Here is a 57,671-nt window from a genome sequence, read left to right as displayed (position 1 = left end):
GACAGAGTTATCAAAAATATCAACTCAATCCAATACAGACTATCTGCGTTATTGGGTGTTAATTGGCCAGTCAAAAATTGATGAAGCAATGGATATTGCAAGTTACTTAGATGACCCCCAATTATTGATGTATGGTCTTACTAAAAAGATTGATGAAGTCCAGAGAAACCCTAATCTAACATCAGAACAGCGTACTGAGCAGTTAAATAATTATAAGGGTAAATTGGAAGAATTGAAGAAGAATTACCTAACACCAGAAGTTAGCAAGTCGAATGTGGCTTCAACAGAATCAAGATAGGAGTGGTGTATGAATTATTTATTTTATGAAGACAATGTCTATCCACTCTATGCAGGAAATACCTATCGAATGGGTTCTTCAGTTGATTCTAATATTTATCTTCCTTGTCATGAGAATATAATGTTGGATGTCAAGGAAACTGGAGTTGAATTATTAGGAAAAACTTATACTTATGGAAGTCATCAAATTTCTATAGATGATAAAATAACTATTTCTTTATTTGTGGTTGGGGATACAGAGTACTATCTTCTTCCTGAGAGAATTCTCTATTTATCAGATAAGAAAGAAGCAACCATTCGCTTAGTTGATTTTCCTACAGAAATCATTTTGACTTTTGATGGGATAAATAAGACAATTTATAGTGTTAGTCCATATTATATTAACGGTGAAATAAAAACAGGAAAACATAACATTCAAGATCTGGATCAAATTGTGTTTGAACAAGGTGTCGGTTTATCTATTCAAAAACAAATTTTATCTATCCATTCATTGTTTTCTATTGAGACATCTTTATTGCCCTTTTCTGAAGTATCGACAGAAGATCGCTCAAAGGAATTTCATCGTTCTCCACGGATTATTCTGAGAGAACCAGATGATAAAGTAACAATTGCTTCGGCGCCAACAGATGATGAAGGGCAAAAACAATCATTACTAAGATTGATTATTACTCCTTTAGCAATGATCGTTTTTACATTACTAACGGTTTACTTTACACGTAGTGGTGGAATGATGTTTATGATGATGGGTATGTCTGTCATTACTATCGGGACTTCTATTCATACTTATTTTTCTGATAAGAAATCACATAAAGAACTTCAGGAACAGAAGATTACAGAGTATATGAAATATTTGGAAACCAAATATTCACAATTAGCTGATTTACGAGATGAACAAGTTGAAGCTCTTGTTTATCATTTTCCTGATATGTTTCAGATTTTAGAAATGGTAGAAAAAACTGACCGACGTATTTATGAAAAGACACTCTATCACTTTGATTTTTTATCTTATCGTTTAGGTTTGGGAGAAATTGATTCTAGTTTTTCTATTCAGTATTCAAATTCTGAGTTAACTAAATATAATGCAGCTGCTAATCAGAAAATTCAAGAACTTCTTTCATACTATCGTGTGACCAAGCAGGTACCTATTACTCATACATTAACAAATCCTACGGGGTATATAGGAACACGACAAATAGTAATTGAGCAAGTTCAACAAATGATGATGCAATTGGCGACTTTCCAAAGCTACCATGATTTACAGTTTATCCCAATTTTTCGAGAGGAAGAGTTGGAGATATGGAATTGGAGTCGATGGTTACCTCATACAAAAATAAAAGCACTAAATAGCCGAGGTTTTGTATACAATCAACGAACTCGCGACCAATTATTAACGTCTCTCTATCAAATTATTAAAGATAGAAAGTTGGATAGTGAGCAGGATAAAGGAAAAGAAAAGCAATATAGTCCTCATTATATTCTCTTTATTACAGATTTAAGTCTGATGTTGGATCACAATATTATGGAGTATATAAATGAAGACTTATCTTATCTAGGAATTCATTATGTTTTCGTAGAAGAAGTACTTGAAAGTCTACCAGAACATGTTAAGACGGTTGTTGACTATCGAGGAGATAAAAAAGCTACATTATTGCTTCAGGATGGGAATTATACAAATAAAGAAATTACACCTCTTCCACCCGTAAGCTTATCTGAGAAGGAAAATTTTGCTAGAAACCTTGCTGGTATTCATCATATTCAGACGTTACGTAATTCTATTCCAAATAGCGTTACCTTCCTTGAAATGTATGGAGTCAATAAAGTTGAGGAACTAGATCTTTTAAAACGATGGCAAGAAAATGAAACTTTCCAAACAATGGCAGTTCCCCTAGGAGTTCGAGGTAGGGATGATATTCTTTATTTAAATATTCATGAGAAAGCGCATGGACCTCACGGCTTGATTGCTGGTACTACAGGATCAGGTAAGTCTGAACTTATTCAGTCCTATATTCTTTCTTTAGCTGTGAACTATCACCCATATGAAGTCGCCTTCCTATTGATTGACTATAAGGGCGGGGGGATGGCCAATCTCTTTGCAGACCTCCCTCACGTTGTTGGTACTATTACGAACTTGGATGGAAACCAGGCTAATCGAGCTTTGGTATCTATCAAAGCTGAACTTAAGAAACGTCAGCGTATTTTTGCAGAGAATGATGTGAATCATATCAATCAGTATATGAAACTCTTCAAAGAAGGGAAGGTTAAAGAACCGTTACCTCACTTATTAATCATTAGTGATGAGTTTGCTGAATTGAAGGCAAATCAACCTGATTTCATGGATGAATTGGTATCTACTGCTCGTATTGGTCGTTCATTGGGAGTTAAATTAATTTTAGCAACCCAGAAACCAAGTGGAGTTGTCAATGATCAAATTTGGTCGAACTCTAAGTTTAAGATAGCTCTTAAGGTACAAGATGCTGCAGACTCTAGAGAAGTAATCAAAACACCTGATGCCGCAGAAATCACACAGACAGGTAGAGCCTATCTTCAAGTCGGGAACAATGAAATTTATGAGCTGTTCCAGAGTGCATGGTCGGGTGCAGATTATAATCCAGAAGGTCGAAACCATGTTCAAAAAAATACAACTGTATATGAGATTACAAGTAATGGTCAGTATAATGCCATTAATAAAGACTTGAGTGGTTTAGTCAATAAAAAAGAAGCAAAGGCTATTCCAACAGAATTAGATGCCATTGTAGAAAATGCTCGCGAAGTATTTGATAGTCTTGATATAAATCAAGTAGCAAGTCCTTGGTTGCCACCACTTGAAGAAAAAATATATGCTAAAGATATACAATCAACTAACTTCAAAGATTATTGGAGTCATTCAGAAAATCTACAACCGATTTTAGTTGGATATCAAGATATTCCTGAAAGACAGGAACAATCGCCACTTTATTTCAATATGGAACAAAGAGGACATATTTTATTAGTTTCTAGTCCAGGATTCGGGAAGTCAACTTTTCTTCAGAACTTTGCGATGGATGTCATTCGTAAGCATACACCTGAACAAGTTCACTTTTATCTCTATGACTTTGGTACCAGTGGGTTAATCTCTATTTCTGATTTTCCTCATATTGCAGATTATTTTACACTTGATGAAACTGAGAAAATCATGAAATCTCTACGATTCTTGAATAGAGAGATAAAAACTCGTAAACGTGCTCTTTCTCAAGCAAAAGCTACAAACCTTACGCAGTACAATCAGTTGTCTGATGAGTCTTTCCCAACGATTTTCATTGAGATAGATGGATTTGATAGCGTTATGGATGCAGTTTTCGTAGATGCCTTTTATGATACCTTAAATGTCATTGCTCGCGATGGTGCCTCTCTAGGAATCTATCTAGTTGTGACACTTTCTCGTCTCAATGCCATGCGTCTACAGTTACAATCTAACTTTAAGACCAAGATTTCTCTATTCTTGTTTGACAATAGTGATTTATCAGGGGTAGTAGGACGATCTAATATTCCGCTCGATGAAATCAAAGGTCGAGCGATAGCTAAATTTGATGATATCGTCCAATTCCAGGTGATGTTGCCATACAGTAGTGAATACTATACGGACTACATAAAAGAAGTTCGTAAAGAACAAGAAGCAATGGTTGCAGCATACGAAGGACCGCTTCCTGCAGGTATCCCAATGTTGCCAGAGAAGGTAACCAAAGAGGTAATGTCAGATCTCTTAGAAAACAGTCAAGACTTTATCTTGGGACTTGAAAGAGAAGCTGTTGTTCCAGCATCATTTAGCTTTGACCGACCTATTCTTATTGCTTCAGATAGTCCTGCCTTTGTAACAAATTACTACAAATTATTAGAGTATCATCTGAAACGTTTGTCAGATAAGTATAATACGGTTATTCTAGATTCTAGTCAACGTATTAGTAGTCAATTCTTTACTGGTATTCAGCGTTTTGATAGTTCTTTGGAAGTTGCTGATGTGATGAAGACGATACTGGAAGACTTTAGGAAACGCGTTGCGTCTCCAGACCAGGATTATCCAAAATGGTTGATTTTGATACCAGACATTGCTGCGACAGCTATGGTAGCAGGGATGAATGAAGTAGACTTCAAAGAGCTCCTTACAGAAGGTCCTCGCTATGGAGTAACCTTGGTGTTTGCTGGTGCTTATCAGGATCTAGTAACAAATCGATACGATAATTTTGTCAAACTAGCTAATCAGTTAGTAGAACAGGTCTTTCTTGGTGTACGTATTAGCGATCAAGACCATACTCGCTATCCTTATATCATGAATGAGCCTGCGCTTAAACCTAACCAAGGACACATTCTCTATCCAGATCGTTATGAATTTGTTCAACTATTAGAAATTTAGAAAGGGATACAATGAAAGAAACGACTATGTTGCCACTCGGTAGTATCGTTATTTTAAAAGGGAATACAAAGAAAATGATGATTATCTCACGAGTGATTGCTGTTCCTGTAAAAGGAAATATCTATCGCTTTGACTACGGTGCTTGCCTATATCCTGAAGGGGTCGTAGGCGAAAATTTGATTTACTTCAATCATGAAGATATTTTTAAGATTGTTCAAGAGGGATATACTAATGATGAGAATGAACTCATGTTAGAAAATATTGCGGCTGTGATAGCTGAAACGGATATTCCTAAAGGAAATGTGGCTGAATTGAACGAAGTAAATGAATTAGGAGGCTAAGAGATGGGAGAAGTTGATTACAATCAAATTTATTCTCTTCAAAACCAAGTGAATGCCCACTACTCTAGTATCTCATCCGCTCAATCCCGAATCACTTCCATCGATGAACAATTGGAGCGTCTTCGTACTGCCAAGAAGTCTGTAAGCAAAATTCAAAGAAATGTTCACGATATCAGGTATCCTATCAATCATCGCAATATCCAACCGGATTGGCATGGGAAACAAAAAGATGCCTTCCTCAAGCAGTGGGAGACCTTCTCCACCGAGTATACAAATTTCCAAACAGAGATGAATACCTTCTATGATGCCATCTGTGATGAAATCACTAGATTAGAGAACAAAAAGAACGAAGAAAATGGCATTATTGGTTGGTGCCAAAGTCAGATTAATAATTTGGGAAATTTCATCGATAAGCTACTACATACGAAGGAGGGCTTTTAATATGTTTGGAACCATTCAATTATCCGATGTTATATTTGGTTCGCATGTCAGTAGTATGTCCAAAGCTAAGGAGAGTTTAGCAGGAGTTGGGAAGCCCACTTTCAATACAACAGGTGAGTCGAAAGCACTGGATTTGTACCAGGAACAATTCAATGAACTCCATCAGTTGGTGAAGTCCTACACGGCTCTACTGGGAGCTGATCTCGCTTTGATGACGGTTACAGGAAAAGAGATGTACAGAACTGATAGTGTCTTGGGTCAAAACATGTTTCCTGGTTTGCAGTAGGGAGGTATCATGAGTTACAATATAAAATTTGATGATATCACCTCTGTTCAAGTGGAAACTCAAAAGACGATGAATGCTTGGGGAGAGTCCATGTCTAGTCTAAACAAGGCTATGAACGACTTCATAAAGAATCAAAACCTCCAAGGTCAGGCTATCTCGAGTATGCGCAATTACCTAGTAGAGGTACATGGGACTCTTCTTCAGACACTGGCAAACCTGATGAATGACTACTCAACTAACCTCCTACTGTACAAGGACGGCTACTACCAGATTGATGGAGATCTTCATACAAAGTTACCTGGTAAGGAGTTTACACGTCTTCATAGTGACTTAAAGGGCTCGAGGGATAAGTTAAAGCCCGAGATTGAACTCTTGAAGACGACTAAGAGTGACATTTCTGACTTGGTGAGTTATGAGGGAAGCAGTCATACCAGTACGGTCATGAACTACAACTTCCTCATGAATCAGCTCAAGAACTTGGACACATCGATTACTCAATATGAGAGTAGTCATTCGGGTCAGGATTTGGTAGCTTTTAAGGAACTTCTAGCAGCGACTAAGGCCTTGATCGCAGAACATGCAGGAAAATCTCGCAATGTCGGAACTTATCAGTCGGGAGACTTTGGCAAACTCAAGTCTGTTCAACGCTTTGCGCTAGCTTATGACCAAGCGGCCAAGCAGATGGAGAGTCGAGTTGAACGCGTGAAAGCAGCCCAGGATAGGGATAAGGCACGTTTTGAGGCCTTGGCTGCCGAGGACCGCGCCAAGAAGGGTTGGATAGACTTGGGTGTTGGCGTATTCACGGCAGTGATTGGTATTGTAGTGATTGTATCAACTATGGGGACTGCGACTCCTTTAGTTGTTGCAGGCAGTGTCGTGGGATTTGGGACGAGTGTCTATGGGTTATCTAATGCAGAAGAAGGGGTTCATAATATCGCACTTGGGAATGCAGGAGATATCCAGACCAAGGCAAAGAATCCTATCAGAGATACAGTTTTTATGGGAAATGACAAGTTGTATCATGATGTTGGTAACACCTTTGTGACAGCGAGTGCCATCATGATTCCTATAGGGAAGACCCAAAGTGTTGTGCAAGGCTTGACAGAGTTTGCGATAGGTGAAGCAGGCGCTTATACAGCCGGTCAAGCTGCTTATTATGGGACCAAGTTTGCGGGTGGAAGCGAAGAAGACGCCCAAACCGCAAACTTTATTGGGAATATCTTAGGAGGATATGCAGCCTCCTCAGCGGCTAACAAGTTTAGTCTCAATAAGGTAAAAAATAACGTATCTGAACCAAATTTTGCGAAATATAAAGAGTTTTCAACTAAAAAGATTGGTGACTTCAAGACAAATTTCAAAGATGTCGAAACGAAAATAACCGTTGAGACTCGTAATGCGGCAGGTGAAATTCAGCGTATTCAATTAAAAGCAGTCGGTATAGATGAAACTGGAAAAATCCGCATTCAAGATTATACAACTGCAAAAGGTGGTTTATCCGTTAAACGTCAAGAGATTCTGGATAATTTATCAAAAAATGGTGGTACTATCGTAGGTGAAGGAAAAGGTCGCTTTGTAGGTGGTACTAAAATTGAACCAGGAACTCGAATTGAGATTATTTCTCACAAAACATCGAATATTTCAATTGAGCATGTGTCACCAGAAATCAAAAAGGCGACATTCGCAAAATTCGATGAACTTGCAAGTTGGGAAACAAGGTGGAATACAGCAGAGAAGCAGGCCTCCTTCAAGGAAACTTTTGATATGTATGCGGAACGTGCTGTTAAAGAAGGAGCAGTCCCAAATAAAGAAACCTTTTATAAGATGTATGAGGCCAGACAGTACGATTATCCAAAAGCCTACAAAGATGCCATTAAACAACCCTATTTAGAAGGGGGAGCTTCCTCTGTTGTAAACGGAGATAGTATAGAAAACTTCGTTTTTGGTGAAAAGGGTTCCTCTGTAGGACGTGTAACCCAAGATGGGATAGGTCAAGGAAACTTCACAACAAGTATTGTAGAAGATTCTGCCCTCTTGTATGATAAAAATGGGGTTCTGAAATCAGGTCATGAAATAGCGACAGTCAAAGGTGTGAGTGATAATACTTATAAATCAGGTATCTATCAGTATGAATATAGTCCTGAGTTAGTTAGAAATATGGATAAAGCAGACTTGATACGGTTTGCAAATGGTGATACGCCAGGTTCTTCATCTTTAAATATTCCAGGTGCCAAAACCTGGGCTGGTTCTGACATTAAGATGTCTGAGAGCGAATTGCTCATGCCGTCAATTGATATGAAGGGGCATTCTTACGATGATTTCCTATCTGCGATTGAACGTCAAGGATACTATGAAATCAAAAATCCACGTGTCTATAAACCAGGCACTAATGAAATTGTTTCTGTTGAAGGAATTTTTAGAATTAACCAATGGAGTAAATAAATGAAAAAATTTGAAATACCAGAGCCTAAAGATTATCAAAATTTTGTAAAAGACTATCGTGAAATAATGAAGGAAGGGAAAGAAGCTGAAGTTTTTCTAGGGACGGAAGCGAAGTATCGTTTTCGACAACGAGATTCTTATGACGTGGATAGTACAGATATTGGAGTATTAATGGAATATTGCTTATATCCTTTGTATGTAGAAGGTGATAGGGATATAGCGCGCAGAACCTTTGATATCTTGAAAGATTTTAGCTTATCGGTTGACCTAGTCAAATTAGATAAGGTGACTGATTATATTTCTATGCAAGGCAGTCGTTTAAGAAGATATACAAGCCTTCCCTTTGTTATTGAAACAGATGAATTGGTAAGAAATATTATAGAAAGCATTTCAAAATTATCAGATGAGCAGAAACGTACTTATACATATGAAAGACTCTGTAATGTATTAGACCGTAGTCCGTTATACAGACAGTGTGATGAAGAAAAGGTAGAGCAGATTCTCAAGGAATTCAAGGAAAAATACTACAATCCACCTAAGGTAGTAGAAACCATTAAAACAGTTGAGGAAATTGAACTAGATGTTACAAGCATCGATGCTATGGGTGTCTCTGATGACCATCTAGAGTTGTTGTTGATTGATGAAAACAAATGGATAGAGTCATTAGAAGAGGAACATCTCTTGAAACTTCAAGAAAAACTCAACAACTACATCTACTTCCTCGAAAGCAAGCAGTATGTGGCACGATATGGCGATAGCTTTGACAAAAAAGTCATCCAAATTACTTTCCAATATTCTCCATCTGATAATGGATTGGCCTTTCTCGCAGCAGTTCAGAAAGTGTTACAACCGACTGATATGAGCTTGAAGGTGGAATTGCCGGAGTGATTGTTAGTAAATATTTTTTGTGAAATAAATGGTGTGAACTTTTTGGTAAAATCTAGCTCAATTTGTGTATTTTTAGGGTAAAATTCACACCATTCAACTGAAATATATTCAAATTTGATGAAATTGTTCTTTCTGAAAGTGTTGGAAAACATTGATTTTAAGCCCATCTTGAAACTTATTCAAATAAAAGTGTTTCCAACCAGGTCTTAAGAAAGCTCGTAAAGCATCACAATTTAGTAAACGTTCTTCGAAAGAATGACTATACTTACAAAGAGCACCTTTCGGGGTGTTCTTTTTTTATTGATATTTTGTAGATTTATAATTAGCAATCTCCTTGAAGAGTATCAGGTAAATGAAAAATTCGGCGATCATATCCTATTTCTTCGTGCTTTAGTCTAATACCTATAATGAAAAAACTCTAGCTATCAGGTAGTTGATAGTTAGAGTTTTTTCTATTCATATGATTTAATGAGATTAAATAAGGCTTCTACTTCTGATGACAGTGTAGCTGATTTGAGATAAGCATAATAAACTGTAAATGTTATCTGGTCCTCAGGTATTAGAGGGATTTTTATTAAATCATCATCTTCATCAGAAAGTGCGATATCAGCCAGTAAACTAAGGCCAATCCCTTTCTTTAAAAGTTCTTTAATGATGACAATGTCGTCACTCTTGAAGAATATTTCTGCCTTGTTTTGATGCTTTTGATTAAGTAGTTCAAAAGCTTTCAGGTGAACAAAGTGTTCGTCTAAAAGTATAAAGGATTGATCTACTAATTCTTCAAAAGCGAGGGATGGAGCAGTAGCAAGAGGATGGTTCTTAGATAAAACGACATACAGTTCTTTATGAAAGAGCTCATGTGTCTCTATTGAAGGATGATTGAGTGGTTCAATCAAGCCGAGTAGACTTGCATCAAGGTCTCCCTTGAGGAGAAGATTTAATAACTCTACGGAGCCACCGCGGATAGGGCGTACTTTTTTTAAAAAATCGAATTTATCTTTTTCGTTTAAGGCAGCAAAGAGATACTGAATGATAATAGGAGGGAATCCTACAGTAGAGTATTGGGCCAAGGAACGATTGATTTCTTTGCGAGTAGAAATGACCTCAGGTAAGATCTTTTCTGTATGCTTTAAAAGGATTTGCCCTTGAGGAGTGAGTTTGAAGGAACGATGCGAGGGATCGTGGTGAATCAATTTGCAATTAAAAGATTCCTCTAAGCGCTTGATGGCATAAGAAATAGATGGTTGGCTGACCTTGTGTTGTTTTGCTACTTCCGTATAGGATTGAAGCTGGCAGAGGTCATAAAAATATTGTAGATCTTTTAAATTCATAGGGGCTCACTTTCATTAGTTGGAGAAGGAAAATAAGTGGAAATCACCAGATAAATAAATTTTATCCGTATCCTACAATTTGACTATACGAGTATTCACCGGTTAAAATGTAAGTGAGTCAGGGATATCAAAGGTTATCTAAGATACTTTCAAAAATGACCAACATCTTTTCTCGTTTATCAATAGGGAGCTGTTTAATCTTCATGTTGATTCTTTTGAGTGAAAGATTATCGGTCTTATCAGAGGTTGATTCAAGGCTATCAAAATTGAAAAATTCCTCTGGGGTCATCTTTAGGGCGACAATCACTTTTTCAAGACTGTGAATGGTCAGATTCACATTTTGGTTTTCAAGTTGATTGATATACTTAAGCCCAAGTCCCGCTTGTTCCGAAAGTTCCTCCTGGCTCATTTTGTTTTGTGTTCGAAAATATTTCACTTTTTGGGAAATATAGTGTTGTAAATAGTTTTTATTTGTCATATAAATAGAATACAAGTTTTGCATGACAAAAAAACACATTAAAAAGCACAAAGTATTGTTTAAGGAACTTATGTGATATTAATTTTAATCAGGGTTGCCAATTTGTATGATTATTTTGCTATACTTGAAACTTTTAGGAAAGGGTGATCATCGAGAGTTTCATGAGTTCAGGACTTTATAAAATTTAACAACTTGAAGTATCATCAATAATAGTGTTTTAAGTAAAAAAGAGCTTATTAGAAAATTGTTCTCGTAGACTCATTATAACATATACGTACATAATCGTATTTTTTAAACGACAAAGTTTTCCAAACAATTCATTTAAGTAGTATAATAGAAGTAAAAAGGAGGTTGCACTATGACTGCACATGATATTTTAAACAATCCTTTCCTGAATAAGGGAACTGCCTTTACCTTAGAGGAGCGAAAGGAACTAGGCCTTATTGGTTTACTGCCACCGTATGTTCAAACGATTGAAGAACAAGCGGCGCAAACTTATGCACAAATGCAAACAAAAGCCAATGATTTGGAAAAGCGTCTTTTCCTAATGGAAATTTTTAATACCAACCGGACTCTTTTCTATTACCTCTTTTCTCAACATTTGGAGGAATTCAATCCAATTGTATACGATCCAACCATTGCAGATACCATTGAAGGCTATAGTGACCTCTTTGTAGATCCCCAATATGCGGGATATCTTGATATCAATCATCCTGAAAATATTGAAGCCACTTTGAAAAATGCTGCTGGGGATCGCGAGATTCGTCTCATTGTTGTAACAGATGCAGAAGGAATCCTTGGAATCGGTGACTGGGGAACAAATGGTGTCGATATTTCTGTCGGGAAATTGATGGTCTACACAGGTGCTGCTGGAATCGATCCTTCTATGGTTCTTCCTTTAGTCATTGATGCAGGGACTAACCGTGAAGAACTTCGTAACAACCCTAATTACTTAGGAAATCGTCACGAACGGGTTCGCGGTGATCGTTACTACGACTTCATTGACCAATTTGTTCAAACAGCAGAACGTCTCTTTCCTAAACTCTACCTTCACTGGGAAGACTTCGGCCGCTCGAATGCTGCCAATATTCTTGAGAAATACCGGAAACAAATTCCAACTTTTAATGATGACATTCAAGGTACAGGAATCGTTACCTTAGGTGGTATCTTTGGTTCACTGGATATTAGTGGTGAAAAATTAACAGATCAAGTTTATCTCTGCTATGGTGGTGGTACTGCGGGTGCAGGAATTGCCGCTCGTGTTCTTCGTGAAATGGTAAGTGAAGGTCTTTCTGAAGAAGAAGCCTATAAACGTTTCTTTATGGTTGATAAACAAGGTCTTCTCTTTGATGACATGGATGACCTAACTCCTGAACAAAAACCGTTTGCTAAGAAACGTGCTGACTTTAGTAACGCAGACAAGTTGACTGATCTGCTTGAAGTAGTGAAGACTGTGAAGCCAACCATTCTTGTAGGAACTTCGACTCAGCCTAATACCTTCACTAAAGAAATAGTAGAAGCTATGTGTGAAAATACAGAGCGTCCGATGATCTTCCCTTTGTCAAATCCAACCAAACTAGCAGAAGCTAGTGCCAAAGATTTGATTGAATGGTCAGATGGCAAAGCTTTTGTCGCAACAGGAATTCCTGCTGATACAGTTTCTTATAAAGGTGTCGACTATGTGATTGGTCAAGCCAATAATGCCTTGATTTACCCAGGTCTTGGTCTAGGTATGCTGGCTTCTGAAGCAAGTCTTTTGACTGATGAAATGATTGGAGCAGCAGCTCATTCATTGAGTGGTATTGTCAATCCAGGCCAACCAGGAGCTCCTGTCTTGCCACCGTTCAAGTATGTAGCAGATGTTTCTATTAAAGTAGCAGAAGCAGTCGCTAAAAAAGCACAAGAGCAAGGTCTTGCGCGTGCTAAGGAAACAGATATGGCCAAAGCAGTTCGTGATTTGAAGTGGTATCCAGAGTATAAATAATTCATTGTTGCTGTCTATCCTTTGCTAGCGACAGATTTGTATGGGCTGTGGACTTAAGTAATTTAGAAAGGATACCTATGTCACTCTTTTTAACCTCGATTACGAGTATCATTCCGATTATCGCTATCATTGTTTTGGGGTATATTCTTCAGGTGAAGGGATGGTTTGGAGATGCCTTTGGACCTAACCTATCTCGTTTGATCATGAATGTAGCCTTGCCAGCGTCAATCTTTGTGTCGGTGATGAAATACCTAACACTAGATAAACTGATCAGTCTTTCTGGAGGTCTCCTTTATACATTTGTGGCCTTTATCTTGGGCTATATCGTAGCTTATATTGCAGTTGTGGTTTTCAAGGTTCGTCCAGGACGGCGAGGAACCATGATTAACACCTTTGTGAATGCCAATACGATTTTTATTGGTTTACCTTTAAACGTTGCTCTTTTTGGGGATCAGGCTCTCCCTTATTTCTTAATTTACTATATCACCAACACGATTTCCACCTGGACATTGGGCGTGTATTTGATGACGAGTGACAGTAAATCGGGTCAAAGCAAGAAGGAAACTAAATTTGATTGGAAGAAATTGCTCCCAGCTCCGCTTGTAGGTTTTCTTGTAGCTCTATTATGTTTGATTCTTCGAATCTCTATTCCAGATTTCGCAACGAATACCTTAACTTATGTTGGAAATATCGTCACTCCTCTATCTCTGATTTATATTGGTATCGTTCTTGCAAAGGCAGGCTTGAATACTATTACTTTTGATAAAGATACGATTGTCACTTTAGTTGGACGCTTTATCCTAGCTCCTCTGATTATGCTTCTTGTATTGAATTTCTTTGCACCAAATATGGCGACAGTAGAATTTAAGACCTTTATGATTCAGTCCGCTACACCAGCTTTAGCTGTTCTCCCGATCCTTGCTAATCAGGGAAAAGGAGATGTGGAATTCTCTACGAATGTGGTGACTCTAAGTACGGTTCTATTTATCGTTGTTATTCCAATATTACAGACTTTATTAGGATAAGAAGGAAGAGGATAGGATTGAAAGTTTTGCGTTAAGAAATTGCACTATCATAGATACATCTATTCCTATTTCTTGAAATCGAAATCAGAAGAAACTCCTCTGACGGTTGCTATTGAGCGCTTTTGAGCTGTTCTAAAAGCCAGACTTTTCAAACTAGGATTGAAAAAAGCTCGTAAAGCATCACAATTTAGTAAACGTTCTTCGAAAGAATGACTATATTTACAAAGAGCACCTTTTGGGGTGTTCTTTTTTAAGCCTCAATAAGAGAGTTCACCCCCAAAAATCACACCAATAGTCTCTGTCTTATATAAATTCTTCCTAGTATAAGTTTAGTATGATATAATTAAATACGAATAATATAAAGGAGTTATAAATGAAAATAGGAAAAGGCATCAATTGGACTTTGATTCTGTTAAGTTGCTTAGTTGCTATAGTACTGATAAGTTTTATGTTCTTCTTTAATCATAAGAAGCAAGATGTAGAAGCAGTAAATGCTACAACAGAACAGGTTTCTACCACTAGTACGACAGCGACTAGTACAACAACTACTAGTTCAACGACTACTCAAGATAGTGTTACGACTACTGAGGAAAAACTCTCGACACAAGAAGAGCAAACGAATGCTAAATCACAAAAAATAGATGAGCAAGCTATTCTAAATGGAGATTTCTCGACTCTAGTTGGAACTTGGAGAAATGGCCTTGGGCAAGAGTTTACATTCGATAAAAATGGACTAGTAAACAGTGGAAATATTGAAAAAGTGCGCATGGGTAGCCATGGAACGATTGAATTCAGCATTAGAGATGGTATCTCAGGCTATGGAATGAGTATTTATCCTGCTGGACTTATTATGGATGGGTTAGATACTGATTTAACTAAAAATAGGCTGATTGCTGGTCAAGCTGCTCCAACTAGTTCGGAACAAGTTTTTTATAAAGTAGACTAAATGATTCACCATCTCATCAAATTTGAGATGGTTTTCTTCTTTATTTGTGAGTTGTGATAATGTTATGAAGGTTAATCAAGTATGCTTCAGAAATAGCTTCCATAGGCGTTCCAGCCTGTTTAGCAAGATGTTGGAATTTATGAGGACCTTGACGGGTATTATTTTTCTTCATAGTATGTTGTGTTATAATGTAGATACGATATGAATAAATTAAGATAACTCTTTAAATGCTGTAAATGTCACTTTGTGTGAACATGAGTACATTTGAATTTAGAGAATGATAGGAGATGCTTTACAATGATAAGTTTAGAGCTGATGTCTGAAGAAAATAGCATAGATGTTTATTCTTTTGAAAAAGAAAATCGGGAGTATTTTGAGCGGAATTTACCTCCTAGACCAGCTACCTATTTTGATTCAGAAGGTTTTAAAGAAATTACAAGGGAATTGTTAAGGGAACAAGAGAATCATGATGTCTACATGCATCTTATTAGAGATTCACAAGGTACTATGGTCGGAAGAATCAATTTAAGTGTCTTAGAGGATGATCGAAAAACAGCAGAACTTGGATATAGGATCGGAGAAAATGTTACTAATTTAGGTTATGCAAGTGAAGCGGTTAAACTCGTTTTAGAAAAGGCCTTCATTACTTATGGTTTACATAAGATTATCGCGGGGACGGCAACAGACAATCTGGCTTCTCAGAGAGTGCTTTTAAAAAATGGTTTTACCTTTAGTAAAATTATAGAAAATGACTTTCAAATGCATAACGAGTGGATTCATACGGCAGTATTTGAGACAAGAAATCTATAGCATCACTATTACCAGTCGTTTGCCAAACCTCAATATTTCTAGTAGACATTCGTCTACTTTTTTTATATAATAAAACTAAACCAAAAAGGTTGAATTTTTTAAAATAAAGTCAACCTACAACGAAAGCATCAGACTAGGAGGTAAAATATGTACCAACCAGAAAAACTCAAGGCTCGGAGAAAAGAGTTAAAGCTAACACAGAAAGAGATTGCAGAGCGACTTGGGATTAGTTTCCAGGCTTATTCAGCCTGGGAGCGTGGAGTCAAGGAGCCTTCTAAAGAAAAAGTTAAACAGCTAGAAGAGATTTTAAAAGTACCAAAAGGTTATTTCACCCAAATCGAAATTGTCCGTCTCTATAATAGCCTCTCCAACAAAGGAAAAGAAAAGGTGGTAGTCTATGCTCGCAATTTGGCTCAAGAAGAACAAGCCAAGAAGGTGACTGCTATTTCAGAAAAACTCTACGAGTATCATGTCTATGAACGCATGTCAGCTGGGATTGGTGCTTCGGTTTATGATGATCGAAACTTTGATACGGTTTATTTCAATGAAGAACTGGCTCACGATTTTGCTTCCTGGGTGTCTGGAGATTCCATGGAACCTAAATATCAAAATGGTTCAGTAGCTCTGATTCGAGAAACCGGATTTGATTATGACGGTGCTGTCTATGCAGTGGTTTGCAATAACCAGACCTATATCAAACGGGTCTACCGAGAAGAAGATGGCTTGCGTTTGGTCTCCATCAATCCTAAATACAAGGATATTCACATTTCTTATGAGGAAGATCCACGGATTGTAGGCATTATCGTGGGCAATTTCGTACCTATGGAGGGATAGCCTATGGGCTACTTTGATTATTCCAGAGAGCCCCAAAGTGATATTGCCTTTGTCGATATGAAGTCCTTTTATGCCAGTGTTGAGTGTGTGGAAAGAGGACTCCATCCCCTTAAAACCTCCCTTTGTGTCATGAGCCGGGCGGATAATTCTGTTGGGCTTATTCTTGCCTCCTCGCCGATGTTTAAAAAGGTCTTTGGAAAAGCAAATGTAGGTCGTGCCTATGACCTACCCTTTGATATCAAGACACGTAAATTTTCCTACTACAATGCCAAGAAACAAGGCTTACGGACAGACCCGGACTATGTGAAATTCATCGAAGATTGGGCTCGGGTGACCGTCATTGTCCCTCCTCGGATGGATAAGTATATCGCAGTCAACATGGAAATTCAGCGCATTTTCCAGAATTATGGCAGTCCAGATGATATTTATCCTTATTCAATTGATGAAGGTTTCATTGACTTGACCAGTTCGCTCAATTATTTTATCCCAGACCAGCAGATTTCTCGCAAAGATAAGCTAGATATGCTTTCGGCTCGTATCCAGAGGGATATTTGGCGACAGACAGGGATTTACTCGACAGTCGGTATGTCGAATGCCAATCCCCTGCTTGCTAAGTTGGCCTTGGATAATGAAGCCAAGCACACACCGACTATGCGAGCCAATTGGTCTTATCAGGATGTGGAAGACAAGGTCTGGTCCATTCCAAAGATGACCGACTTTTGGGGGATTGGAAATCGGATGGAGAAGCGCTTGAATAGCTTGGAAATCTATTCGATTAAGGAATTAGCCAATAGCAATCCTGATCTCCTGAAGAAAGAACTTGGCCAAGCTGGACTTCGCTTGTGGTTTCATGCCAATGGAATAGACGAGAGTAATGTTCACAAGCCCTATAAAGCCAAATCTCACGGCTTGGGCAATTCGCAAATTTTACCGAGAGACTATGTCAAACAGCGAGACATCGAAATTATCCTTCGAGAGATGGCTGAACAGGTGGCTGTCAGGCTTCGACGGGCCAAAAAAAAGACGACAGTGGTTTCTATACATCTTGGGTTTTCTAAGCAGGAACAAAAACGCTCCATCCATACCCAGATGAAGGTGGAGCCGACCAATAATACCAGTCTTTTAGTCAGTTATGTACTGAAATTATTCCATAGCAAATATACTTCTGGAGCTGTCAGGAGTGTAGCCGTTAGTTATTCAGGATTTGTGGACGAATCCTTTGGGTTGATTTCCCTTTTTGATAATGTTGATAAAGTAGAAAAAGAAGAAAGGCTCCAGACCGCCATTGATTCCATTCGAGAGCAATTCGGCTTTACTTCTCTCTTGAAGGCGACTGCTTTAGAGGACGCATCGAGAAGTATTGCCAGAAGTAAGCTGATCGGAGGGCACTCTGCTGGAGGATTAGATGGACTAAAATGATTGATCGCTCTTATTTGCCCTTTCAATCCGCGAGGGATTATCAAGATCCTGGCATGCAGAAGTGGATGGGCTTTTTTCTATCGGAGCATACCAGTTCACTCAGTGCAGAAAAAAATCGTGTCGATTTATCAACAGATTTGAATCCAGTCGAGAAGTTGTTGCTGCTTTCCCAGCTCTACGTTGGACGACTAAAAGGCTCTTTTATGGTCAAGGAGAAAAATCATAAAAGCACGATAATCGGTGAAGTAAGAGAATTATCTCCTCAAGAAATCTCTATTAGAACGGATGAAGGTTATCGATTAATAAGGGTAGATGATATTCTCGCCATCCAACTGTATCAGGAGGAAGTTGATGACTAGAAAAGAGTTATATGAAAACAAACTGCAGATGGATTATTTCTCAGATGATTACATCCGCTTTGAAGAAGATTTCCAAAAATACTCTGCCATGAATGTACCTCTGACTTTCTTGATTGATGATATTCTACGAACCATGGCCATTAACCAAAAGGACTACTTTGTCTTGAACAAGGAAAATGCCAAGGACGGAAGGGAACATCGGTTTTATTTTAGGGTGAAGATGGAAAAAGATTGTCCACGTACTCGAACCTATACCTATCTTGGACTGAAACAAAAGTGCCTGTAGATTGCATAGGAAATACCGAAACATTAGTAAACATGGTATAATGAAGGAAATTCATGAAGTATTACCTGTGAACAGGAGAAAAACTTCTAGGAGGTAGCTTATGCTAGGAGCAGTTATTGGAGATATTATTGGTTCCCGATTTGAGGCGGATAATCATAAAAGTAAAGAGTTTGATTTGTTCACCCAGGATTCTTGTCCGACCGACGATAGTATCATGACCTTGGCGGTTGCTAAAGCCATATTGGCTAGTAGGGAAGACTGGGGTCAACTCTCGAAAAATGCAGTGAAATACATGCAAGAGATAGGGAGACAATATCCAAATTGTGGCTATGGCGGTCATTTTTTCTACTGGATCTTTTCAGATGATCCTCAACCCTATGGGAGTTATGGGAATGGATCTGCCATGAGAATTAGCCCTGTCGGTTTCGCGGCAGATAGCATAGAGCAGGCAAAGGCTTTGTCCCAAGCAGTGACAGAAGTCAGCCACGACCATCCTGAGGGGCTAAAAGGTGCAGAAGCAGTTGCAGTAGCTATCTTCTTGGCTAGAACTGGTTCTAACCGCCATGAAATCAGAGACTACATCGATAAAAATTATTATCCCATGGACTTTACCTTGGACCAAATCCGTGAGGACTATAGCTTTGATGTGACTTGTCAAGGTTCGGTTCCTCAGGCCTTTCAAGCCTTTTTCGAGTCACAAGATTTTGAAGATGCTATCAGAAATGCTATTTCCATCGGAGGAGATAGCGACACCATCGCTGCTATCTGTGGAGGTCTTGCGCAAGCCTACTATGGAATTCCTGCTCCAATCAGAAATCAAGCTATGGCCTATTTGGATGATCGTTTAGTAGAGATAGTGGATACTTTTGAAAGTGCCTATCCCATCCACCCTAATAAATAATTGGCTGCGAGGAGTGAGAAAAGATAAACTATGATATCTAGTGTTAGATAGGGTATGGATATCAGTTGATTAGCTATATTTCTAAGCCGTTCAAGAGCTATTTCTTGAATGGTTTTTTGTTTGCAGTCCAAAAGCAATTGAGCTATACCAATTTTTATTCTTGACAAGTGAAAGAAACAAGTATATACTGTTTCCACTGATTCTAAAAACAGAAAATCAGACTATACCAATTTCGATAAGGAGAAAGCACAGCTTGCCTGTGTCGTATATACTATGTGTGGAATTGTTGGTGTTGTTGGAAACACAAATGCAACTGATATTTTGATTCAAGGGCTTGAAAAGCTCGAATACCGTGGTTATGATTCTGCGGGAATTTTTGTTCTAGGTGGTGCTGAAAGCCATTTGGTGAAAGCAGTTGGTCGTATCGCAGAATTGTCTGCCAAGACAGCTGGAGTTGAGGGAACAACTGGTATCGGACATACTCGTTGGGCCACTCATGGGAAACCAACAGAAGATAACGCTCACCCACATCGCTCTGAGACAGGACGTTTTGTCTTGGTCCACAATGGGGTGATCGAAAACTATCTTGAAATTAAGGAAGAATACCTTGCAGGACACAACTTCAAGGGACAAACAGATACAGAAATCGCTGTTCACTTGATTGGGAAATTTGTAGAAGAAAACGGCTTGTCAGTACTTGAAGCCTTCAAAAAAGCTCTTCATATCATCCGTGGTTCTTATGCCTTTGCCTTGATCGACTCTGAAAATCCAGATGTCATCTATGTAGCGAAAAACAAATCACCTCTCTTGATTGGTCTTGGAGAAGGCTATAACATGGTCTGCTCAGATGCCATGGCCATGATTCGTGAAACCAACCAATACATGGAAATCCATGACCAAGAGTTGGTAATCGTGAAAGCTGATAGCGTTGAAGTTCAAGACTATGATGGCAATCGTCGTGAGCGTGCTAGCTACACTGCTGAACTTGACTTGTCAGATATCGGTAAAGGAACTTACCCTTACTACATGCTCAAGGAAATCGATGAGCAACCAACGGTGATGCGTAAGTTGATCCAAGCTTACACAGATGAGGCTGCTCAAGTAGTGGTAGACCCAGCTATCATCAAGGCTGTTCAAGATGCAGACCGCATCTACATTCTTGCAGCTGGAACTTCTTACCACGCAGGGTTTGCTTCTAAGAAGATGTTGGAAGAATTGACAGATACACCAGTTGAACTTGGAATCTCTTCTGAGTGGGGATATGGTATGCCACTTCTCAGCCAGAAACCGCTCTTCATCTTTATCAGTCAATCTGGTGAAACAGCTGATAGCCGTCAGGTTTTGGTCAAGGCCAATGAAATGGGAATCCCAAGCTTGACAGTGACAAATGTGCCAGGATCTACTCTTTCTCGTGAAGCCAACCATACTATGCTTCTTCATGCAGGTCCTGAAATTGCTGTAGCATCAACCAAGGCATATACTGCGCAAATCGCAGCCCTTGCCTTCCTTGCAAAAGCAGTCGGTGAAGCAAATGGGAATGCTAAAGCGCAAGCCTTTGACCTGGTTCACGAGTTGTCTATCGTGGCTCAGTCTATCGAATCAACCCTTTCAGAAAAAGAATTAATTGATAGTAAGGTTCGTGAGCTTCTTGAAACAACACGCAATGCCTTTTACATCGGACGTGGTCAAGATTACTATGTAGCCATGGAAGCCAGTCTCAAACTCAAAGAGATTTCTTATATCCAATGTGAAGGTTTTGCGGCTGGAGAACTCAAGCATGGAACCATTGCCTTGATTGAAGAGGGGACACCAGTTTTAGCTCTCTTGTCAGACCCAGTTCTTGCTAACCACACTCGCGGAAATATCCAGGAAGTGGCAGCTCGTGGTGCTAAGGTCCTCACCATCGCAGAAGAAAATGTTGCTAAAGATACAGACGATATCGTTCTTACGACCGTACACCCTTACCTCTCACCAATCTCAATGGTCGTACCAACGCAACTAGTCGCTTACTTTGCAACCCTTCACCGTGGCCTTGATGTGGACAAACCACGGAACCTTGCTAAGTCTGTAACGGTAGAATAAAGTAGTCCTGTTACTGAATTCCAACATTTCTTGTCAACCAATAAAAATCTTGTTATACTATAGAAAAGTAGTTGATAGTGAAGTATAAGGAGATTGGAGCGGAAATGAAAAAGGGGAAAATTTCATCTATCATAGGACTCTTGTTTGCAAGTTCGTTTTTGATTCGAACTGTCATCATTCATCAAATGAGAGCTTCAAAGAAACAAGAGAGTGAAAAGATTGCTGCAGTTCAGGAATTTATCAAATCTCAAGAACAGGCTGAGGCAGAAAAGCGAAAGGATACTTTTAAGGGTATCCTTGGAAATGGATCAGGAACTTCTGAACCAAGACCTAGCTACGACAAAACCATATTTGTGAATCAACAATACGATATTGGTGTTCGAGACGGAGCCTATTATCTACTGACACTCAGTAGCAACAAAGAACTCTTGCTAGAAGGGGTCGATGACGCCTATGCCTTGGCTGTTAAGAATGAAGATAAAAACAAACAAGAAGTTGCTATGGTTGTTCATAAAGATGGAGCTTGGCATATTATAAATGGTGAAGGGGAAGTTACAACAACCCTTGACCGACAATATATAACAGCTCATACCAAGCTTGTGATTAAGAATAATACTGTTGATTTTGAATAATGTGATTGGCTCATGATTCTTTAGAGAAAACATAGATTTACAAAAACCTCCTAGATTCTTTCTAGGAGGTTTTTAAAATTATAAATCTTGCATAGAAATCTTATTGAGTTCGTTGACAACTTGCAGGATAGATAGTCGACTGATATTAATGACGAGCATGTCTTCGAGGCCTTTGATATCAAAATTAGTGATAATAGCATCGTAGTCACTATCCATGATTTCTTCGATGTTAAGGGTTTCTTTATCCCAAGTTTCATACTGGATGTTATTTGAAGTATGGAATTCGTAGAGAGAAATCAAGAATTGTGGGTGGGCAAAGTCATACTCACTCAGAACTAAGACCTTGACTTTCTTTTTATGTTCAAATAATTGATCTGTAAGCCCTTCAGCGTGAGTGAACAGCGTGTAGATCAGGTGAGAAAGGGCAGGAGTCTTCTCCTTTTGTCCCATAATGTTCTTGTATCGCATCATTTCAAAGACGGTTGCTTCATAAAATTTAGGGAAGAATTTTTTAATTTTTCCAAGCGTATAATCCTTGTTTTGTGAAATGATCGATTCGGAGTTGATTTCTCTTCGCTCAAGCAAGGCAGTGTTGTGCAGGTTCCAAATCAAGGTATCCGTATTTGAAAATTGAACACCAAATCTTCGAGTTAAGTTGTCTAGGATGTCTCGCGCAGCATGATAGGAACGATCGACTTGTTCGTAAGACTGACGAGCCTCTAGGAAATCTTCGACTGTAAAGAAAAGACCAGGCTCAGCAAAGGGACTGAAAATCTGATTAAGGTTTTCAGGGGTGACTTCAACATTGAGCCCTTGGGCCAAGTCTTGTAACTGACTCTGAAAGTCAGAGAGTTTATCGTAGATAGGGCTCAACCAGGAAGTGGTTTGTTTTGGGAAACGAACAAAATAACCTCTCTTCATTCGGTGCAAATCGACTGTAGCCTGAGTTCTGATTTGATAAAGATTTTGATATTTTGCAGGGAATTTTGCCAAATTGATAAAGAAGGAAACAAAGCTATCAATGTCTGCTTCTTTGATTTCTGTGAAAGGCCATTCTAAAAAGCTATATGCTTCATGGAAATATTGGGAGAAGAAAAATCGAATATCTTTTTCATCACCAATAATAGAGATAGGGGTTACCTTAAGCTTGAAGCGGTAGGTTCCGTCAAGAATCTTATTGATGTCCGCAACCTTCTTACGCAAAGAAGGAAGGGAAATATCCAAAGATTCGGCCAGATGTTCATAGGTAAAGGGGCTGTTCAAGAGGAAGAAAGCTTTTAAAATTTGGAAATAATCGGATGTCTGTAAGAAATATTGGTAGATTCGCTCAATACCATTATTTTGTACATTCACCATCATAATCCCTGCAGTTGAGTGTCTGATATCAAAGTCTGGGAAGACTTCGCGTAAATCCTTGATATCACTCTTGATGATGCGAGCATTGTAGCCAATGATCTTAGATAAATCATCTAGGTAAATCCAGTCAGGATTTTCAAACAAATATTCTAAAACCTTTAATTGCCTTTGCTCTTTTTGGCTGAGTAATTCTCTCATTATAAATAAACTCCCGAAGTAATGTTAGAATAATTAGAAAAGAAGATAACCGAAGATTATCATAATTCTAGCATAAAAGAAAGTCACCCCTTAAGAGAGATTCGAAATCTATCGAAGAGGGGTGATGCTTGATAAGAAGTTCCTGCGAGTCTTCAATCTACTTACGATATAAACGATCGTATTGGTAGTAGGGATCAAAGGTTACGTTAATTCCTAATTTACGGAGAACGTTCTTGTCTTCATCTGTTAAGATAATCGTAGAATGAGCTTCGCTACCTTTGAGATTTCCGAGTTCTTTCATAGCACGGTCTGCATCAGGATTCTGCATAGCTGTGATTGCCAGAGCGATAAGAATCTCATTAGAATGAAGACGTGGATTACGACTACCTAAGTGATTGATTTTCAAACCTTGGATTGGTTTCACCACTTCTGGTTCAATTAATTTTGTTTCGGCATCGATGTTCGCTGACTTCTTGATAGCATTGATCACGGCGGCAGCTGTCGGACCAAAGAGTTCTGAATTCTTACCAGTGACGATTTCACCAGAAGGTAACTCAAGTGCTAGAGCAGGTCCATCGGTTTCTTCTGCTTTTTGTCGAGCAGCTACAGCTACCTTACGGTCAGCTGGCGTGATGCCGAGATCATTCATGAGAAGTTCGATTTTCTTGACAGCAGATTCGGCAACTTTTTCAGCCTTGAAGTCGAGAACTGTTTGGTAGTAGCGACGGATAATCTCTTGTTTCGATGCTTCAATTGCAGCGTCGTTATCAGTGATTGCAAAACCAACCATATTTACACCCATGTCAGTTGGAGATGCATAAGGAGATTCACCCAAGATACGTTCGAGCATACGCTTGAGAACAGGGAAAATCTCGATATCACGATTGTAGTTGACTGTAGTTTCTCCGTAAGTTTGGAGATGGAATGGGTCAATCATGTTGACATCATCAAGATCTGCAGTAGCAGCCTCATAAGCCAGGTTAACTGGATGATGGAGAGGTAGATTCCAAACTGGGAAGGTTTCAAACTTAGCATAACCAGATTTGATACCATTCAGTTGGTCGTGGTACATGTTAGACATACAAGTTGCCAACTTACCTGATCCAGGTCCAGGAGCAGTCACGACAATTAAATTGCGACTCGTTTTGATATAGTCGTTTTTCCCCATACCTTCAGGAGAGATGATATGGTCCATATCTGTTGGATAACCCTTGATTGGGTAGTGGAGATAAGAGTCAATCCCATTTTTTGCTAATTGATTACGGAAGGTATCTGCAGCAGGTTGACCGGCGTATTGTGTGATAACGACAGAACCAACAAAGATTCCCAATTCGTTGAATTTGTCAATCAAACGAAGCACTTCTTGGTCGTAAGAAATACCCAAGTCGCCACGAGCTTTTGAGTGCTCGATATTGCTAGCGTTAATGGCAATAACAACCTCGACTTGTTCTTTCAACTCTTGCAAGAGTTTGATTTTGTTATCCGGCTCATAGCCAGGAAGGACACGGGCAGCGTGGAAGTCCTCCAACATCTTGCCTCCAAACTCCAAGTAGAGTTTGCCGTCAAACTGGTTAATACGCTCCAAAATATGGTCGCGTTGTAAATTTAGATATTTTTCAGAACTAAAAGCTTGTTTTTTCATTTTTTTACCTCTATTTTCTATTATATAAAAAAAATAGAAGATAAGAAACTAGAGAGTCACAAAAGTAAGAAAAAAGATAAAGCAAACGCTTGCATAATTAATATAAAAAGTCTATGATGGAATAAAATGAATATTAAAAGAGGTAAAAAGATGCAAGAAAAATGGTGGCATAATGCAGTTGTTTATCAAGTTTATCCAAAAAGTTTCAAGGATAGTAATGGAGATGGGATTGGTGATTTGCCTGGAATTACTAGCAAGTTAGATTATCTAGCTAAGCTTGGGATCACAGCGATTTGGCTTTCTCCAGTTTATGACAGTCCAATGGATGATAATGGCTATGATATTGCCAACTACCAAGATATCGCTTCTATCTTTGGAACCATGGAAGATATGGATGAGCTGATTGCTGAAGCCCAAAAACGAGATATTCGAATCATCATGGACTTGGTTGTCAATCATACATCCGATGAGCATGCTTGGTTTATTGAAGCGCGTGAAAATCCTCAAAGTCCCGAACGTGACTACTACATTTGGCGAGATAAACCCAATGATTTAACCTCTACTTTTAGTGGTTCTGCATGGGAATACGATGAAAAGTCTGGTCAATACTATCTACACTTTTTCAGTAAGAAACAACCAGACCTCAATTGGGAAAACGAAGAGCTCCGTCATAAAATCTATGAGATGATGAATTTCTGGATTGATAAAGGGATTGGTGGATTCCGTATGGACGTTATTGACATGATTGGGAAGATACCTGACCAGAAGGTTGTCAACAATGGTCCCATGCTTCATCCTTACCTCAAGGAAATGAATCAGGCTACTTTCGGCGGCAAAGACCTTTTGACAGTAGGGGAAACTTGGGGAGCAAATCCAGAAGAGGCCAAGAAATATTCGAATCCAGAAGGTCAAGAGTTGTCTATGGTCTTCCAGTTTGAACATATCTGTCTTCAGTATCAGGAAGGACAACCTAAGTGGCACTATCAAAAAGAGCTAAATGTAGGGAAATTAAAAGAGATTTTCAACAAGTGGCAGACAGAATTAGGAGTTGAGGATGGCTGGAATTCCCTCTTCTGGAATAACCATGACCTTCCACGAATCGTCTCTATCTGGGGAAATGACCAAAAATACCGCGAAAAATCTGCTAAAGCGTATGCAATCTTGCTTCATCTTATGAGAGGAACACCTTATATTTACCAAGGGGAGGAGATTGGGATGACCAACTATCCATTTGAAACTCTGGAGCAAGTAGAAGATATTGAATCTATCAACTATGCCAAAGAAGCGCTAGAACAAGGTGTACCGCTAGAGCAAATTATGGATAGCATTCGTGTGATTGGACGTGACAATGCTCGTACCCCAATGCAGTGGGATACTACAGACTACGCTGGATTTTCAAGCGCGAAACCATGGTTAGGAGTCAATCCAAACTATGCGAAGATTAATGTAGAAGAGGCTTTAGCAAATCCAGATTCCATCTTCTATACTTATCAAAAATTAGTTCAGATTCGCAAAGAAAATAGCTGGCTGGTTCAAGCTGACTTTGAATTATTAGAAACGGCTGAGAAAGTCTTTGCCTATATCCGTAAGGACGGGGAACGCCGTTTCCTAGTTGTGGCTAACCTCTCAAATCAAGAACAAGAATTTCACTTTAATGGGGTTCTCAAATCAATCTTGGTTGCTAACACCGAGGTTCAAGAAAATCTCGAACAACTAACACTAGCTCCTTGGGATGCATTCTGTGTCGAATTGACCAATTAAACCTAAAAAACTCAAGTATCAAAGATGCTTGAGTTTTTTCTAAAATAAGTGTAGAAATTTCTTAAAAAAATATTAGTTTGAATTTTCTAAAAAATTGCATGAAAACCCTTGCTTTTATAAAAAAATAGGGTATAATGGTGAAAAATAGTATTTTAAAGGAGAATACCGATGAAATCGAAAAAGTTGCTCGCAGTAGCAGGGATAACGATGAGTGCAGCTCTTCTTTTAGCGGCTTGTGGAAAGACAGAGAAAAAAGCAGATGCTCCTACAACATTTTCATACGTATATGCCATCGATCCATCAACATTGGACTATAGCGTTACTAGTAAAAGTTCAACATCGGACGTCATTGCTAACTTGGTCGACGGACTCTTGGAAAATGACAAATACGGAAACTTGATTCCATCTCTTGCTGAAGACTGGTCGGTTTCACAAGACGGTTTGACCTACACTTACAAGCTACGTAAAGGTGTCAAATGGTATACTTCTGAAGGTGAGGAGTACGCCGAGGTCAAGGCTCAAGACTTTGTGACTGGTTTGAAGCATGCTGCTGATGGTAAGTCAGATGGCTTAAGTCTGATCCAAGATTCTATCAAAGGTTTAGCAGAATATGTCAGTGGTGAAAGCAATGACTTCTCAACAGTTGGAGTTAAAGCGATTGACGACTACACTGTTCAATACACCTTGAACCAGCCAGAAAGCTTCTGGAATTCCAAGGTGACAACAGCGACTATGCTCCCAGTCAATGAAGAATTCCTGAATTCTCAAGGTAAAGATTATGGTGCAGCGACACCTTCAGGTATTCTCTATAATGGACCATATATTTTGAAGAACTTCACTTCAAAATCAGTGATCGAGTACGAAAAAAATCCAAATTATTGGGATAAAGACAATGTTAAGATTGACCACGTCAAACTTACTTTCTACGATGGATCTGACCAAGAATCATTGATTCGTAGTTTCTCATCAGGAGCCTATACAACAGCTCGTCTCTTCCCAACAAGTTCAAACTTTGATTCAACTAAGCAAGAATACGGGGATAAGATTGTCTATAGTCCGCAAGAAGCGACCAGCTATTACTTTACTTTCAACGTGAATCGTCAGTCTTACAATAAAACAGCAAAGACAGATGAAGCACAAAAGACTTCTACAAAAGAAGCGCTTCTCAACAAAAACTTCCGCCAGGCAATCAACTTTGCTCTTGACCGTCATTCTTACTCTGCTCAGATGAATGGTGAAGAAGGTGCAGACAAGATTATCCGTACCAGCCTTGTACCTTACGACTATGTTCAGGTTGGTGAAAAGACCTTCGGGGAATTGGCTCAAGAACAATTAGTAACATACGGAGACCAGTGGAAAGATGTAGCTTTGACAGATGGTAAAGACACTATTTACAATCCAACAAAAGCAAAAGCTGCCTTTGAAAAAGCCAAGTCAGAATTGCAAGGTAAAGGTGTAACCTTCCCAATTCATTTGGATATTCCAGTTGAACAAACAGATGTCATTGCTGTTCAACAAACCAACTCCCTCAAACAATCTGTCGAAGCAGCGCTTGGAACTGAAAATGTTGTCATCGATGTGCTTCAAATGACAGATAATGAGAAAATGAGTATTACTTCTCAAGCTAAGGTTCCTTCTCAAAAAGACTATGACTTGAACGGAATTGGTTGGGGACCAGACTATCAAGATCCAGCTACCTATCTAAATATCCTGGATGCTAAGAAGGGTTCTGCCCTTAAACACTTGGGTATCACAAAAGGGAAAGATCCAGAAGTTATGGCTCAAGTTGGACTTGATGAGTACAAGAAACTCTTGGATGATGCAGCATCAGAAACAACCGACCTTAACAAACGCTATGAAAAATATGCTAAAGCACAGGCTTGGGTATCTGATAGCTCACTCCTCATTCCTGTAGCATCTTCAGGAGGTTCTCCTACAGTTAGTCGTACAGTACCATTTTCGAAAGCCTACTCTCAAGTTGGTATCAAGGGAGATCCGTTTGTATTTAAAGGTCTAGAGTTGCAAAATGATATTGTAACCACTAAAGAATACGAAGAAGCTCTCAAGAAATGGCAAAAAGAGAAACTTGAAACAAACGCTAAATATCAAAAAGAGTTAGCGAACCACGTTAAATAATCTTAAACAACGATGAAAGAAATCTTGATTTTATGCGGGATTTCTTTCTTTTTTTCATATACTGACGAGAGGGCAAATAATTAAATAACTTTACTTTTAGGGTGAAATTTGATAAAATAGACTTATGTCATAAAACCTAACATTTAAGGAGAAAATGAATCATGAAACTCAAAAAACGACTGATTGGAGCGGGGCTGACGCTTGCCGCGGCGGTCTTATTGACAGCGTGTGGGAAGTCAGCATCAGATGTTAAAACCTACTCGTCAACATTTGGTGCCGACCCGACAACCTTCAACTACCTGTTGGACTACTCTGGTGACAATACTAATGTTATTACCAACTTGGTAGATGGGTTGCTTGAAAATGACAATTATGGAAATCTCATTCCTGCTCTTGCAGAAGATTGGAGTGTTTCAAAGGATGGTTTGACTTACACTTATAAACTTCGTCAAGATGCAAAATGGTTCACTGCTGACGGGGAAGAATACGCCCCAATTAAAGCACAAGATTTCGTCACAGGTATCAAGTATGCAGCTGATAATAAGAGTCAAGCTCTCGATTTGATTCAGAACTCAATCAAGGGATTAGATGATTATGTGACAGGCGCAAATGCTGACTTTTCAAATGTTGGTGTGAAAGCTGTAGATGATTACACTGTCCAATACACTTTGACACGTCCAGAACCATTCTGGAACTCTAAAACAACTAATAGTATCCTCTTTCCAGTCAATGAAGAGTTCTTGACTTCTAAAGGTAAAGAATTTGGGGAATTGAAACCAGACAGCATTCTCTACAGTGGTCCTTATTTGTTAAAAGATTTCACATCAAAATCATCACTTGAGTACATGAAGAACCCTCATTACTATGACCAAGAAAAAGTGACGATTGAAAGAGTTAAGTTGGCTTATGTTGATGGTTCTGACCAAGATATGACAATCCGTAATTTCGAAAGCGGAGCCTACTCGTCTGCTGGTGTTTACCCAAATAGTTCAAACTTCGCTAAGACTAAGGAAAAATACAAGGACAACATCGTCTATAGCTTGCAGGATGCGACTTCTTGGTACTATAATTTTAACGTTAATCGCCAAACATACAATCATACAGCTAAGACTAGCGATGAGCAAAAACAAGCTACTCAAGCTGCAATTTTAAATAAAAATTTCCGTCAAGCAATCAACTTTGCCATTGACCGTACAGCCTATTCGGCTCAGTCTAATGGAGAAGAAGCGGCTAAAAACACTCTTCGTAACACACTTGTGCCACCAACATTCGTGCAAGTAGGTGACAAGACTTTTGGTGAGACAGTTTCATCTAAGTTGGTAAACTACGGTACACAGTGGTCAAATATGAATCTTGAAGACGCTCAAGACGGCTATTTCAATAAAGAAAAAGCACAAGCTCAGTTTTCAGAAGCTAAAAAAGAACTAGAAGCACAAGGTGTAACCTTCCCGATTCATTTGGACTTGCCTGTAGACCAAGTTAACAAAACCTTGCTTCCAAAGATTCATTCGCTGAAACAATCTGTCGAATCAACTCTTGGGGCAGAAAATGTAGTGATTGATGTCGTTCAAATTTCAACAGAAGACTATGCCAATGCGACATTCCAAGCGCCAACCATAGCTGATCATGACTATGACTTGAACTTGGATGGTTGGTCTGCAGACTACCAAGATCCATCGACTTATCTTAATCCTTTCAACGCTGAGGATGGATTCTATCTCAAGATTTTAGGACTTGATCCAAGCAAGGATACTGATAAGATTACAAGTATCGGATTGGACCAATATACTCAAAAATTGAAAGCGGCAGATGCAGAAAATACAGACGTAGCCAAACGTTATGAAAATTATGCAGACGCACAAGCTTGGCTGATTGATAGTTCGCTATTGCTCCCTGTAAATTCAAACGGTGGTGGAGCTTCAGTAACACGTGTGACACCATTTACACGAGCTTACTCACTTGTCGGAATCAAAGGTACTGGAAGTAACTACAAGTACATGAAATTGCAAACCGAAGTGGTAACAACTGCTCAATTTGATGAAGCTAAAGCCAAATGGGAACAAGAACGTAAAAACTCAGTCGAAAAGAGTCAAAAAGAATTCGAAAGTCACGTTAAATAATTAAAAAATAGAGCTTTTTAAGAGCTCTATTTTTATTTTAGTTGTTTTTTGAAAACATAAAATGTAGTAAAAGCGCTAATAAATATACACTAACTAAATACATTTTCAAAATAAAACGTTTCCTTGACTAATGTAGATAGCCTTTAGAGGTACTTTGTGATATAATTAAATTAAAATGTTTTGAAGAGGTGTTTCATGAAAAGTAGACGCATAAAAAAAAGTAAATCTAGTAAATTTCAGCAGAGTTTAAACATAGGTTTGTTGCTAATCTATGCTGTTCTAGCTTCTTTTTTATTGTTTTTGATTTTTAAATACCAGATTTTAGCGGTCAGCTATTTTAATATTATCTTGGCAGTAGTTTTAGTGCTCGTAGCATTATTATCCCTCTTGTTGATCGTTAAGCGCAAAGCCAAGGTGTTCACCTTGATAGTCCTATTACTCTCGGTTTTATTTAGCTCTGTAGCTTTAGTAGCTGTAAATCGATTTGTAGGGCTCGCCAATCAATTTAATGCAACTTCAAATTATTCAAGCTACTCTATGAGTGTGGCAGTACTTGCAGATAGTGAGATCGATAACGTTTCTCAACTTTCTAGTGTAACTGCTCCAACAGGGACAGATGCTGAGAATATTCAAAAATTGATAGATGACATTAAAACAACTCAAAACAAGGAATTGACAGTTGAGGAAGCTTCTTCTTATCTAGCAGCCTATAAGAGTTTGTTAGATGGAGAAACCAAAGCAATTGTCTTAAACGGTGTTTATGAAAATCTGATTGAGCAGGAATATCCCGACCACGCTAAGAAAATCAAGAAAATCTATACCAAGGACTTGACTAAGAAAGTGGAGGCGCCTAAGGTAGCTACAGGAAATTCTTTCAACGTCTACATCAGCGGGATTGATACCTATGGTCCTATCAGTTCTGTTTCGCGCTCAGATGTCAATATCATCATGACAGTGAATCAAGATACTAAGAAGATTCTCTTGACGACAACTCCTCGAGATGCCTATGTCCCTATTGCAGATGGTGGGAACAACCAAAACGATAAGTTGACGCATGCGGGAATCTATGGCGTAGATGCTTCTATCCATACCTTAGAAAATCTTTATGGTATCGATTTGAACTATTATGCCCGTCTCAATTTCACTTCTTTCTTGAAGTTGATTGACCTTCTTGGAGGCGTTGATGTCTATAATGACCAAGAGTTTACTGCTCATACAAACGGCAAGCACTATCCGGTTGGAAATATTCACCTTGATTCAGAAATGGCTTTAGGTTTTGTCCGTGAACGTTACTCTTTGACAAATGGTGATGGAGATCGCGGTCGTAACCAACAAAAAGTCATTACAGCCATTATTCAGAAGATGACTTCGGCAGAAGCCTTGAAAAACTACGATGCCATTATTCAAGGTTTACAGGATTCAGTTCAGACCAATATGCCACCAGAAACAATGGTAAGTCTTGTCAATACTCAGTTGGCAAGCGGAGGGAAATATACAGTAACCAATCAAGATCTGAAAGGAACTGGTCGTATGGGTCTCCCGTCTTACGCTATGCCAGATAGCAATCTTTACATGTTAGAAATCGACCCAACTAGCTTGGAAGCTGTTAAAACGGCTATTAATGATACCATGGAAGGAAAATAAGATGATTGATATTCATTCACATATTGTTTTCGATGTTGACGATGGACCTAAAAATAAAGCTGAGAGCAAGGCTCTCCTAGAGGAAGCTTACGCACAAGGTGTTCGAACCATTGTTTCAACCTCTCATCGTAGAAAAGGGATGTTTGAAACATCAGAAGACAAAATTGCAGCTAATTTTAGCGAAGTTAAACAGTTGGCTCAAGAAATCGCACCGGATTTGAATATCGTGTACGGAGCTGAGATTTATTTTTCAAGTGATGTTTTAGAGAAACTTGAACAAAATATCATCCCAAAACTCAATGGAAGTCGTTATGCTTTGATCGAGTTTAGCATGAATACACCCTACAGAGATATTCATAGCGCCTTGACCAAAGTTCTCATGTTAGGGATTACACCTGTGGTTGCTCATATTGAGCGCTATCACACCTTGGAAAACGATGAGAAAAAAGTAAGAGAACTCATCAATATGGGCTGCTATATGCAGATTAATAGTTCGAGCGTCTTAAAGCCACGGCTTTTCGGAGATACCTACAAGTTTATGAAAAAGCGTGCTAGGTATTTCTTGGATAAGGACTTAGTCCATGTAGTAGCTAGCGATATGCACAATTTGGATAATCGCCCACCGTATATGAGAGAAGCTTATGAACTCATTACTAAAAAATACGGAGCAGGAAAAGCTCGTGAACTTTTTGAAACAAACCCATCAAACATTATAAATGACCAAATAATTTAGGAGAAATGATGAAAGAACAAGAAAAATTTGAAATTGATGTATTTCAATTGGTAAAAGTGCTATGGAAACGAAAATTCCTCATTGTCTTAACTGCACTAGTAGCAGGTCTAGCAGCTTTTGCATATAGCTCATTTGTGATCCAGCCACAGTATACTAGTACCACTCGTATCTACGTAGTCAATCGTAACCAAGCAGATAAGCCAGGTTTGACCAACCAAGACTTGCAGGCAGGTTCATACTTGGTAAAAGACTACCGTGAGATCATTCTTTCTCAGGATGTTCTTGAAAAAGTGGTGGCTGATCAAAGCTTAGCTATGGATGCCAAAACTCTTGGAAGAAAAGTTTCAGTAACAGTCCCTGCAGATACGCGTATCGTATCAATCTCAGTTCGAGATGGGAAACCTGAGGAAGCGAGTCGTATCGCCAATGCACTTAGAGAAGTAGCTGCTCAGAAAATCATTTCTGTAACAAGAGTGTCGGATGTAACCACACTTGAGGAAGCAAGACCAGCGACATCGCCATCTTCACCAAATATTCGTCGCAATACAATGATGGCCACTATAGCAGGCGTAGGATTCGTAACGGTTATCGTGCTTTTAGTTGAATTGTTGGATGATCGAGTGAAGCGTCCAGAAGATATCGAAGAAGTGATGCACATCTCACTTTTAGGTGTTATTCCAAATCTTGAGAAATTAAAATAAAGAGGGAAATATGGCAAAGTTAGAATTATCAGAACAACGATTACACTCTGTAAAAAAAGCTGAGGAGTATTATAACGCATTACGGACCAATATCCAGTTGAGTGGAGATGGCCTTAAAGTGATTGCCCTTTCTTCAGTTAGACCTGGAGAAGGGAAGTCAACCACTTCAACCAACATAGCTTGGGCATTCGCGCGTGCAGGCTATAAGACACTCCTTATCGATGCCGATATTCGTAATTCGGTCATGTCAGGTGTCTTTAAATCTCGAGAAAAAATTACAGGTTTGACAGACTACTTATCAGGAACCAAAGATTTATCTCATGGTTTGTGTGAAACAAACGTAGAAAACTTGTTTGTCATTCAATCAGGAGCTGTTTCACCAAACCCGACCGCTCTTCTTCAAAGTGACAAATTTGAAGCAATGATTGAGACTTTACGCAAATACTTTGACTATATCATTGTGGATACAGCCCCTATCGGTGTTGTCATTGATGCGGCTATTATCGTACAAAAATGCGACGCCTCTATCCTGGTAACTGAAGCTTCTGCAACAAAACGGAGAGAAGTTCAAAAAGCTAAAGACCAGTTAGAGCAAACAGGAACACCATTCTTAGGAGTTATTCTGAATAAATTTAATATTCAGCTTGAAAAATATGGTTCTTACGGATCATATGGGAACTACGGTTCCTATGGGAAAAAATAAGAAAAAGTAAATATTAAAAAGAAGATTATATGAAAAGTAGGTGAAGTTTAAGTGGAGATTAGTGAAGTCTTATACAAAAGTTTTAAGCAACTTGCAGACTTTTTTATTGGATTGGTTGGAACTGTTGTATTAGCCTTTCCAGCTTCCTTGATTATTTTCATCATATATAAAGCTAAAGGATATAAGGGTAGCATTTTCTTTACTCAGTATCGAGTAGGTTTGAATGGGAAAAAATTTAAAATTATTAAGTTTCGTTCAATGGTTGAAAATGCTGAAGAAATTCTCTTGGCCAATAAAGAGTTACATCAAAAATATATTGACAATAGCTACAAATTGCCTCCTAACGAAGATCCACGCTTAACGATTATTGGGAATTTCATTAGAAAAACGAGTATTGATGAATTTCCTCAGTTTATAAATGTTTTGCGAGGTGAGATGAGCTTTATAGGACCTAGGCCAATCCTTGATAGGGAGTTAGAAGAATATTCCGAAGAGGAACAGAAACTTCTGCTTTCAGTGAAGCCAGGGATAACAGGTATGTGGCAAGTTTCTGGGAGAAGTGAAGTCTATTATCCTGAACGTTGCGAGATGGAATTATATTATCCTAGAAATCAATCTTTCAAATTGGATGTAAAGATATTTTTATTAACCATTAAGCAAGTTTTGCTAGGAAAAGGGGCTCATTAAAGAACAGATAAGTTTTTTAGGATTTTATAATCTGTTGATGAGTTCAAAATGAAAATGATACGAAATCAAATACTGGTAGTCATGTTTTAGAATTTGGAAAGGGTGTTTTACCATTTTAAAATGGTGAAATATGCTTCCAGAGTTATATGATCTGAGTAGTCTAATAGAGGCATGGCAAAAGAGTCAACTAGTTTCTTAGGTGAACTCTGTGAAACTAGGATGCTAGTGTTTGGTTTCTTTTTTAGCGCAAACAGTTCAATCTAAATGAAGGGGGTTAAAATGACAAAGAATTATAAAATTATCGTGGCAACACACAAGCAATTTACCATGCCTGCTGATACTGATCTTTACCTACCTATCCATGTTGGTAGTGAAGGGAAAGAAAAGTTAGGATACCAATGTGATAATGAAGGAGACAATATTTCAAGTTTGAACCCCTATTATTGCGAATTAACTGGACTTTATTGGGCGTGGAAAAATTTAGAATGTGACTATCTTGGTTTGGTACACTATCGTCGCTATTTCACGGCAAAACGTCACTCATATAGTGAAACGATTGATATGAATGATATTATCCTGTCTAAATCAGAACTGCAAGATTTGTTGGCTGAAAGTGATGTAATCGTTCCAAAAAAACGGAAATACTACATTGAAACGCTATACTCACACTATGCACATACGCATGATGCCAATCATTTAGACGTAACACGCCAGATTGTTAGCGAGTTGAGACCGGACTATATCGATGCTTTTGATCAGGTCATGAAACAACGCAGTGGCTATATGTTCAATATGTTTATCATGTCCAAAGAAAATGTAGCAGCCTACTGTGAATGGTTGTTCCCGATTATTGATGAGCTCTATAAGAGATTGGATATTACAGACTATTCTGCTTTTGATGCTAGATTGTTTGGTCGTATCAGTGAACGCTTGTTCAATGTTTGGTTGGCAAAACAAGATTTGCGGGTAAAAGAGATACCGTTTATCTATATGGAGAAAATTGACTTGATTCAAAAAGGAAAATCCTTCCTACAAGCAAAATTCTTCGGGAAAAAATATGGACAGAGTTTTTAGATAGGGATAAAAGAATAAGGATGAAATTAGTAGTAAAAATAAAATCTTTGCCAGAGCTCTTGGCTCTTGTTGCTTTAGGAATATTTTTAACGGTTTCGATATTAAATGTAACTTTTTATGCTCGATATCTGCCTGGAACAGTTTATAAATTAGCGATAGCTTTTTCAATCTTTCTTTTGCTCCTAAAAGAGTCTTTTAAGAGCAAATATGATTATAGAGCTCTCATTGGATTATTTGCAACAATTTTAATTTATCTTATCGTGGGGAAAATGACAGCTCTCAGTTCAGAACTTTCTGTAACTATATTATTTATTTATGCTTTACGAGATGTTCCCTTTAAGAAGGTGGCGCAAACTTCTTTAGTCGTTAGTATGTTCTTGTTGTTGTTTGTTATCATCAGCGCAAAATTAGGAATCATAACGAATTATATAGAAGTTTCTGGCTCTCGAGTACGAACTTATCTAGGGTTTCGTTACGCATTATTCCCATCTATTTTGCTGATGAATATAGTCGCTATTGTGTTTTATTTAAAGCAAAATAAAATCCAATATTGGCAATGGCTGCTGTTAGCTCTATCAGTTTATTGGGTATATGATCAAACGGATTCTCGTTTAACATTTTATAGTTCCTGTGTACTTTTGGCATGCAGTTTGCTAATAAAGTGGTTTCCAGAACTATTCTCTAAACTAGGACATGTGTTTAAGGTTTTTAAACTGACCTTTATCGTAAATGCAATTATTAGTTTTTGGGTCTCTGTTATCTATCTCAATTCAAGTCATTCTTTTATCAATGACCTTCTTTTTAAAGTAAACCGTATGTTAGGTGGTCGTATATACTTGGCAAACAAATCTTTAAACCTGTATGGTTTTGGATTCCTTGGACGACCGGTTGAATGGTACGGTAACGGTCTGACTATTGAGGGAATCAGAAACTATCAGACCTATCTGTATGTGGACAATTTGTATGTCCAAGTTTTACAAAAATTTGGCTTACTCATCCTGGGATTGATGCTCTCAGTCCTAACTTTGACTTTGTCTAAAGTTATTAAAAGTCGTCAATGGGTTCTTGCTTTTATTTTGATAATGATGAGTTTTCATTCCATGATTGATGATTTGAATTTCTATCTTCATTACAATATTTTTTGGATTTTGGTAGGCGCTTTAATCTACCCGGATTATCAGTTTTCTGATGAAGGCGATGAACAGTTAAAATAACATTCATTTGAAAAAATCGTATAGTAAAATGGTAAGAAGTATTTAACAAGAACTTAAAAGAGCATAGACTGGGAAGACGGTTTTATTTCGATTTATATAGGAGGAAAGTATGTCGGATATCAAAATCATTCAAGATAAGATTTTATCTATTTTGAAAGAGTTTATTAATATTTGCGAAGAAAATAACCTAACCTACTATGCTCTGGGTGGGACCTTGCTAGGAGCGGTACGTCATAATGGTTTCATACCTTGGGATGATGACATTGATATCGGTATGCCGAGAGAGGATTACGAAAAGTTTAAAAAAATAGCTTCAAATGTCTTGCCAGAAAACTACAAGTTTTTAAGCGAAGATACATTAAACTATAAAAAAGCTTTCTCTGTGATTCGAGATGATTCTACAAAAATCATCATGAATTATAGTAAAGAAGAATTGGTAGAAAGTTTGTGGATAGACATTTTTCCGCTAGATGGTATGCCATCTAATGCTTTAAAGAAAAAAATTCATTCTTTGAGATACTTGTGCGCAAGGATGATGGTTCAACTCTCGCAATTCAATAGTTTGGTGAATCAGAAAAAAGAAAATCGACCATTCATTGAAAAGATAATTATTGCTTTTGCGAATGCTGTTAGTATTGAGAAGATTATTTCCTTTACCAGGGCACAGAAAAAATATTTGCAAACGATAAAAAAATATTCGTTTGATGAAGCTTACGCAGGAAATTTTACGGGAGCTTACAAATTAAGAGAGATAGTACCGAGTGATTACTTTGGAGAACCAGTCCTATTACAGTTTGAAGATCTTAAACTTTGTTGTCCTTGCAAATACAGAGAATATCTAACAGCCATTTACGGAGCGGATTATATGCAATTGCCACCAGAAGATAAAAGGGCTCTTCACCACTACGAGATTATCTCACTGGGTGAAAATGAAGGGGAAGTGTAGTTTAAAGATGAAAAAAATCGCTTTAGTGAAATGGAGTATTGATAGAACAGATGGAGGACTGAAAGTAGCAACCAGTCTTGCAAATGAGTTATCAACTATGTATGAAGTTCATCTTCTCTCGATGATTTCTACAGAAAACAATTTCTTCTCGCTGAAACAATCGGTTCGATATCAAAATTTATCATCAAAGAAAATATCAATGAGTAAAAATTTTCTCGAAGCGGTCAAGTTATTGAGAAACTATCTGAAAGAAGAGAACATTGATATTGTTTTTGGAATCGGAATGAGTATGAATACAGTTGGTGTAGCAAGCACAATTGGTTTGAGAACAAAATTTGTTTCCTGCGACCATACAAATTCTATAGTAGATATTGATACTAAAGTTAAGAAGATACAAAGATATATTGGAGCGAAATTTGCTGATAAACTCGTGACCCTTACTCAAGAAGACCGTGAAAATTATATAAAAAAATACGGTGTTTCTGATGAAAGAATTTGCTACATCTATAATTGGAAAGAGGCTGCTCTTTCAGAAGTATCCTATAATAAAAAATCAACTAAAATTGTGACGGTTGGCCGTTTTGACTATCAAAAAGGATATGATTATCTTGTTCAAGTCGCGAAAAAAGTGTTAGCGAAAAGGTTTGACTGGACTTGGGAAATCTACGGTTCCGGAAATCAAGACGAAGTGGATAAAATCAGAAATTTAATCAACGAAAATGATTTACAGGATAAGTTAGTCATAAAAGGACTCGAAAAAAATCAGGATTTGATTTATGGAGATAAAGGGATTTATGTCATGACTTCTCGCTATGAAGGTTTACCTCTAGTTCTGCTGGAAGCACAACAATACAATCTTCCTATAGTTAGCTTTAGTTGTCCGACAGGACCGAACGAAATTGTTGAAGATGGAGTTAATGGCTATTTGGTTGAGTGTTATGATACGGATAAGTTGAGCCAAAAATTGCTTGAACTGATGGGAGATGAAGTTTTGAGACAGTCTTTCTCAGAACACGCAAAAGAAAATATGGATAAATTCGATAAAGATAAAATTCTCAAGCAGTGGATTGAACTAATTGAGACGATTTAGGAGATAAGATGAAGGATTGTTTGTTAACAATTGTAATGCCTAGTTATAATATTCAGGACTACGTTTCAAAAGGGCTGGAGTCTTTCCAACAAGTGCAATCAGATTATAAAAATAAATTTGAAGTACTGGTTGTTAACGATGGAAGTACAGACGATACTGCTAAAGTAGCAGAAGAAATATTAGCCCAAGATTCGTTGCTGGATGGCCGTGTAATTACAAAAGAAAACGGTGGTCATGGTTCAACTATCAATCGCGGTATTCAAGAAGCAAAGGGAAAATTTTTTAAAGTAATTGATGGGGATGACTGGGTTATTCCATCAGAATTTGAAAAGTTTTTAGATACTCTTGAAACTGTTGATGTGGATATGGTGATTACAGACTTTACAGAGCAACATGTCTACAATAATACTACAGTACGAAATGACTTCGTAGACAAGTATGAAATTGGCAAAAAATACATGGGAATTCCGGATGTTCGCATCCCGATGCACTCGGTTACTTATAAGACATCAATCTTGTCGGAAAACAAGATTCGTTTAAGTGAAAAAACATTTTATGTTGATATTCAATACACACTTTTTCCTTTGGAGTATGTTCATAGTTTCAGTTATTGGAATTATGATATTTATCAATACTACATAGGTAGACCAGAGCAAAGTATGAATATCGAGAGTATGAAGCGTAATGTTCGTCACCATTTGACTGTTACAAATTCAGTTCTAGATTATTTTACAAAAATTGAAAGTGACCCCGTTTTAAACCGAGTAGTTTCTGAAACCTTAGATTATCTCATCAGTTTGCAGGTTGATTTGTCTTGGATGGTTAATGATTCCGAAGCACTCTTGAAAGAACTATATAGCAAAATTGAGAAAAGTGCATATGACTATATTCCTAGGAAAAAGTTTGACAGATTGTCTTATTTGAACTATAAGACCAAGTTTGCAATTGCCTTAATACTTAATCCAATTTTGAAGAAATACTCTAAAAAGAAAGAAAAAGAGAGAGGGGTTTAGGATGTTTATTAGCATCGTTGTTCCGGTATATAACATTGCCGACTATTTGCACTATGCGATAGATAGCCTGCTGAAACAAACCTATCAAAATTTTGAAGTGATCCTCGTCAATGACGGTTCAACAGATGATTCTCCTCGATTGTGTGAAGATTACGCCCGAGAATATGAAAATATCCATGTTTTTCATAAGGAAAATGGAGGCTTATCTGATGCGCGTAACTTTGGAGTTACAAAAGCCAACTCAGATTGGATTTTCTTTTTAGATCCAGATGATTACCTTGAAGACTACACGCTTGAATTAATAGTAAAAATACAAGAAATACATCAAGCAGACTTGATTTCAACAAAGGTCAAAGCAACTTCAAAGTATGATGATTATAGTTCTTATCATCTTAAACAGTCAGACTATGAAAGCTTGAGTGTGGTTACAAAGGAGAAGGCCTTGGAACTAATGTTGGACGACAAAGTTGCAACGGTTTCTGCCTGTGCTAAGCTTTATAAAAAAAGCATATTGGAACGCGTCCCTTTTCCAGTTGGGAAAATCTATGAGGATTTTTATGTTGTAGGAGAACACCTTGCCTTGGCTGAAAGAATCGTGATAAGCCCGCTTGAAACCTACAATTACTATCGTAGAGAAGGAAGTATAGTTCGTTCAACATTTACTGAAAAAAGATATGATTTCTTTAAAGCTGTTGCAAAAAATGAGGAAGTTGTTAAAAGAGAGTACATTCAGAGCCCAGAATTAAAGCAAGCTTTGCAAGCTAAAAAATTATTAGGTGGCTTTGTAGTGATTGGTGCAAAAGCTGACTCAGGCTTAAAAGATTTTTCAAAAGATAAAGAGTTGTTGAAAGTCGAAATGAGTGAGTTGCTAAAAAATAGTAAGCTATCATGGAAAGTAAAACTAAAATACCTTGTTTTTATGTTTAGCCCTAAATTGTATTTGTTGCTACGATAGTATCGTGCATAAAACCAATTTAATTTGCAACAAATATCAAAAAATTGTAGGAAAGAGGAAGTATGATAGAAGCTTTTAGAATAATTGCCCATTATAAGTCTGTTCGGTCACAATTTCTAATTTCACGGATTGATTATAAATAGGACGGATTGACATGAAAGTATTAAAAAACTACGCCTACAATCTTTCTTATCAATTGTTGGTGATTATACTCCCGATTATTACGACTCCCTATGTGACACGGGTCTTTTCTTCGGATGATTTAGGAACTTATGGTTATTTTAATTCCATTGTCACCTACTTTATTCTATTAGCGACACTAGGAGTTGCTAACTATGGAACAAAGGTCATTTCAGGGCATCGCAAGGAAATCGAAAAAAACTTTTGGGGAATCTACTCCCTGCAATTAGGTGCAACTTTTCTTTCTCTAACCTTGTATGGCCTTCTTTGTATGGCTCTTCCCTTTATGCAAAATCCGGTAGCCTACATTCTAGGCTTGAGTTTAGTTTCTAAAGGTTTAGACATCTCTTGGCTCTTTCAAGGGTTGGAGGATTTTCGAAAGATTACTGTTCGAAACATCACGGTTAAAATCGTTGGAGTTACCTCTATCTTTCTCTTTGTCAAATCTGCAAACGACCTATATCTCTATGTTTTTTTACTAACCATATTTGAGCTTTTGGGGCAACTAAGTATGTGGTTGCCTGCTCGAGAGTTTATCGGTAGACCTCATTTTGACATAGAATATGCTAGGCATCATTTGAAACCCGTCATCTTATTGTTCCTTCCACAAGTGGCGATTTCCTTGTATGTAACGCTAGATCGTACCATGCTTGGAGCCTTAGCCTCTACAAAGGATGTAGGGATTTATGACCAGGCTCTAAAGTTGGTAAATATCCTTCTGACCTTGGTAACTTCCTTGGGGAGTGTTATGCTACCTCGTGTTGCGCATTTATTAGCCACAGGTGATCATAAGGCGGTCAATAAGATGCATGAGATGTCCTTCCTCATTTATAATTTAGTCATTTTTCCAATGATGGCAGGGATCTTGATTGTCAATGATGATTTTGTTCAATTTTTCCTTGGTCAAGATTTTCAGGATGCACGCTATGCAATTGCCATTATGATCTTCCGTATGTTCTTCATCGGTTGGACCAATATTATGGGAATTCAGATATTGATTCCTCATAACCGAAATAAAGAATTCATGATTTCAACAACGGCTCCTGCAATTATCAGTGTAGGATTAAACTTATTATTCCTTCCTAAACTTGGTTATATCGGAGCAGCCATTGTTTCTGTCTTAACAGAGGCGCTAGTGTGGGCGATTCAATTGTACTTTACCCGCAGATACCTAAAAGAAGTTCCTATTATTGGATCTATGACAAAAATTATTCTAGCATCAGCTATCATGTATGGCATTTTGCTAGGTTCAAAAACAGTTATACATTTTTCGCCAACCCTAAATGTTCTAGTTTTTGCAGTGCTTGGCGGAATCATTTATCTTTTTGCAATTCTATCTCTGAAAGTGGTAGATGTAAAAGAATTAAAACAAATCATTGGGAAAAAATAGAATGCATAAAACTCGGAATATTAATTTAGATTTAATAAAAGTGCTTGCATGTATTGGAGTTGTTCTACTTCATACAACGATGGTTGGATTTAAAGAAACAGGTTCTTGGGATCTTTTGGCGTATTTATATTACTTAGGTACCTACTCTATTCCCCTATTTTTTATGGTCAATGGTTATTTATTGTTAGGAAAGAAGGAGATAACTTATCCCTACGTACTTCAGAAAGTCAAATGGATTTTAACAATAGTATCATTATGGACCATTATCGTTTGGCTCTTTAAAAGAGACTTTACAGTTAATCCAATTAAAAAAATTATAGGTTCTCTGTTACAAAAAGGGTATTTCTCTCAGTTTTGGTTTTTTGGTGCACTAATACTTATCTATTTGTGTTTGCCAATTTTAAGAAAATTTCTAAATTCAAAAAGAAGCTATCTATATATACTATCTTCATTGGTTACTATTGGTTTGGTCTTTGAGTTGGCAAATATGGTATTTCAAATGCCCTTGCAGTCATATGTTATACAAACCTTTAGGTTATGGACGTGGTTTTTCTACTACATTTTGGGAGGTTTGATAGCACAATTTGATAAAGAGTTTATAAAAAAAGGCTTTAGGAGATGGATGAAAATAGCTGCAGTACTGTTGATGTTAATTTCCCCATTAATTCTATTTTTCTTAGCAAAGACCATTTACCATAATCTTTTTGCTGAATATTTTTATGATATTTTATTTGTAAAAATTGTCAGTTTAGGAATTTTCCTGACGGTATTAACACTCTCTTTGGAAGAAAACAAAAGTAAATGGATTGTTACACTTTCCAATCAAACAATGGGAGTTTTTATAGTACATACTTACGTTATCAAAGTGTTAGAAAAGTTACTTGGTTTTAGTTATACAGGTGCATATTTGCTTTTTCCAATACTCACTTTGTGTGTAAGTTTAATTGTTGTTAGTTTATTAATGAAAATTCCTTATTTCAATCGAATCGTCAAATTATAAAAAGGAGAATAAAATGTACGATTATCTTATCGTTGGTGCAGGTTTGTCTGGAGCAATCTTTGCACATGAAGCTACAAAACGTGGAAAAAAAGTAAAAGTGATTGACAAACGTGATCACATCGGTGGAAATATCTACTGTGAAAATGTTGAAGACATCAATGTCCACAAGTATGGTGCCCACATTTTCCATACTTCTAACAAAAAAGTGTGGGACTATGTCAACCAGTTCGCTGAATTCAATAACTATATCAACTCACCAGTGGCTAACTACAAGGGCAACCTCTACAATCTTCCTTTTAACATGAATACCTTCTACGCTATGTGGGGAACTAAGACACCACAAGAAGTTAAGGACAAGATTGCAGAGCAAACGGCTGATATGAAAGATATTGAGCCTAAGAACTTGGAAGAACAAGCGATCAAGTTGATTGGTCCGGATATCTATGAAAAATTGATCAAGGGCTATACAGAAAAACAATGGGGACGTTCTGCAACAGACCTTCCTCCGTTTATCATCAAGCGCCTTCCAGTGCGTTTGACTTTTGATAACAACTACTTTAATGACCGTTACCAAGGAATTCCAATTGGTGGATACAACGTCATCATCGAAAACATGTTAGGCGATGTAGAAGTAGAACTTGGGGTTGATTTCTTTGCCAATCGTGAAGAACTGGAAAAAACAGCTGAGAAAGTTGTCTTTACAGGGATGATTGACCAGTACTTTGACTACAAGCATGGAGAGTTGGAATACCGTAGTCTTCGTTTTGAACACGAAATCTTGGATGAAGAAAATCATCAAGGGAATGCTGTGGTCAACTATACAGAGCGTGAGATTCCTTATACTCGTATCATCGAGCACAAGCATTTCGAGTATGGTACTCAACCGAAGACGGTTATCACTCGTGAGTACCCTGCTGATTGGAAACGTGGAGACGAACCATATTACCCAATCAACGATGAAAAGAACAACGCTATGTTTGCCAAGTACCAAGAAGAAGCAGCCAAAAATGACAAGGTCATCTTCTGTGGCCGCCTAGCAGACTATAAATACTACGACATGCATGTGGTCATTGAGCGTGCTCTTGAGGTAGTAGAGAAAGAATTTTCATAAAAAGAAGCTAGTTTCTAGCTTCTTTTTTCTTTTTTAGGAAGATAAAAATGAACGATAATATCATGCAAAAAGGGGAGCGTATAGCCTAGTGTATTTTGATATCACCCTTGCCTTGAAAATGAATAGGAAAATAATTGCAAATGGATATATCAGTTTTGGAAAATATAGGAATTTTCATAGCCATTTTTCAGTTTTTCTGACTCTTTTACACTGTTTTTCATAGAAAAAATAAAAAAGAGGGACTTGTAATGGAATATTAAAATAAATTTAATGAAAAACCTTCGATAAAATCACAAAAAATTAGGCACGAATCGGATTTTTGTGATATAATATTCTGTGAATAGCTATGCCTTCTTGTAGCTGTTAAAAAATCAAAGTGTGAAACTTGGAAGATAGAGAGGACGCAATGTAATGACTAGAAATGGTTTCTTTACAGGCTTAGATATTGGAACAAGCTCAATTAAAGTGTTAGTTGCTGAGCTTGTAGATGGTGAAGTAAATGTAATCGGTGTTAGTAACGCCAAAAGTAAAGGTGTCAAGGATGGGATTATCGTTGACATCGAAGCCGCAGCAACGGCTATCAAATCTGCTATTTCTCAAGCAGAAGAAAAAGCAGGGATTTCAATCAAATCAGTAAACGTTGGACTTCCAGCAAACTTGTTGCAAGTGGAACCAACTCAAGGAATGATTCCTGTAACATCAGATACAAAAGAAATTACAGATCAAGATGTTGAGAATGTTGTCAAATCAGCTTTGACTAAGAGCATGACACCTGATCGAGAAGTGATTACGTTTGTGCCAGAAGAATTTGTAGTAGACGGTTTCCAAGGTATTCGTGACCCTCGTGGTATGATGGGTGTTCGTTTGGAAATGCGTGGACTTCTCTATACAGGTCCAAGAACCATTCTTCACAACCTTCGTAAAACTGTAGAACGTGTTGGAGTTCAAGTCGATAACGTGATTATTTCACCACTTGCAATTGTAAACTCTGTTCTTAACGAAGGCGAACGTGAGTTTGGAGCGACTGTTATCGATATGGGTGGTGGTCAAACAAGTGTTGCTACTATCCGTAATCAAGAACTTCAATACACAAATGTTTACCAAGAAGGTGGCGATTACGTCACAAAAGACATTTCAAAAGTTCTTAAAACTTCTAAGAAGATTGCAGAAGGTTTGAAGCTTAACTACGGTGAAGCTTATCCGCAACTTGCAAGCAAAGAAACTTTCCAAGTTGAAGTGATTGGTGAAGTAGAACCTGTAGAAGTTACAGAAGAATACTTAGCTCAAATTATTTCAGCTAGATTGAAACACATCTTTGAACAAATCAAACAAGATTTGGAAAGAAGACATTTGTTGGACTTGCCAGGTGGTATTGCTCTGATTGGTGGGAATGCTATTCTACCAGGTATCGTTGAGCTTGCCCAAGAAGTACTTGGAGTTCGTGTGAAACTTTATGTTCCAAACCAAGTAGGTATCCGCAATCCTGCATTTGCTCATGTGATTAGTTTGTCAGAATTTGCTGGAAGTCTTACAGAAGTGAATGTTTTGGCTCAAAGAGCTATCAGAGGAGATCAAGTTCTACGTCAACAACCAATTGATTTCAGAACTTCAAGTCAGGAAAAACCTGCAGCTTCTCAACGTTCAGTGTTTGGTACAACTTCAACTGAATCAGCAGAACCAACTTATACTGCTGAATCAGCAACTCCAAATCAATCAGAAGAAAAACCAAAATTGACTGACCGATTCCGTAGCTTAATCGGAAGCATGTTTGATGAATAGGATAGAGGAATAAAATATGACATTTTCATTTGATACAGCAGCAGCACAAGGTGCAGTAATTAAAGTAATTGGTGTCGGTGGTGGTGGTGGAAACGCCATTAACCGCATGGTTGACGAAGGCGTTTCAGGTGTTGAGTTCATCGCAGCCAACACAGATGTACAAGCCTTGAGCAGTACAAAAGCTGAAACAGTTATCCAACTTGGTCCAAAATTAACTCGCGGACTGGGTGCTGGAGGACAGCCTGAAGTTGGTCGTAAGGCTGCTGAAGAAAGCGAAGAAGCAATTACTGAAGCTATCAGTGGTGCAGATATGGTCTTCATCACTGCTGGTATGGGTGGTGGTTCTGGTACAGGTGCTGCACCAGTTATCGCTCGTATCGCTAAAGGTTTAGGTGCTTTGACTGTTGGTGTTGTGACACGTCCATTTGGTTTCGAAGGAAGCAAACGTGGTCAATTCGCAGTCCAAGGGATCAACGAACTTCGTGAACATGTTGATACTCTCTTGATTATCTCAAACAACAACTTATTAGAAATTGTTGACAAGAAAACTCCACTTCTTGAAGCTTTGTCTGAAGCAGATAACGTTCTTCGTCAAGGTGTTCAAGGGATTACAGATTTGATTACAAATCCTGGTTTGATCAACTTGGACTTCGCAGACGTGAAGACTGTAATGGCAAACAAAGGAAATGCCCTTATGGGTATCGGTATCGGTAGCGGAGAAGAGCGTGTTATCGAAGCGGCTCGTAAAGCTATCTACTCACCACTTCTTGAAACAACTATTGATGGAGCAGAAGATGTTATCGTTAACGTAACTGGTGGTTTGGATATGACCTTGATTGAAGCGGAAGAAGCTTCTGAAATCGTCAATCAAGCTGCTGGACATGGCGTAAATATCTGGCTCGGTACTTCTATTGATGAAACAATGAAAGATGAAATCCGTGTAACTGTTGTTGCAACTGGAGTTCGTCAAGATGCAGTCGAAAAAGTTGTAGCGCCACAACCAAGACAAGCGTCATTCCGTGAACCAGTAAAAACTGGACATACACACACTTATGACCGTCATTTTGATTTGGCAGAAACAGCTGAACTTCCAACTCCTTCACAACGTCACACGGAAGCGCCTAAAGCATCAGCTTTTGGTGACTGGGACTTGAGACGTGATTCAATTGTTCGTCAAGGTGAATCAGTCGTATCTCCAGTTGAGCGTTTTGAAGCACCAGCTTCTGATGAAGACGAGTTGGAAACACCACCATTCTTTAAAAACCGTTAATAGAGATGGATTTAAAAGAAAATACAAATCAGGTATTTCAACAGGTTACAAAAGCAATTCAAGAAACCGGCCGTGAAGACGGTTCGGTTTCTGTAATTGCCGTAACAAAATATGTTGATATTGCAACTGCAGCAAATTTGATTGACCAAGGAGTCAAACACATCGGTGAAAACCGTGTCGACAAATTTCTTGAAAAGTATCATGCCTTAAGTGATAAAGATGTTACTTGGCACTTGATTGGTAGCTTACAAAGAAGAAAAGTCAAGGATGTTATTCCTCATGTTGATTATTTTCACGCTTTAGATTCTTTGAAATTAGCCCAAGAGATTCAAAAACGTGCCGATCGAACAGTTAAATGTTTTTTGCAGGTCAATATTTCTGGAGAGGAAAGCAAGCATGGTTTTTCAAAAGAAGAACTATTGACAGTCTTGCCAGATTTGTCTAGCTTGGATCAAATTGAGTATGTTGGTCTCATGACCATGGCTCCCTTTGAGGCCCAAACAGAAGAGTTGCAAAAAATCTTTAAAGAAACGCAAGAGTTGCAACAATACATTCGTGAACAACAATTCCCCAATATGCCAATGACAGAACTAAGTATGGGAATGAGTCGTGACTACAAAGAAGCGATTCAGTGTGGCTCAACTTTTGTTCGAATTGGTACAGCATTTTTTAAATAGGAAATAATCATGTCATTAAAAGATAAATTTGATAAATTTATAGATTACTTTACAGAAGATGGAGATGAAGTTGTAGCTGCACAACCTGAACGTTCACTAGCTTCGGTTCCTCAAAAAAGAGAATTGCCACAGCAAGCTGTTGCTCAAGAATCTTCTTCAGTCGAAGCAAAAGAGAAAAATATTACAAAACTTCATGCGCGTCAGCAACAACTAGCAATTGAAAGCCATCGCTCTACTGAAAAAGTAACCATCGATGTTCGTTACCCACGCCGTTACGAAGATGCAACAGATATTGTTGATTTGTTGGCTGGAAATGAAAGTATCTTGATTGACTTCCAATATATGACAGAAGTTCAAGCTCGTCGTTGTTTGGATTACTTGGATGGAGCACGTCATGTCCTTGCTGGTGAGTTAAGAAAAGTAGCGAACACAATGTATCTTTTGACACCTGTTGGTGTAGTTGTAAACATTGAAGATATTCGTTTACCTGAAGAAGCTCAAAGCGAAGAATACGACTTTGACATGAAGAGAAATAGAGTACGTTAATGTTTCTAATAATTCGTTTTATCCAAAATGCTACAGATATCTATTCACTGATACTTGTAGCTTTTGCTCTATTATCATGGTTTCCAAATGCCTATAACACCCAGTTGGGGAAATTTTTAGAGACTTTGTGTAAACCAATTCTTGAACCTCTAAGACGTCTACCTCTTCAAATCGCAGGTTTGGATTTCTCTGTTTGGATAGCCCTAATTCTCTTACGCATGATTAGCCGCTATCTCATCAATTTGCTGGTCGTATTATGAGCAAGGAACTTTACCAACATTTCGCAACGGAGGATATTCCATTCATCGATAAGGGCTTGGAATGGTTGAGTCAAGTCGAGGAGCACTATGCACCGATTTTATCTCCTTTTATAAATCCTCACCAAGTATTTATCTTGGAAACTTTGGGAAATAATAGAGAGATAAAAGTCTTCTCTAGTACGAGTTATATCTCTTCGGAGTACGTTAGGGTTATTTTAGCGCCCGATTACTTCACGCCAGGTTTGGAAGATTTTGAAATGACCTTGCTTGAGATCGTGTATCCCAGCAAGTTTCAGCAACTGACCCATTCAAAGATATTGGGTACAGTTCTCAATCGACTAGGGATTGACCGTAAGTTATTCGGAGATATTCTGGTTACAGAAGAGAAGGCCCAAATTATTGTCGATCGAAGATTTACCACTCTTTTCCAAGATGGAATTCAAAAGATTTCCAAGTTGCCTGTAAGTTTAGTAGAACGTCCTTTTTCAGATATGATAGAATCCAAAGATGACTATCAAGAAAAAGAAGTCTTGGTTTCAAGTCTTCGTCTGGATACCTTCTTATCTAGCATATTGAAATTATCTCGTTCCCAAACTTCAGCTCTGGTTGAAAAAAAGTTGGTTCAAGTCAACTATCATATAGTTGAAAAGTCGGACTATCCGGTAAAAATTGGTGATTTAATCAGCGTCAGACGCTTTGGTCGAATTATCTTACTCAAAGAAAATGGTCAAACCAAGAAGGATAAGAAAAAATTAACAGTCCAGCTACTATTAAGCAAGTGAGAAAAATATGTCAATTACACCACAAGAAATTAGTGATAAAGCTTTCTCAAGATCATTCAGAGGCTACAATCAGGAAGAAGTTGATTTATTTCTAGATAAGATTTATTTTGAATTAGAGGAATTAATCCGAAACAAAGAGGAAACTGAACTCTACATCAAAAAACTAGAAGAACGTCTTTCCGACTATACGACTGATATTCCTAAGAGAACAGTAACAAACGAGCAAGAACCAGAAGCAATTAATGATTCTATTTTTTATTAAATAAGTGAGGAAAAATATGCCAATTACATCGTTAGAAATTAAGGATAAAACCTTTGGTGTTCAGTTTAGAGGTTTTAACCGTGAAGAAGTTGATGAATTTTTAGATATTGTTGTTCGTGACTATGAAGACTTAGTTCGTAGTAATCATGAAAAAGATCAGCACATTAAAAATTTAGAAGACCGTCTATCTTATTTTGATGAAATCAAAGATTCATTGAGTCAGTCAGTATTGATTGCTCAAGATACAGCTGAACGTGTGAAACAAGCTGCGAATGACCGTTCTAACAACATCATTAAGCAGGCTGAGCAAGATGCTCAACGCTTGCTTGATGAAGCAAAATACAAAGCCAATGAAATTTTGCGACAAGCAACAGATAATGCTAAAAAAGTTGCTGTAGAAACTGAAGAGTTGAAGAACAAGAGTCGCGTCTTCCACCAACGTTTGAAATCAACAATCGAAAGTCAGTTGGCTATTGTTGATTCATCAGATTGGGAAGAAATTTTGCGTCCTACTGCAACTTATCTTCAAACGAGCGACGAAGCATTCAAGGAAGTCGTCCAAGAGGTTCTAGGTGAAGATGTATCTTCATATCATGATGAAGAACCGATTGACATGACTCGTCAATTTTCTCCAGAAGAAGTTGCAGAACTTCAAGCGCGTATTGAAGCAGCTAACAAAGAATTGTTAGAGGCTGAACAAGCTACTGAAGAGTCAACTGAAACTGAAGTTGAAGTTCAGCCAGTTGCTGAAACTCCTGTTGAGCCAGTACATGAGGAAGGACCTCAAGATGATGCTGACACTCAACAAGAATCAGTTCTAATTTTATAAGAATCTCATTAGAGAACAAGAATTTATCAATCACATTTCTAGCGAGTAGGAGATGGTGGAAGTCCTACAATCCCTGTTGGTAAATTTATCCTCTCTTAGTATCAAATCTGAAAATAGTAAGATTTGACGTTGCCCACGTTACGGGAAAAGAGGGAAAGAGGCTAGGTCTTTTTCCGAACAAAGGTGGTACCACGATTTTCGTCCTTTTTGCGAGTCGTGGTTTTTATATTGTCAATTTACATTAAAGGAGTACTAATGAAACTTAAAGAAACCCTCAATCTTGGGAAAACAGAATTTCCAATGCGTGCCGGTCTTCCGACCAAAGAGCCAGTTTGGCAAAAGGAATGGGATGAAGCTAAACTTTATCAACGTCGTCAAGAGTTAAATGAAGGAAAACCACATTTCACGCTTCATGATGGCCCTCCGTATGCCAACGGGAACATCCACGTAGGACATGCCATGAACAAGATTTCTAAAGATATCATTGTTCGTTCTAAGTCTATGTCAGGATTTTATGCACCTTACATCCCAGGTTGGGATACTCATGGTTTGCCAATCGAGCAAGTTTTGGCAAAACAAGGTGTTAAACGCAAAGAGATGGACTTGGTTGAGTACTTGAAACTTTGCCGTGAATACGCTCTGTCTCAAGTAGATAAACAACGCGAAGACTTTAAACGTTTGGGTGTTTCTGGTGACTGGGAAAATCCATATGTAACACTAACTCCTGACTATGAAGCAGCGCAAATCCGTGTCTTCGGTGAAATGGCTAATAAAGGCTATATTTACCGTGGAGCCAAGCCTGTTTACTGGTCTTGGTCATCTGAGTCAGCCCTTGCTGAAGCGGAAATTGAATACCACGACTTGGTTTCAACATCACTTTACTATGCCAACAAAGTCAAAGATGGCAAAGGTGTTCTAGATACAGATACTTACATCGTCGTTTGGACAACAACTCCATTCACCATCACGGCTTCTCGTGGTTTGACTGTTGGTGCGGATATTGATTACGTCTTGGTGCAACCAGCTGGCGAATCTCGTAAGTTTGTGGTTGCTTCAGAATTGTTGAACAGTTTGTCTGAGAAATTCGGTTGGGCAGATGTTCAAGTTTTGGCTACTTACCGTGGTTCAGAATTGAACCAAATTGTGACAGAGCACCCATGGGATACAGCAGTAGATGAACTCGTTATCCTTGGTGACCACGTTACAACTGATTCTGGTACTGGTATCGTCCATACAGCTCCTGGTTTTGGTGAGGATGACTACAATGTCGGTGTTGCCAATGGGCTTGAAGTTGCTGTGACTGTTAACGAACGCGGGATCATGATGGCCAATGCAGGTGCAGAGTTCGAAGGTCAATTCTACGACAAGGTTGTGCCAACGGTTACTGAAAAACTTGGTGATTTACTTCTTGCTCAAGAAGAAATCTCTCACTCTTACCCATTTGACTGGCGTACTAAAAAACCAATTATCTGGCGTGCAGTGCCTCAATGGTTTGCTTCTGTATCTAAATTCCGCCAAGAAATCTTGGACGAAATTGAAAAAGTGAAGTTCCACTCAGAGTGGGGTAAGGTCCGTCTTTACAACATGATTCGTGACCGTGGTGACTGGGTTATCTCTCGTCAACGTGCTTGGGGAGTTCCTCTTCCAATCTTCTACGCAGAAGATGGCACACCAATCATGACAGCTGAAACCATCGAGCATGTAGCTCAACTCTTCGAAGAACATGGTTCAATCATCTGGTGGGAACGTGATGCCAAAGACCTCTTGCCAGAAGGATTTACCCATCCAGGTTCACCAAATGGCGAGTTCAAAAAAGAAACAGACATCATGGACGTTTGGTTTGACTCAGGTTCATCATGGAATGGTGTCGTGGTTAACCGTCCAGAACTCAAATATCCAGCAGATCTATACCTTGAAGGTTCAGACCAATACCGTGGTTGGTTCAACTCATCACTCATCACCTCTGTAGCTAACCATGGCGTTGCACCATACAAACAAATCTTGTCACAAGGTTTTGCCCTTGATGGTAAAGGTGAGAAGATGTCTAAATCACTTGGAAATACCATTGCTCCAAGCGATGTTGAAAAACAATTCGGTGCGGAAATCTTGCGTCTCTGGGTAACAAGTGTTGATTCAAGCAACGACGTACGTATCTCTATGGATATCTTGAGTCAAGTTTCTGAAACTTACCGTAAGATCCGTAACACGCTTCGTTTCTTGATTGCCAACACATCTGATTTTAACCCAGCTGAGGATGCAGTAGCTTATGAAGAACTTCGTTCTGTTGATAAGTACATGACTATCCGCTTTAACCAACTTGTTAAGACTATTCGTGACGCTTATGCAAACTTCGAATTCTTGACCATCTATAAAGCACTAGTGAACTTTATCAACGTTGATTTGTCTGCTTTCTACCTTGACTTTGCCAAAGATGTTGTCTACATCGAAGGTGCAAAATCTCTCGAACGCCGTCAGATGCAAACAGTCTTCTATGACATCCTTGTGAAAATTACCAAACTCTTGACACCAATTCTTCCACACACTGCTGAAGAAATCTGGTCATATCTCGAGTTTGAAACAGAAGACTTTGTTCAATTATCAGAATTACCTGAAGCACAAACATTTGCCAACCAAGAGGAAATCTTGGATACATGGTCAGCCTTTATGGACTTCCGTGGACAAGCTCAAAAGGCTTTGGAAGAAGCACGTAATGAAAAAGTGATTGGTAAATCTCTTGAAGCTCATTTGACAGTTTATCCTAATGAAGTAGTGAAGACTCTTCTTGGAGCTGTTGATAGCAATGTAGCCCAACTCTTGATCGTCTCTAAATTGACCATCGCTGAAGGTCCAGCTCCAGAAGGTGCAGTTAACTTTGAAGATGTGGCCTTCACGGTTGAGCGTGCGGCTGGTGAAGTTTGTGATCGTTGCCGTCGTATCGATCCAAGTACAGCAGAACGTAGCTACCATGCAACTATCTGCGATCACTGTGCAAGCATCGTTGAAGAAAACTTTGCGGATGCAGTAGCAGAAGGATTTGAAGCTAAATAATCTAACAAAAATACAGGGTCTTCCTGTATTTTTTTAAAAAATAAAAACTTTATTAAAAATATGGTATAATATACCTTATTAAAATAAAAGGAGATATTTATGAAGACAAAAACACTAGCACAAGTAGATGGCTTTATTGGTATTATTGCAGGAGCTATTTTAGCTTTCTTACCAATTTTTATGGTATTTCTTGCAGCCATTTCTGAAGACGAAGATGCTGCAGGGCTAATTTTGGGCATTATTTTCATTGTTTTCTCTTTAGTGAAAATTGCAACCCTCATTCTTGGAATCCTCTCACTTGTCTACTATAAGGATGACAATCGTATTTCACTAGCACCATCGATTCTATTTATCGTCGGATCTGTAGTTGCCTTGATTCCTTTCCTTGGGTGGATTGGTGGAATCGTCCTTGTCATTGGTGGAGCTTTGTACCTAGCAAGCTTGAAACAATTTAGAATTGAAGAATAAATTATTTTTTAGGGAAGAGTCCAAGAGCTCTTCTCTTTTTAATTGATTTTAACTAGCTTTTTTGTGAAAAATTGTGTAAAATAGAATAGATAAACGAGGGGAACCTCGAAAAATAAAAGGAGAATCCAACTAATGGTAAAATTGGTTTTCGCTCGCCACGGTGAGTCTGAATGGAACAAAGCTAACCTTTTCACAGGATGGGCTGACGTAGATCTTTCTGAAAAAGGTACTCAACAAGCTATCGATGCTGGTAAATTGATCAAAGAAGCTGGTATTGAATTTGACCAAGCTTACACTTCAGTATTGAAACGTGCAATCAAAACAACTAACTTGGCTCTTGAAGCATCTGACCAATTGTGGGTTCCAGTTGAAAAATCATGGCGCTTGAACGAACGTCACTACGGTGGTTTGACTGGTAAAAACAAAGCTGAGGCTGCTGAACAATTTGGTGATGAGCAAGTTCACATCTGGCGTCGTTCATACGATGTATTGCCACCAGCAATGCCTCGTGATGATGAGTACTCAGCTCATACTGACCGTCGTTACGCTTCACTTGATGACTCAGTGATTCCAGATGCTGAAAACTTGAAAGTGACTTTGGAACGTGCCCTTCCATTCTGGGAAGACAAAATCGCTCCAGCACTTAAAGATGGTAAAAACGTATTCGTAGGTGCACACGGTAACTCAATCCGCGCCCTTGTAAAACACATCAAACAATTGTCAGATGACGAAATCATGGATGTGGAAATCCCTAACTTCCCACCATTGGTATTCGAATTTGACGAAAAATTGAACGTAGTTTCTGAATACTATCTTGGTAAATAATGTAAAATAGAGTCTAGGATTATTCCTAGGCTTTTTTATTTTAAAAATAGGAAAATGCAGAGTGCAATTTAACTTGTCAAAGACAAGGATTCTTGTTATAATAGATAGGATGGAGGCGCTATGGCACTTAAAAAAGCAAGTTTAGCCTGTGCGGTTTGTGGTTCAAGAAACTACTCAATTAAAATTAGTGGGAATCCAAAACCGACTCGCTTAGAAGTAAATAAATTTTGTAAACATTGTGGTAAATACACAACACATCGAGAAACGAGATAGGAGATAAGAATGGGTTTTATAAAGGATATCTTTACACTTCTTAAAGATACAACTTGGCCAACTCGAAAACAAAGTTGGGTAGATTTCAAATCTATCATGGAATACACTGCCTTCTTTGTTGTCATCATTTATATTTTTGACCAGTTAATCGTTAGCGGATTGATCCGATTCATTAACATTTTTTAAGATAGTATAAATAGGCTGAAAGAAGTTTACCATTAAGAAAGGAAAAAAGATGGATAGTTTTGATAAAGGATGGTTTGTCCTACAAACATATTCTGGTTATGAAAATAAAGTAAAAGAAAATCTCTTGCAACGTGCACAAACATACAATATGTTGGATAATATCCTACGTGTGGAAATTCCAACTCAAACTGTGCAAGTTGAAAAAAATGGGAAGAAAAAAGAAGTTGAAGAAAATCGCTTCCCAGGATATGTCCTTGTAGAAATGGTTATGACTGATGAAGCTTGGTTTGTGGTTCGTAATACACCAAACGTTACGGGATTTGTCGGCTCACACGGGAACAGATCTAAACCAACTCCACTTTTGGAACAAGAAATCAGAGATATCTTGGTATCAATGGGACAAACGGTTCAAGAATTCGATATCAATGTTGAAGTTGGTCAAACAGTTCGAATCATTGATGGTGCCTTTGCTGATTACACAGGAAAAATTACTGAAATTGATAACAACAAAGTGAAAATGATTATTTCAATGTTTGGTAATGATACAGTAGCAGAAGTAAACTTGAATCAAATTGCTGAATTGTAATCTCAGTTACTCACCTACTTGTGAATCTAGAATTCTGTCAACTAATTTTTAAAAAAACTA

The 57,671-nt window shown here is 38.2% G+C and carries 54 protein-coding genes (1 of these 54 running past the window's edge); 49 read left to right on the top strand and 5 right to left on the bottom strand.

Annotated elements, in window-relative coordinates; all coding sequences use genetic code 11:
• The 7 genes in view from essB to ifs are tightly spaced (at most 55 nt apart) and all read left to right on the top strand, a layout consistent with a single transcriptional unit that may run on beyond the window.
• Positions 1-298 carry the 3' end of a type VII secretion protein EssB gene (gene essB / locus O3643_RS07780; protein WP_314945049.1) on the top strand. It extends 851 nt beyond the left edge of the window, so only the last 298 of its 1,149 coding nucleotides appear in the window; its start codon lies off the left edge, out of view; its stop codon occupies positions 296-298.
• Positions 299-307: 9 nt separating this feature from the next.
• Complete coding sequence (essC, locus tag O3643_RS07775; RefSeq protein WP_371501007.1) at positions 308-4,684, top strand: type VII secretion protein EssC; 4,377 nt, start codon at positions 308-310, stop codon at positions 4,682-4,684.
• An 11-nt stretch (positions 4,685-4,695) separates the two neighbouring features.
• Entirely contained in the window at positions 4,696-5,025 is a 330-nt protein-coding gene (locus O3643_RS07770) for a DUF4176 domain-containing protein (RefSeq protein WP_371501005.1), read from the top strand.
• Positions 5,026-5,028: 3 nt separating this feature from the next.
• Positions 5,029-5,466: a DUF5082 family protein gene (locus tag O3643_RS07765; protein ID WP_303407512.1), complete on the top strand. Its 438-nt coding sequence runs from the start codon at positions 5,029-5,031 to the stop codon at positions 5,464-5,466.
• Between the two features lie 55 nt (positions 5,467-5,521).
• Positions 5,522-5,752 (top strand): TIGR04197 family type VII secretion effector, encoded by a 231-nt coding sequence (locus O3643_RS07760; protein WP_371501003.1) that lies wholly within the window; start codon positions 5,522-5,524, stop codon positions 5,750-5,752.
• Positions 5,753-5,761: 9 nt separating this feature from the next.
• A complete protein-coding gene (locus O3643_RS07755) occupies positions 5,762-8,191 on the top strand; it encodes a T7SS effector LXG polymorphic toxin (RefSeq protein WP_371501001.1) in 2,430 nt (809 codons plus the stop codon).
• Positions 8,192-9,079, top strand: a complete 888-nt coding sequence (gene ifs, locus O3643_RS07750) for an NAD glycohydrolase toxin immunity factor (RefSeq protein ID WP_371500999.1) — start codon at positions 8,192-8,194, stop codon at positions 9,077-9,079.
• 452 nt (positions 9,080-9,531) lie between these two features.
• Here ifs and O3643_RS07745 read toward each other — a convergent pair whose 3' ends face one another.
• Complete coding sequence (locus tag O3643_RS07745) at positions 9,532-10,410, bottom strand: LysR family transcriptional regulator (RefSeq protein WP_371500997.1); 879 nt, start codon at positions 10,408-10,410, stop codon at positions 9,532-9,534.
• Positions 10,411-10,537: 127 nt separating this feature from the next.
• Positions 10,538-10,888 (bottom strand): helix-turn-helix domain-containing protein, encoded by a 351-nt coding sequence (locus O3643_RS07740; RefSeq protein ID WP_371500995.1) that lies wholly within the window; start codon positions 10,886-10,888, stop codon positions 10,538-10,540.
• Positions 10,889-11,246: 358 nt separating this feature from the next.
• Between O3643_RS07740 and O3643_RS07735 the strand changes: the two genes are divergently transcribed.
• The 3 genes from O3643_RS07735 (at position 11,247) to O3643_RS07725 (ending at position 14,843) form a co-directional block, all read left to right on the top strand.
• The gene (locus tag O3643_RS07735) at positions 11,247-12,872 is read left to right on the top strand and encodes a malolactic enzyme (RefSeq protein ID WP_075231519.1); all 1,626 of its coding nucleotides are present in this window, start codon (positions 11,247-11,249) and stop codon (positions 12,870-12,872) included.
• 77 nt (positions 12,873-12,949) lie between these two features.
• The gene (locus tag O3643_RS07730) at positions 12,950-13,897 is read left to right on the top strand and encodes an AEC family transporter (RefSeq protein ID WP_371500993.1); all 948 of its coding nucleotides are present in this window, start codon (positions 12,950-12,952) and stop codon (positions 13,895-13,897) included.
• A 448-nt stretch (positions 13,898-14,345) separates the two neighbouring features.
• The gene (locus tag O3643_RS07725) at positions 14,346-14,843 is read left to right on the top strand and encodes a DUF6287 domain-containing protein (protein WP_371500991.1); all 498 of its coding nucleotides are present in this window, start codon (positions 14,346-14,348) and stop codon (positions 14,841-14,843) included.
• A gap of 40 nt (positions 14,844-14,883) precedes the next feature.
• On the opposite strand, the gene O3643_RS07720 is transcribed toward O3643_RS07725, so the two are convergent.
• Positions 14,884-15,015: a hypothetical protein gene (locus tag O3643_RS07720; protein ID WP_371500989.1), complete on the bottom strand. Its 132-nt coding sequence runs from the start codon at positions 15,013-15,015 to the stop codon at positions 14,884-14,886.
• Between the two features lie 125 nt (positions 15,016-15,140).
• Here O3643_RS07720 and O3643_RS07715 point away from each other — a divergent pair, with 125 nt between their 5' ends.
• The 8 genes from O3643_RS07715 (at position 15,141) to O3643_RS07680 (ending at position 22,166) form a co-directional block, all read left to right on the top strand.
• On the top strand, positions 15,141-15,653 hold the full coding sequence (locus O3643_RS07715) for a GNAT family N-acetyltransferase (RefSeq protein WP_371500987.1): 513 nt from the start codon (positions 15,141-15,143) through the stop codon (positions 15,651-15,653).
• 147 nt (positions 15,654-15,800) lie between these two features.
• Positions 15,801-16,487, top strand: a complete 687-nt coding sequence (locus tag O3643_RS07710; protein ID WP_371500985.1) for an XRE family transcriptional regulator — start codon at positions 15,801-15,803, stop codon at positions 16,485-16,487.
• Between the two features lie 3 nt (positions 16,488-16,490).
• A complete protein-coding gene (locus O3643_RS07705) occupies positions 16,491-17,906 on the top strand; it encodes a Y-family DNA polymerase (protein ID WP_371500983.1) in 1,416 nt (471 codons plus the stop codon).
• Positions 17,903-18,265 (top strand): hypothetical protein, encoded by a 363-nt coding sequence (locus tag O3643_RS07700; RefSeq protein WP_371500981.1) that lies wholly within the window; start codon positions 17,903-17,905, stop codon positions 18,263-18,265. Before O3643_RS07705 ends, O3643_RS07700 begins: the two co-directional genes overlap by 4 nt.
• Positions 18,258-18,551: a DUF5960 family protein gene (locus O3643_RS07695; protein ID WP_314944787.1), complete on the top strand. Its 294-nt coding sequence runs from the start codon at positions 18,258-18,260 to the stop codon at positions 18,549-18,551. The genes O3643_RS07700 and O3643_RS07695 overlap by 8 nt, the downstream gene beginning before the upstream one ends.
• Positions 18,552-18,651: 100 nt before the next feature.
• The gene (locus tag O3643_RS07690; RefSeq protein ID WP_371500979.1) at positions 18,652-19,452 is read left to right on the top strand and encodes an ADP-ribosylglycohydrolase family protein; all 801 of its coding nucleotides are present in this window, start codon (positions 18,652-18,654) and stop codon (positions 19,450-19,452) included.
• Between the two features lie 273 nt (positions 19,453-19,725).
• Positions 19,726-21,534, top strand: coding sequence for a glutamine--fructose-6-phosphate transaminase (isomerizing) (gene glmS / locus O3643_RS07685; RefSeq protein ID WP_371500977.1), 1,809 nt, complete (start codon positions 19,726-19,728; stop codon positions 21,532-21,534).
• 104 nt (positions 21,535-21,638) lie between these two features.
• Complete coding sequence (locus tag O3643_RS07680; RefSeq protein WP_371500975.1) at positions 21,639-22,166, top strand: hypothetical protein; 528 nt, start codon at positions 21,639-21,641, stop codon at positions 22,164-22,166.
• A gap of 78 nt (positions 22,167-22,244) precedes the next feature.
• Here O3643_RS07680 and O3643_RS07675 read toward each other — a convergent pair whose 3' ends face one another.
• Positions 22,245-23,720: a M protein trans-acting positive regulator PRD domain-containing protein gene (locus O3643_RS07675; RefSeq protein WP_371500973.1), complete on the bottom strand. Its 1,476-nt coding sequence runs from the start codon at positions 23,718-23,720 to the stop codon at positions 22,245-22,247.
• Positions 23,721-23,877: 157 nt separating this feature from the next.
• Positions 23,878-25,362 (bottom strand): DUF1846 domain-containing protein, encoded by a 1,485-nt coding sequence (locus O3643_RS07670; RefSeq protein ID WP_006149519.1) that lies wholly within the window; start codon positions 25,360-25,362, stop codon positions 23,878-23,880.
• Positions 25,363-25,512: 150 nt separating this feature from the next.
• On the opposite strand from O3643_RS07670, the gene O3643_RS07665 reads away from it, so the two are divergent.
• The 31 genes from O3643_RS07665 (at position 25,513) to nusG (ending at position 57,611) form a co-directional block, all read left to right on the top strand.
• A complete protein-coding gene (locus O3643_RS07665; protein WP_371500970.1) occupies positions 25,513-27,123 on the top strand; it encodes an alpha-glucosidase in 1,611 nt (536 codons plus the stop codon).
• A gap of 168 nt (positions 27,124-27,291) precedes the next feature.
• Positions 27,292-29,259 (top strand): peptide ABC transporter substrate-binding protein, encoded by a 1,968-nt coding sequence (locus O3643_RS07660; RefSeq protein WP_371500968.1) that lies wholly within the window; start codon positions 27,292-27,294, stop codon positions 29,257-29,259.
• Positions 29,260-29,420: 161 nt separating this feature from the next.
• On the top strand, positions 29,421-31,379 hold the full coding sequence (locus tag O3643_RS07655) for a peptide ABC transporter substrate-binding protein (protein WP_371500966.1): 1,959 nt from the start codon (positions 29,421-29,423) through the stop codon (positions 31,377-31,379).
• Between the two features lie 195 nt (positions 31,380-31,574).
• Complete coding sequence (locus O3643_RS07650) at positions 31,575-33,023, top strand: LCP family protein (protein WP_371500964.1); 1,449 nt, start codon at positions 31,575-31,577, stop codon at positions 33,021-33,023.
• Position 33,024: 1 nt separating this feature from the next.
• Positions 33,025-33,756: a capsular polysaccharide biosynthesis protein Cps4B gene (gene cps4B, locus O3643_RS07645; RefSeq protein ID WP_371500962.1), complete on the top strand. Its 732-nt coding sequence runs from the start codon at positions 33,025-33,027 to the stop codon at positions 33,754-33,756.
• Positions 33,757-33,764: 8 nt separating this feature from the next.
• Entirely contained in the window at positions 33,765-34,457 is a 693-nt protein-coding gene (locus tag O3643_RS07640) for a capsular polysaccharide biosynthesis protein (protein WP_371500960.1), read from the top strand.
• A gap of 10 nt (positions 34,458-34,467) precedes the next feature.
• On the top strand, positions 34,468-35,160 hold the full coding sequence (locus tag O3643_RS07635) for a tyrosine-protein kinase (protein WP_006149526.1): 693 nt from the start codon (positions 34,468-34,470) through the stop codon (positions 35,158-35,160).
• Between the two features lie 51 nt (positions 35,161-35,211).
• The gene (locus tag O3643_RS07630; protein WP_371500958.1) at positions 35,212-35,847 is read left to right on the top strand and encodes a sugar transferase; all 636 of its coding nucleotides are present in this window, start codon (positions 35,212-35,214) and stop codon (positions 35,845-35,847) included.
• Between the two features lie 279 nt (positions 35,848-36,126).
• Entirely contained in the window at positions 36,127-36,921 is a 795-nt protein-coding gene (locus O3643_RS07625) for a DUF4422 domain-containing protein (RefSeq protein WP_254724916.1), read from the top strand.
• A gap of 20 nt (positions 36,922-36,941) precedes the next feature.
• On the top strand, positions 36,942-38,135 hold the full coding sequence (locus tag O3643_RS07620; protein ID WP_371500956.1) for a polymerase: 1,194 nt from the start codon (positions 36,942-36,944) through the stop codon (positions 38,133-38,135).
• Positions 38,136-38,244: 109 nt separating this feature from the next.
• Positions 38,245-39,081 (top strand): phosphorylcholine transferase LicD, encoded by an 837-nt coding sequence (locus O3643_RS07615; protein WP_371500954.1) that lies wholly within the window; start codon positions 38,245-38,247, stop codon positions 39,079-39,081.
• Between the two features lie 7 nt (positions 39,082-39,088).
• Positions 39,089-40,171 carry a glycosyltransferase family 4 protein gene (locus O3643_RS07610; RefSeq protein WP_084864811.1) on the top strand — a complete coding sequence of 361 codons (1,083 nt, stop codon included), beginning with the start codon at positions 39,089-39,091 and terminating at the stop codon, positions 40,169-40,171.
• An 8-nt stretch (positions 40,172-40,179) separates the two neighbouring features.
• Positions 40,180-41,184, top strand: coding sequence for a glycosyltransferase family A protein (locus tag O3643_RS07605; RefSeq protein WP_254724919.1), 1,005 nt, complete (start codon positions 40,180-40,182; stop codon positions 41,182-41,184).
• Between the two features lies 1 nt (position 41,185).
• Positions 41,186-42,139, top strand: coding sequence for a glycosyltransferase family 2 protein (locus tag O3643_RS07600; RefSeq protein WP_254724920.1), 954 nt, complete (start codon positions 41,186-41,188; stop codon positions 42,137-42,139).
• Positions 42,140-42,293: 154 nt separating this feature from the next.
• Positions 42,294-43,709 carry a flippase gene (locus O3643_RS07595; protein WP_371500950.1) on the top strand — a complete coding sequence of 472 codons (1,416 nt, stop codon included), beginning with the start codon at positions 42,294-42,296 and terminating at the stop codon, positions 43,707-43,709.
• 1 nt (position 43,710) lies between these two features.
• Positions 43,711-44,709, top strand: a complete 999-nt coding sequence (locus O3643_RS07590; protein ID WP_371500948.1) for an acyltransferase — start codon at positions 43,711-43,713, stop codon at positions 44,707-44,709.
• A 13-nt stretch (positions 44,710-44,722) separates the two neighbouring features.
• Complete coding sequence (gene glf, locus O3643_RS07585; protein ID WP_371500946.1) at positions 44,723-45,820, top strand: UDP-galactopyranose mutase; 1,098 nt, start codon at positions 44,723-44,725, stop codon at positions 45,818-45,820.
• Positions 45,821-46,231: 411 nt separating this feature from the next.
• On the top strand, positions 46,232-47,599 hold the full coding sequence (gene ftsA / locus O3643_RS07580; RefSeq protein WP_070679027.1) for a cell division protein FtsA: 1,368 nt from the start codon (positions 46,232-46,234) through the stop codon (positions 47,597-47,599).
• A 16-nt stretch (positions 47,600-47,615) separates the two neighbouring features.
• Positions 47,616-48,869 carry a cell division protein FtsZ gene (ftsZ, locus tag O3643_RS07575; protein ID WP_371500943.1) on the top strand — a complete coding sequence of 418 codons (1,254 nt, stop codon included), beginning with the start codon at positions 47,616-47,618 and terminating at the stop codon, positions 48,867-48,869.
• A 5-nt stretch (positions 48,870-48,874) separates the two neighbouring features.
• Positions 48,875-49,546 (top strand): YggS family pyridoxal phosphate-dependent enzyme, encoded by a 672-nt coding sequence (locus O3643_RS07570; protein ID WP_371500941.1) that lies wholly within the window; start codon positions 48,875-48,877, stop codon positions 49,544-49,546.
• Positions 49,547-49,555: 9 nt separating this feature from the next.
• On the top strand, positions 49,556-50,092 hold the full coding sequence (locus tag O3643_RS07565) for a cell division protein SepF (protein WP_371500939.1): 537 nt from the start codon (positions 49,556-49,558) through the stop codon (positions 50,090-50,092).
• Positions 50,092-50,352: a YggT family protein gene (locus O3643_RS07560; protein ID WP_371500937.1), complete on the top strand. Its 261-nt coding sequence runs from the start codon at positions 50,092-50,094 to the stop codon at positions 50,350-50,352. The genes O3643_RS07565 and O3643_RS07560 overlap by 1 nt, the downstream gene beginning before the upstream one ends.
• A complete protein-coding gene (locus O3643_RS07555; protein WP_371500935.1) occupies positions 50,349-51,134 on the top strand; it encodes an RNA-binding protein in 786 nt (261 codons plus the stop codon). Before O3643_RS07560 ends, O3643_RS07555 begins: the two co-directional genes overlap by 4 nt.
• Positions 51,135-51,141: 7 nt before the next feature.
• Positions 51,142-51,396, top strand: coding sequence for a DivIVA domain-containing protein (locus O3643_RS07550; RefSeq protein WP_006152946.1), 255 nt, complete (start codon positions 51,142-51,144; stop codon positions 51,394-51,396).
• A gap of 16 nt (positions 51,397-51,412) precedes the next feature.
• The gene (locus O3643_RS07545; protein WP_371500932.1) at positions 51,413-52,225 is read left to right on the top strand and encodes a DivIVA domain-containing protein; all 813 of its coding nucleotides are present in this window, start codon (positions 51,413-51,415) and stop codon (positions 52,223-52,225) included.
• Positions 52,226-52,480: 255 nt separating this feature from the next.
• Positions 52,481-55,273 carry an isoleucine--tRNA ligase gene (ileS, locus tag O3643_RS07540; protein WP_371500930.1) on the top strand — a complete coding sequence of 931 codons (2,793 nt, stop codon included), beginning with the start codon at positions 52,481-52,483 and terminating at the stop codon, positions 55,271-55,273.
• A gap of 99 nt (positions 55,274-55,372) precedes the next feature.
• Entirely contained in the window at positions 55,373-55,741 is a 369-nt protein-coding gene (locus O3643_RS07535) for a hypothetical protein (protein WP_004254107.1), read from the top strand.
• A 132-nt stretch (positions 55,742-55,873) separates the two neighbouring features.
• Positions 55,874-56,566, top strand: a complete 693-nt coding sequence (locus tag O3643_RS07530; protein ID WP_070458655.1) for a phosphoglycerate mutase — start codon at positions 55,874-55,876, stop codon at positions 56,564-56,566.
• A 120-nt stretch (positions 56,567-56,686) separates the two neighbouring features.
• Entirely contained in the window at positions 56,687-56,839 is a 153-nt protein-coding gene (rpmG, locus tag O3643_RS07525) for a 50S ribosomal protein L33 (RefSeq protein WP_001809375.1), read from the top strand.
• Positions 56,840-56,848: 9 nt separating this feature from the next.
• Positions 56,849-57,025, top strand: a complete 177-nt coding sequence (gene secE, locus O3643_RS07520) for a preprotein translocase subunit SecE (protein ID WP_004254104.1) — start codon at positions 56,849-56,851, stop codon at positions 57,023-57,025.
• Between the two features lie 49 nt (positions 57,026-57,074).
• Positions 57,075-57,611 (top strand): transcription termination/antitermination protein NusG, encoded by a 537-nt coding sequence (gene nusG, locus O3643_RS07515; RefSeq protein WP_004254102.1) that lies wholly within the window; start codon positions 57,075-57,077, stop codon positions 57,609-57,611.
• Positions 57,612-57,671: the final 60 nt, after the last annotated feature.

Source organism: Streptococcus sp. 20925_1_44, assembly GCF_041432435.1.
Lineage (GTDB): Bacteria > Bacillota > Bacilli > Lactobacillales > Streptococcaceae > Streptococcus > Streptococcus infantis.
The sequence above is the reverse complement of the archived record's forward strand: the minus strand, read 5'-3'. Positions and strand labels throughout refer to the sequence as shown.

Bases quoted from the DNA above. Each gene is read 5' to 3' on its own strand.
- O3643_RS07550 (WP_006152946.1), top strand. From the start codon at position 51,142: ATGTCAATTACACCACAAGAAATTAGTGATAAAGCTTTCTCAAGATCA.
- O3643_RS07680 (WP_371500975.1), top strand. From the start codon at position 21,639: ATGAAAAAGGGGAAAATTTCATCTATCATAGGACTCTTGTTTGCAAGT.
- secE (WP_004254104.1), top strand. From the start codon at position 56,849: ATGGGTTTTATAAAGGATATCTTTACACTTCTTAAAGATACAACTTGG.
- O3643_RS07770 (WP_371501005.1), top strand. From the start codon at position 4,696: ATGAAAGAAACGACTATGTTGCCACTCGGTAGTATCGTTATTTTAAAA.
- O3643_RS07660 (WP_371500968.1), top strand. From the start codon at position 27,292: ATGAAATCGAAAAAGTTGCTCGCAGTAGCAGGGATAACGATGAGTGCA.
- ifs (WP_371500999.1), top strand. From the start codon at position 8,192: ATGAAAAAATTTGAAATACCAGAGCCTAAAGATTATCAAAATTTTGTA.
- ileS (WP_371500930.1), top strand. From the start codon at position 52,481: ATGAAACTTAAAGAAACCCTCAATCTTGGGAAAACAGAATTTCCAATG.
- O3643_RS07690 (WP_371500979.1), top strand. From the start codon at position 18,652: ATGCTAGGAGCAGTTATTGGAGATATTATTGGTTCCCGATTTGAGGCG.
- O3643_RS07560 (WP_371500937.1), top strand. From the start codon at position 50,092: ATGTTTCTAATAATTCGTTTTATCCAAAATGCTACAGATATCTATTCA.
- O3643_RS07615 (WP_371500954.1), top strand. From the start codon at position 38,245: ATGTCGGATATCAAAATCATTCAAGATAAGATTTTATCTATTTTGAAA.
- O3643_RS07745 (WP_371500997.1), bottom strand. From the start codon at position 10,410: ATGAATTTAAAAGATCTACAATATTTTTATGACCTCTGCCAGCTTCAA.
- O3643_RS07695 (WP_314944787.1), top strand. From the start codon at position 18,258: ATGACTAGAAAAGAGTTATATGAAAACAAACTGCAGATGGATTATTTC.
- O3643_RS07710 (WP_371500985.1), top strand. From the start codon at position 15,801: ATGTACCAACCAGAAAAACTCAAGGCTCGGAGAAAAGAGTTAAAGCTA.
- O3643_RS07595 (WP_371500950.1), top strand. From the start codon at position 42,294: ATGAAAGTATTAAAAAACTACGCCTACAATCTTTCTTATCAATTGTTG.
- O3643_RS07715 (WP_371500987.1), top strand. From the start codon at position 15,141: ATGATAAGTTTAGAGCTGATGTCTGAAGAAAATAGCATAGATGTTTAT.
- O3643_RS07545 (WP_371500932.1), top strand. From the start codon at position 51,413: ATGCCAATTACATCGTTAGAAATTAAGGATAAAACCTTTGGTGTTCAG.
- glf (WP_371500946.1), top strand. From the start codon at position 44,723: ATGTACGATTATCTTATCGTTGGTGCAGGTTTGTCTGGAGCAATCTTT.
- O3643_RS07720 (WP_371500989.1), bottom strand. From the start codon at position 15,015: ATGAAGAAAAATAATACCCGTCAAGGTCCTCATAAATTCCAACATCTT.
- O3643_RS07700 (WP_371500981.1), top strand. From the start codon at position 17,903: ATGATTGATCGCTCTTATTTGCCCTTTCAATCCGCGAGGGATTATCAA.
- O3643_RS07570 (WP_371500941.1), top strand. From the start codon at position 48,875: ATGGATTTAAAAGAAAATACAAATCAGGTATTTCAACAGGTTACAAAA.
- O3643_RS07555 (WP_371500935.1), top strand. From the start codon at position 50,349: ATGAGCAAGGAACTTTACCAACATTTCGCAACGGAGGATATTCCATTC.
- O3643_RS07760 (WP_371501003.1), top strand. From the start codon at position 5,522: ATGTCCAAAGCTAAGGAGAGTTTAGCAGGAGTTGGGAAGCCCACTTTC.
- nusG (WP_004254102.1), top strand. From the start codon at position 57,075: ATGGATAGTTTTGATAAAGGATGGTTTGTCCTACAAACATATTCTGGT.
- O3643_RS07600 (WP_254724920.1), top strand. From the start codon at position 41,186: ATGTTTATTAGCATCGTTGTTCCGGTATATAACATTGCCGACTATTTG.
- O3643_RS07670 (WP_006149519.1), bottom strand. From the start codon at position 25,362: ATGAAAAAACAAGCTTTTAGTTCTGAAAAATATCTAAATTTACAACGC.
- O3643_RS07640 (WP_371500960.1), top strand. From the start codon at position 33,765: ATGAAAGAACAAGAAAAATTTGAAATTGATGTATTTCAATTGGTAAAA.
- O3643_RS07530 (WP_070458655.1), top strand. From the start codon at position 55,874: ATGGTAAAATTGGTTTTCGCTCGCCACGGTGAGTCTGAATGGAACAAA.
- O3643_RS07730 (WP_371500993.1), top strand. From the start codon at position 12,950: ATGTCACTCTTTTTAACCTCGATTACGAGTATCATTCCGATTATCGCT.
- ftsA (WP_070679027.1), top strand. From the start codon at position 46,232: ATGACTAGAAATGGTTTCTTTACAGGCTTAGATATTGGAACAAGCTCA.
- rpmG (WP_001809375.1), top strand. From the start codon at position 56,687: ATGGCACTTAAAAAAGCAAGTTTAGCCTGTGCGGTTTGTGGTTCAAGA.
- O3643_RS07755 (WP_371501001.1), top strand. From the start codon at position 5,762: ATGAGTTACAATATAAAATTTGATGATATCACCTCTGTTCAAGTGGAA.
- O3643_RS07740 (WP_371500995.1), bottom strand. From the start codon at position 10,888: ATGACAAATAAAAACTATTTACAACACTATATTTCCCAAAAAGTGAAA.
- O3643_RS07610 (WP_084864811.1), top strand. From the start codon at position 39,089: ATGAAAAAAATCGCTTTAGTGAAATGGAGTATTGATAGAACAGATGGA.
- O3643_RS07765 (WP_303407512.1), top strand. From the start codon at position 5,029: ATGGGAGAAGTTGATTACAATCAAATTTATTCTCTTCAAAACCAAGTG.
- O3643_RS07650 (WP_371500964.1), top strand. From the start codon at position 31,575: ATGAAAAGTAGACGCATAAAAAAAAGTAAATCTAGTAAATTTCAGCAG.
- O3643_RS07590 (WP_371500948.1), top strand. From the start codon at position 43,711: ATGCATAAAACTCGGAATATTAATTTAGATTTAATAAAAGTGCTTGCA.
- O3643_RS07635 (WP_006149526.1), top strand. From the start codon at position 34,468: ATGGCAAAGTTAGAATTATCAGAACAACGATTACACTCTGTAAAAAAA.
- O3643_RS07605 (WP_254724919.1), top strand. From the start codon at position 40,180: ATGAAGGATTGTTTGTTAACAATTGTAATGCCTAGTTATAATATTCAG.
- O3643_RS07725 (WP_371500991.1), top strand. From the start codon at position 14,346: ATGTTCTTCTTTAATCATAAGAAGCAAGATGTAGAAGCAGTAAATGCT.
- O3643_RS07620 (WP_371500956.1), top strand. From the start codon at position 36,942: ATGAAATTAGTAGTAAAAATAAAATCTTTGCCAGAGCTCTTGGCTCTT.
- O3643_RS07705 (WP_371500983.1), top strand. From the start codon at position 16,491: ATGGGCTACTTTGATTATTCCAGAGAGCCCCAAAGTGATATTGCCTTT.
- O3643_RS07655 (WP_371500966.1), top strand. From the start codon at position 29,421: ATGAAACTCAAAAAACGACTGATTGGAGCGGGGCTGACGCTTGCCGCG.
- O3643_RS07625 (WP_254724916.1), top strand. From the start codon at position 36,127: ATGACAAAGAATTATAAAATTATCGTGGCAACACACAAGCAATTTACC.
- essC (WP_371501007.1), top strand. From the start codon at position 308: ATGAATTATTTATTTTATGAAGACAATGTCTATCCACTCTATGCAGGA.
- cps4B (WP_371500962.1), top strand. From the start codon at position 33,025: ATGATTGATATTCATTCACATATTGTTTTCGATGTTGACGATGGACCT.
- ftsZ (WP_371500943.1), top strand. From the start codon at position 47,616: ATGACATTTTCATTTGATACAGCAGCAGCACAAGGTGCAGTAATTAAA.
- O3643_RS07735 (WP_075231519.1), top strand. From the start codon at position 11,247: ATGACTGCACATGATATTTTAAACAATCCTTTCCTGAATAAGGGAACT.
- O3643_RS07565 (WP_371500939.1), top strand. From the start codon at position 49,556: ATGTCATTAAAAGATAAATTTGATAAATTTATAGATTACTTTACAGAA.
- glmS (WP_371500977.1), top strand. From the start codon at position 19,726: ATGTGTGGAATTGTTGGTGTTGTTGGAAACACAAATGCAACTGATATT.
- O3643_RS07665 (WP_371500970.1), top strand. From the start codon at position 25,513: ATGCAAGAAAAATGGTGGCATAATGCAGTTGTTTATCAAGTTTATCCA.
- O3643_RS07535 (WP_004254107.1), top strand. From the start codon at position 55,373: ATGAAGACAAAAACACTAGCACAAGTAGATGGCTTTATTGGTATTATT.
- O3643_RS07675 (WP_371500973.1), bottom strand. From the start codon at position 23,720: ATGAGAGAATTACTCAGCCAAAAAGAGCAAAGGCAATTAAAGGTTTTA.